Annotated in this window: 54 protein-coding genes and 1 pseudogene (2 of these 55 only partly in view); 32 read left to right on the top strand and 23 right to left on the bottom strand. The window is 64.5% G+C overall.

Annotated elements, in window-relative coordinates; all coding sequences use genetic code 11:
- From ACTDXD_RS08845 to ACTDXD_RS08830, 4 genes are all read right to left on the bottom strand, one after another.
- Positions 1–849: the 5' portion of a hydantoinase B/oxoprolinase family protein gene (locus ACTDXD_RS08845; protein WP_440126684.1), read on the bottom strand. The gene continues 906 nt to the left of window position 1, outside the view; only the first 849 of its 1755 coding nucleotides appear in the window; its start codon is at positions 847–849; its stop codon lies beyond the left edge, outside the window.
- 23 nt (positions 850–872) lie between these two features.
- A complete protein-coding gene (locus tag ACTDXD_RS08840) occupies positions 873–2957 on the bottom strand; it encodes a hydantoinase/oxoprolinase family protein (protein WP_440126683.1) in 2085 nt (694 codons plus the stop codon).
- Between the two features lie 250 nt (positions 2958–3207).
- Positions 3208–3975 carry an IclR family transcriptional regulator gene (locus ACTDXD_RS08835; protein WP_440126682.1) on the bottom strand — a complete coding sequence of 256 codons (768 nt, stop codon included), beginning with the start codon at positions 3973–3975 and terminating at the stop codon, positions 3208–3210.
- A 295-nt stretch (positions 3976–4270) separates the two neighbouring features.
- Entirely contained in the window at positions 4271–4537 is a 267-nt protein-coding gene (locus ACTDXD_RS08830) for a hypothetical protein (protein WP_054810832.1), read from the bottom strand.
- Between the two features lie 255 nt (positions 4538–4792).
- Here ACTDXD_RS08830 and ACTDXD_RS08825 point away from each other — a divergent pair, with 255 nt between their 5' ends.
- The 4 genes from ACTDXD_RS08825 to ACTDXD_RS08810 all read left to right on the top strand — a co-directional run bounded on the left by ACTDXD_RS08825 (position 4793) and on the right by ACTDXD_RS08810 (position 8505).
- Entirely contained in the window at positions 4793–5014 is a 222-nt protein-coding gene (locus ACTDXD_RS08825) for a hypothetical protein (protein ID WP_440126681.1), read from the top strand.
- 521 nt (positions 5015–5535) lie between these two features.
- The gene (locus tag ACTDXD_RS08820; protein WP_440126680.1) at positions 5536–6696 is read left to right on the top strand and encodes a tyrosine-type recombinase/integrase; all 1161 of its coding nucleotides are present in this window, start codon (positions 5536–5538) and stop codon (positions 6694–6696) included.
- Positions 6693–7046, top strand: a complete 354-nt coding sequence (locus ACTDXD_RS08815; protein WP_440126679.1) for a helix-turn-helix domain-containing protein — start codon at positions 6693–6695, stop codon at positions 7044–7046. Before ACTDXD_RS08820 ends, ACTDXD_RS08815 begins: the two co-directional genes overlap by 4 nt.
- Before the next feature lie 160 nt (positions 7047–7206).
- On the top strand, positions 7207–8505 hold the full coding sequence (locus ACTDXD_RS08810; RefSeq protein WP_440126678.1) for a Fis family transcriptional regulator: 1299 nt from the start codon (positions 7207–7209) through the stop codon (positions 8503–8505).
- Between the two features lie 487 nt (positions 8506–8992).
- On the opposite strand, the gene ACTDXD_RS08805 is transcribed toward ACTDXD_RS08810, so the two are convergent.
- Positions 8993–9688: an IclR family transcriptional regulator domain-containing protein gene (locus tag ACTDXD_RS08805; protein WP_054806698.1), complete on the bottom strand. Its 696-nt coding sequence runs from the start codon at positions 9686–9688 to the stop codon at positions 8993–8995.
- 119 nt (positions 9689–9807) lie between these two features.
- Here ACTDXD_RS08805 and ACTDXD_RS08800 point away from each other — a divergent pair, with 119 nt between their 5' ends.
- From ACTDXD_RS08800 to ACTDXD_RS08790, 3 genes are all read left to right on the top strand, one after another.
- Entirely contained in the window at positions 9808–10623 is an 816-nt protein-coding gene (locus tag ACTDXD_RS08800) for an SDR family NAD(P)-dependent oxidoreductase (RefSeq protein WP_440126677.1), read from the top strand.
- Between the two features lie 22 nt (positions 10624–10645).
- Positions 10646–11563 carry an NAD-dependent epimerase/dehydratase family protein gene (locus ACTDXD_RS08795; protein WP_054806699.1) on the top strand — a complete coding sequence of 306 codons (918 nt, stop codon included), beginning with the start codon at positions 10646–10648 and terminating at the stop codon, positions 11561–11563.
- A gap of 74 nt (positions 11564–11637) precedes the next feature.
- Positions 11638–12786, top strand: a complete 1149-nt coding sequence (locus ACTDXD_RS08790; RefSeq protein ID WP_440126676.1) for a steroid 3-ketoacyl-CoA thiolase — start codon at positions 11638–11640, stop codon at positions 12784–12786.
- Between the two features lie 14 nt (positions 12787–12800).
- On the opposite strand, the gene ACTDXD_RS08785 is transcribed toward ACTDXD_RS08790, so the two are convergent.
- Positions 12801–13421 (bottom strand): TetR/AcrR family transcriptional regulator, encoded by a 621-nt coding sequence (locus tag ACTDXD_RS08785; RefSeq protein WP_440126675.1) that lies wholly within the window; start codon positions 13419–13421, stop codon positions 12801–12803.
- 293 nt (positions 13422–13714) lie between these two features.
- Between ACTDXD_RS08785 and ACTDXD_RS08780 the strand changes: the two genes are divergently transcribed.
- The 12 genes from ACTDXD_RS08780 (at position 13715) to ACTDXD_RS08725 (ending at position 28354) form a co-directional block, all read left to right on the top strand.
- Positions 13715–14932, top strand: coding sequence for a DegT/DnrJ/EryC1/StrS family aminotransferase (locus ACTDXD_RS08780; RefSeq protein WP_440126674.1), 1218 nt, complete (start codon positions 13715–13717; stop codon positions 14930–14932).
- A 179-nt stretch (positions 14933–15111) separates the two neighbouring features.
- Positions 15112–16347, top strand: a complete 1236-nt coding sequence (locus ACTDXD_RS08775) for an amidohydrolase family protein (protein ID WP_054806701.1) — start codon at positions 15112–15114, stop codon at positions 16345–16347.
- Positions 16344–17210 (top strand): amidohydrolase family protein, encoded by an 867-nt coding sequence (locus tag ACTDXD_RS08770; RefSeq protein ID WP_440126673.1) that lies wholly within the window; start codon positions 16344–16346, stop codon positions 17208–17210. The genes ACTDXD_RS08775 and ACTDXD_RS08770 overlap by 4 nt, the downstream gene beginning before the upstream one ends.
- Positions 17211–17216: 6 nt before the next feature.
- Positions 17217–19418: an acyl-CoA dehydrogenase gene (locus tag ACTDXD_RS08765; RefSeq protein WP_440126672.1), complete on the top strand. Its 2202-nt coding sequence runs from the start codon at positions 17217–17219 to the stop codon at positions 19416–19418.
- Entirely contained in the window at positions 19415–20299 is an 885-nt protein-coding gene (locus ACTDXD_RS08760) for an SDR family NAD(P)-dependent oxidoreductase (protein WP_440126671.1), read from the top strand. The genes ACTDXD_RS08765 and ACTDXD_RS08760 overlap by 4 nt, the downstream gene beginning before the upstream one ends.
- A gap of 20 nt (positions 20300–20319) precedes the next feature.
- On the top strand, positions 20320–20913 hold the full coding sequence (locus ACTDXD_RS08755) for a TetR family transcriptional regulator (protein WP_440127591.1): 594 nt from the start codon (positions 20320–20322) through the stop codon (positions 20911–20913).
- 184 nt (positions 20914–21097) lie between these two features.
- On the top strand, positions 21098–22768 hold the full coding sequence (locus ACTDXD_RS08750) for a class I adenylate-forming enzyme family protein (protein ID WP_440126670.1): 1671 nt from the start codon (positions 21098–21100) through the stop codon (positions 22766–22768).
- 305 nt (positions 22769–23073) lie between these two features.
- On the top strand, positions 23074–24648 hold the full coding sequence (locus ACTDXD_RS08745; protein WP_440126669.1) for an ABC transporter substrate-binding protein: 1575 nt from the start codon (positions 23074–23076) through the stop codon (positions 24646–24648).
- A gap of 35 nt (positions 24649–24683) precedes the next feature.
- Positions 24684–25625, top strand: a complete 942-nt coding sequence (locus tag ACTDXD_RS08740; RefSeq protein WP_440126668.1) for an ABC transporter permease — start codon at positions 24684–24686, stop codon at positions 25623–25625.
- The gene (locus tag ACTDXD_RS08735; RefSeq protein ID WP_440126667.1) at positions 25622–26509 is read left to right on the top strand and encodes an ABC transporter permease; all 888 of its coding nucleotides are present in this window, start codon (positions 25622–25624) and stop codon (positions 26507–26509) included. Before ACTDXD_RS08740 ends, ACTDXD_RS08735 begins: the two co-directional genes overlap by 4 nt.
- Entirely contained in the window at positions 26496–27551 is a 1056-nt protein-coding gene (locus ACTDXD_RS08730; RefSeq protein ID WP_440126666.1) for an ABC transporter ATP-binding protein, read from the top strand. Before ACTDXD_RS08735 ends, ACTDXD_RS08730 begins: the two co-directional genes overlap by 14 nt.
- Positions 27548–28354: an ATP-binding cassette domain-containing protein gene (locus tag ACTDXD_RS08725; RefSeq protein ID WP_440126665.1), complete on the top strand. Its 807-nt coding sequence runs from the start codon at positions 27548–27550 to the stop codon at positions 28352–28354. Before ACTDXD_RS08730 ends, ACTDXD_RS08725 begins: the two co-directional genes overlap by 4 nt.
- A gap of 20 nt (positions 28355–28374) precedes the next feature.
- Here ACTDXD_RS08725 and ACTDXD_RS08720 read toward each other — a convergent pair whose 3' ends face one another.
- Together ACTDXD_RS08720 and ACTDXD_RS08715 are read right to left on the bottom strand one after the other, a co-directional pair.
- Positions 28375–29211 carry an IclR family transcriptional regulator gene (locus tag ACTDXD_RS08720; protein ID WP_440126664.1) on the bottom strand — a complete coding sequence of 279 codons (837 nt, stop codon included), beginning with the start codon at positions 29209–29211 and terminating at the stop codon, positions 28375–28377.
- Positions 29212–29258: 47 nt separating this feature from the next.
- Positions 29259–29870 carry a TetR/AcrR family transcriptional regulator gene (locus tag ACTDXD_RS08715; RefSeq protein WP_440126663.1) on the bottom strand — a complete coding sequence of 204 codons (612 nt, stop codon included), beginning with the start codon at positions 29868–29870 and terminating at the stop codon, positions 29259–29261.
- 105 nt (positions 29871–29975) lie between these two features.
- Here ACTDXD_RS08715 and ACTDXD_RS08710 point away from each other — a divergent pair, with 105 nt between their 5' ends.
- The 3 genes from ACTDXD_RS08710 (at position 29976) to ACTDXD_RS08700 (ending at position 32538) form a co-directional block, all read left to right on the top strand.
- Complete coding sequence (locus ACTDXD_RS08710; RefSeq protein ID WP_440126662.1) at positions 29976–30791, top strand: TauD/TfdA dioxygenase family protein; 816 nt, start codon at positions 29976–29978, stop codon at positions 30789–30791.
- A 57-nt stretch (positions 30792–30848) separates the two neighbouring features.
- Positions 30849–31448, top strand: a complete 600-nt coding sequence (locus ACTDXD_RS08705; RefSeq protein ID WP_440126661.1) for a carboxymuconolactone decarboxylase family protein — start codon at positions 30849–30851, stop codon at positions 31446–31448.
- Positions 31449–31632: 184 nt separating this feature from the next.
- Positions 31633–32538 (top strand): formylglycine-generating enzyme family protein, encoded by a 906-nt coding sequence (locus ACTDXD_RS08700; protein WP_440127590.1) that lies wholly within the window; start codon positions 31633–31635, stop codon positions 32536–32538.
- A 67-nt stretch (positions 32539–32605) separates the two neighbouring features.
- Here ACTDXD_RS08700 and ACTDXD_RS08695 read toward each other — a convergent pair.
- A pseudogene (locus ACTDXD_RS08695) lies at positions 32606–32761 on the bottom strand (TauD/TfdA dioxygenase family protein); the annotation flags it as partial.
- Here ACTDXD_RS08695 and ACTDXD_RS08690 point away from each other — a divergent pair.
- Positions 32758–33738 (top strand): hypothetical protein, encoded by a 981-nt coding sequence (locus ACTDXD_RS08690; RefSeq protein ID WP_440126660.1) that lies wholly within the window; start codon positions 32758–32760, stop codon positions 33736–33738. The pseudogene ACTDXD_RS08695 and the gene ACTDXD_RS08690 sit on opposite strands and share 4 nt — an antisense overlap.
- Positions 33739–33776: 38 nt before the next feature.
- On the opposite strand, the gene ACTDXD_RS08685 is transcribed toward ACTDXD_RS08690, so the two are convergent.
- Positions 33777–34424, bottom strand: coding sequence for a response regulator (locus ACTDXD_RS08685; protein WP_054809829.1), 648 nt, complete (start codon positions 34422–34424; stop codon positions 33777–33779).
- Positions 34406–35635: a sensor histidine kinase gene (locus tag ACTDXD_RS08680; RefSeq protein WP_440126659.1), complete on the bottom strand. Its 1230-nt coding sequence runs from the start codon at positions 35633–35635 to the stop codon at positions 34406–34408. The genes ACTDXD_RS08685 and ACTDXD_RS08680 overlap by 19 nt, the downstream gene beginning before the upstream one ends.
- A 112-nt stretch (positions 35636–35747) precedes the next feature.
- On the opposite strand from ACTDXD_RS08680, the gene ACTDXD_RS08675 reads away from it, so the two are divergent.
- The 3 genes from ACTDXD_RS08675 to ACTDXD_RS08665 all read left to right on the top strand — a co-directional run bounded on the left by ACTDXD_RS08675 (position 35748) and on the right by ACTDXD_RS08665 (position 39520).
- The gene (locus tag ACTDXD_RS08675) at positions 35748–36500 is read left to right on the top strand and encodes an ABC transporter ATP-binding protein (protein WP_440126658.1); all 753 of its coding nucleotides are present in this window, start codon (positions 35748–35750) and stop codon (positions 36498–36500) included.
- Positions 36500–38926, top strand: coding sequence for an ABC transporter permease (locus ACTDXD_RS08670; protein ID WP_440126657.1), 2427 nt, complete (start codon positions 36500–36502; stop codon positions 38924–38926). The genes ACTDXD_RS08675 and ACTDXD_RS08670 overlap by 1 nt, the downstream gene beginning before the upstream one ends.
- A gap of 105 nt (positions 38927–39031) precedes the next feature.
- Positions 39032–39520 (top strand): hypothetical protein, encoded by a 489-nt coding sequence (locus tag ACTDXD_RS08665; protein WP_440126656.1) that lies wholly within the window; start codon positions 39032–39034, stop codon positions 39518–39520.
- A gap of 48 nt (positions 39521–39568) precedes the next feature.
- Here ACTDXD_RS08665 and ACTDXD_RS08660 read toward each other — a convergent pair whose 3' ends face one another.
- The 5 genes from ACTDXD_RS08660 to ACTDXD_RS08640 form a co-directional block, all read right to left on the bottom strand.
- Complete coding sequence (locus ACTDXD_RS08660) at positions 39569–40609, bottom strand: FUSC family protein (protein ID WP_440126655.1); 1041 nt, start codon at positions 40607–40609, stop codon at positions 39569–39571.
- Between the two features lie 94 nt (positions 40610–40703).
- Positions 40704–41318 (bottom strand): NAD(P)H-dependent oxidoreductase, encoded by a 615-nt coding sequence (locus ACTDXD_RS08655; protein ID WP_054804957.1) that lies wholly within the window; start codon positions 41316–41318, stop codon positions 40704–40706.
- 62 nt (positions 41319–41380) lie between these two features.
- Positions 41381–43138, bottom strand: a complete 1758-nt coding sequence (locus tag ACTDXD_RS08650) for an ABC transporter ATP-binding protein (protein WP_440126654.1) — start codon at positions 43136–43138, stop codon at positions 41381–41383.
- Positions 43135–45711, bottom strand: a complete 2577-nt coding sequence (locus ACTDXD_RS08645; protein WP_440126653.1) for an ABC transporter ATP-binding protein/permease — start codon at positions 45709–45711, stop codon at positions 43135–43137. The genes ACTDXD_RS08650 and ACTDXD_RS08645 overlap by 4 nt, the downstream gene beginning before the upstream one ends.
- Positions 45711–46376 carry a TetR/AcrR family transcriptional regulator gene (locus tag ACTDXD_RS08640; protein WP_440126652.1) on the bottom strand — a complete coding sequence of 222 codons (666 nt, stop codon included), beginning with the start codon at positions 46374–46376 and terminating at the stop codon, positions 45711–45713. Before ACTDXD_RS08640 ends, ACTDXD_RS08645 begins: the two co-directional genes overlap by 1 nt.
- A 349-nt stretch (positions 46377–46725) precedes the next feature.
- Between ACTDXD_RS08640 and ACTDXD_RS08635 the strand changes: the two genes are divergently transcribed.
- Positions 46726–47055 (top strand): hypothetical protein, encoded by a 330-nt coding sequence (locus tag ACTDXD_RS08635; protein ID WP_440126651.1) that lies wholly within the window; start codon positions 46726–46728, stop codon positions 47053–47055.
- A gap of 28 nt (positions 47056–47083) precedes the next feature.
- On the opposite strand, the gene ACTDXD_RS08630 is transcribed toward ACTDXD_RS08635, so the two are convergent.
- From ACTDXD_RS08630 to ACTDXD_RS08615, 4 genes are all read right to left on the bottom strand, one after another.
- A complete protein-coding gene (locus ACTDXD_RS08630; RefSeq protein ID WP_440126650.1) occupies positions 47084–47920 on the bottom strand; it encodes a lysostaphin resistance A-like protein in 837 nt (278 codons plus the stop codon).
- Positions 47921–48436: 516 nt separating this feature from the next.
- Entirely contained in the window at positions 48437–48913 is a 477-nt protein-coding gene (locus ACTDXD_RS08625; protein ID WP_054809989.1) for a helix-turn-helix domain-containing protein, read from the bottom strand.
- Between the two features lie 97 nt (positions 48914–49010).
- Entirely contained in the window at positions 49011–49271 is a 261-nt protein-coding gene (locus ACTDXD_RS08620) for a hypothetical protein (RefSeq protein ID WP_440126649.1), read from the bottom strand.
- Between the two features lie 230 nt (positions 49272–49501).
- The gene (locus tag ACTDXD_RS08615) at positions 49502–49945 is read right to left on the bottom strand and encodes a GNAT family N-acetyltransferase (protein WP_440126648.1); all 444 of its coding nucleotides are present in this window, start codon (positions 49943–49945) and stop codon (positions 49502–49504) included.
- Between the two features lie 342 nt (positions 49946–50287).
- Between ACTDXD_RS08615 and ACTDXD_RS08610 the strand changes: the two genes are divergently transcribed.
- Entirely contained in the window at positions 50288–51544 is a 1257-nt protein-coding gene (locus ACTDXD_RS08610; protein ID WP_440126647.1) for a vWA domain-containing protein, read from the top strand.
- On the opposite strand, the gene ACTDXD_RS08605 is transcribed toward ACTDXD_RS08610, so the two are convergent.
- Positions 51475–52683, bottom strand: coding sequence for an ABC transporter permease (locus ACTDXD_RS08605; protein ID WP_440126646.1), 1209 nt, complete (start codon positions 52681–52683; stop codon positions 51475–51477). The genes ACTDXD_RS08610 and ACTDXD_RS08605 overlap by 70 nt on opposite strands.
- Before the next feature lie 90 nt (positions 52684–52773).
- Here ACTDXD_RS08605 and ACTDXD_RS08600 point away from each other — a divergent pair, with 90 nt between their 5' ends.
- Entirely contained in the window at positions 52774–53388 is a 615-nt protein-coding gene (locus ACTDXD_RS08600) for a TetR/AcrR family transcriptional regulator (protein ID WP_440126645.1), read from the top strand.
- Positions 53389–53394: 6 nt separating this feature from the next.
- On the opposite strand, the gene ACTDXD_RS08595 is transcribed toward ACTDXD_RS08600, so the two are convergent.
- Complete coding sequence (locus ACTDXD_RS08595) at positions 53395–53883, bottom strand: mycothiol transferase (RefSeq protein ID WP_054804950.1); 489 nt, start codon at positions 53881–53883, stop codon at positions 53395–53397.
- Entirely contained in the window at positions 53880–54497 is a 618-nt protein-coding gene (locus ACTDXD_RS08590) for a class I SAM-dependent methyltransferase (protein WP_440126644.1), read from the bottom strand. The genes ACTDXD_RS08595 and ACTDXD_RS08590 overlap by 4 nt, the downstream gene beginning before the upstream one ends.
- Before the next feature lie 87 nt (positions 54498–54584).
- Between ACTDXD_RS08590 and ACTDXD_RS08585 the strand changes: the two genes are divergently transcribed.
- The 3 genes from ACTDXD_RS08585 to ACTDXD_RS08575 form a co-directional block, all read left to right on the top strand.
- On the top strand, positions 54585–55148 hold the full coding sequence (locus tag ACTDXD_RS08585; RefSeq protein WP_054804952.1) for a helix-turn-helix domain-containing protein: 564 nt from the start codon (positions 54585–54587) through the stop codon (positions 55146–55148).
- Positions 55149–55996: 848 nt separating this feature from the next.
- The gene (locus ACTDXD_RS08580; protein WP_440126643.1) at positions 55997–56593 is read left to right on the top strand and encodes a hypothetical protein; all 597 of its coding nucleotides are present in this window, start codon (positions 55997–55999) and stop codon (positions 56591–56593) included.
- A 4-nt stretch (positions 56594–56597) separates the two neighbouring features.
- On the top strand, positions 56598–56636 hold the 5' end (the start) of the coding sequence (locus tag ACTDXD_RS08575; protein ID WP_440126642.1) for an RES family NAD+ phosphorylase. The gene runs 612 nt beyond the window's last position; only the first 39 of its 651 coding nucleotides appear in the window; the start codon lies at positions 56598–56600; its stop codon lies beyond the right edge, outside the window.

Raw genomic sequence — 56636 nt, 5'->3', positions numbered from 1 at the left:
TCCTTGGGCCTGCGGGTCGCTGGCGCTGAAATCGAAAGTGAGCTCCTCGCCGTGAACCTTGATGGTCAAGGCAATCCGGTAGGGCCGGCTCCTGTCGATACCGTCGTTGTCCACCAGGCTCTCTGCGCTGTACTCCCCATCGGGGATCTGGGCGATCTGCGCGCGGACCTGACGGGCGCTGGCTCGCATCAGCTCATCGGTGGCGTCACTGAGCGTCGCAGCCCCATACTTGTCCAGGAGCGCGTGCAGCCGCCGTTCACCGATGGCAGTGGCACCGATCTGACAGTTCAGGACGCTCTCCACGAGCGAGCGCATACGCACGTTGGTAAGAATGAGTTCCCAGGCGTCTTTGCGGAGCGTGCCCCGGTCGATGATGCGGACCGGCGGAATGCGGATCCCCTCGTCCAGGACGTCCCGGGCTGCGGGATTGAAACCGACTACGCCTCCGCCACCCACATCGGCGTTGTGTCCCTTGGTCATTGCCCAGAACACCAGCTCGCCGTCCCAGAAGATCGGCCGCGTGATGGTGATGTCGGGAAGATGGGAGCCGCCGTTGAACGGATCGTTGTGGATGAAGACGTCACCGTCGTGCACATCGTCGCCGAAGAAATCCACGATGGCGCGCTGCGCGTAAGGTGTGGCCCCGCCGATGACGGGAATGTAGTGGGTCTGTGCCAGCAGCCGACAGTCCGCGCTGAAGATCGAGGTGGCGAAGTCCCGCGCTTCCACGAAGATCGGTGAGCGCGACGTGCGCAACATGGTCTGGCCGATCTCACGGGTGATGCCGTCGAGAGCGTTGCCGATCACCGCGACGAGGATGGGATCGGAGGTGGTTCGTGTCTGTGTCATCTGGAGTGTTCCTTTCAGTCCGGTCAGTTGGCCGGTTCGATGACGTACGTTCCCTGGGCATCAACCGTCAGCCCGTAGCCCTCGATGAGGACGACGGTGGTCGTGGGCTGCTCGATGATGGCGGGCCCGGCGATGCGGTTGTCCCGGTGCAGGAGAAGACCGTCGTAGACGTCCACCTGGATCCGTGAGCCCGAGAAGATCGCGTCGCGGGTGCCCTTGAGTGCGGCGGACGGGTCCTGGCCGGCGGAGGGGTCTTCGGCGAGGGACGGTTTGGTGGTGCGACCGAGGGCGGTGAGGCGCACATTGATCAGCTCCGTGCTCTCCCCGGGCATCGAGTAGCCGTTGAGGCTCTCGTGCTTGTCTTCGAAGTCGGCCAGGAGCTGCTTGAGCGCCGCGGGTGTGAGATCGCCGTCGAACTCCAGGGGGACCTCGATCTCGTCGAACTGTCCCACATAGCGGATGTCGGCGGTGAAGATCAGCTCGATGGCGTCCGGGGCGACGTTTTCCGACCGCAGCGTGGTGATGGCTTCGTCCCGCATCTCCCGATACACCTGGCTGACCCGGCGCAGATCCAGCGCATCGGTGTCCGAGACGAAGGTGCGTGCGTACAGGTGCTTGAGGTCGGTCAGCAGAGTGCCGACGGCGCAGAACACGGAAGACTCGCGGGGCACGATGATGCGGCTGATGCCCAGCTCCTGGGCGATCGGCACGGCATGGATCGGCCCGGCGCCGCCGGCCACGACCAAGGTGAATTCGCGGGGGTCGAAACCGCGCTTGACGGACACCGCGTTGACGGCCTCGGCCATGGTGGCGTTAACCACGCGGTAGATGCCTTCGACAGCTTCGGGGACGGACAGACCCAGCGGTCTGGCGACCTTCTCCTCGACGGCCTTGCGGGAGGCTTCGACGTCCAGGGTGAAGGCGCCGTCTCCGAACAGGTCCGGGTTCAGGTAGCCCATGAGCAGGTCGGCGTCGGTGGTGGTGGGGTTTTCTCCGCCGCGGCCGTAGCACGCCGGGCCGGGGGTGGCGGTGGCGCTCTGCGGGCCGACGCGCAGGATGCCGCCGGAGTCCACCCACACCAGAGAGCCGCCGCCGGCACCGACGGTGTGGATATCCAGCATCGGCAGGGCTACGCGATATCCGCCGATTTCGCTGTCGCTGGTGAGCAAGGGCTCACCGCCACGGACCAGGGCCACGTCGAAGCTGGTACCACCCATGTCCACGGTGATCACGTCCTGCGAGCCGTGCCGGCGTGCGTACTGCAGGGCGGCTTCCGGTGCGGCCGCCGGGCCGGACATCAAGGCGTTGACGGCCATCTCGCTGGCGATCTCGGGCGACATCACACCGCCGTTGGACTGGACGATGAGCAGGGTACCGCCGAAACCGCGGTCGGCGAGCTGCCGCTTGATGTTGGCCAGATAGTTCTGCAGCTTGGGGCCCACGAAGGCATTGAGCACCGTGGTGCTGTGGCGCTCGTAGGCGCGAATCTGCGGCAGCACCTCATGGGACATCGTGACGAAGACACCCGGGAGTTCTTCACGCAGGATTTCTGCGGTGCGCTGTTCGTGGGAAGGATCCAGAAAGGACCACAGATAGGAGATCGCCACGGCCTCGACGTCCTGCTCCCGGAACAGCTGTGCCGCCGCTCTGACATCGTCCTCATGCAGTTCCATGAGCTCGTTGCCCGACACGTCGATACGTTCGCGCACGGTGGCCACGAGGTTCCTGGGCACCAGCGGAACAGGTGGTGCGTACTTGGAGTCGTTCTGACGGTCCCGGATGCCGCGCCGCATGTTCAACAGATCTCGGAATCCGCGCGTGGTGACGAAACCGGTCTTCGCACCCTGCCGGGTCAGCACGGCGTTGGTCGCAATCGTCGTGCCGTGCACAATCGTGGAGACCCCGCCGAGAAATTCCTCGAGCGATTCACCGACGGCGTCCGCGGCCTTGGTCAGCCCGTTCAGCAGGCCCTCGGACGGGTCGTGCGGTGTGGTGGGCGACTTGTAGATGCGTCCCTCACCGTCCCCTTCCACCACGAAGAGATCGGTGAACGTCCCTCCGATATCGATTCCGACCCGGCGACCGGTTGTAGTGCGTGCATTCATCATCGAGACATCTCCGTGCAGTGATTCAGGGGTGGATTCAGGCAAGGACGCACACCATGGGGCGCGACGAAGCGCAGTGAACTACGGGAAAACAGTCGAACCGAAGCTGAACCCTCGGTTAGAAGTGGCTTTCCATGTCCGAAAAGTAACCCGCCTCACAGCAGGTCCGCAATGCTCCTGTTCGCCTGAGCCGAACACGGCCGTGCGGCGGTGTCGACAGGGGCAACTACCACGCCGGGGGGCAGATCGGGCCCTACGGCAATCGACCGTCGCCCGGAGACGGAGCCTTCGGGTGGGACAGTCGCTGTGCCGCGTCGACAATCGCCTGGGCGTAGATCTCGACGTGGGTGGGCAGCAGGTATTCGAGGAAGCTCATGCTCAAGGCCCAGGTCACGTCGCCGTCCTCATTACTGATCGGGGCGGCGACCGAGCACATACCCTCGACGGTCTCCTCGACCTCGAGGGCGTAACCACGCTCCCGAACCGTGGCCAGTTCCGTCTCCAGTACCGCCCAGGATCCGATGGACCGCTCCGTCAGACGCGTCAGTCCGGCGCCGGCATACACGTTCTGCACGTCGCCGGGACGAAGGTGGGCCAACAGCACCTTGCCGGCCGCGGTGCAGTGTGCCGCGAGCCGCTCGCCCACCCGGGTCAGGTTGACCTGCACGCCGGTGCGGGGTGAGATCTTCTCCAGATAGACCACCTCGCTGCAATAGCGCGAGGCCAGTTGAACGGTCTCGGCGTATTTCTCGACCAGTCGGCTCATCTCCACCCGTGCCGGGCCGGAGATCTCCGATGTCATGCGCGCCCGGAGCCCCAACTGGAAGGCCCGCCACCCCAGCCGGTAACGGCCCCGCGCCGTGCGGCGGAGCAGGCCCAGGCCGGTCATGGCCTGCATGTACTCCCAGGTCGTTGTCTTCGGTAGGTTCAGTTCGCGGCATACGTCACTGACCGTCCACTCGGGGACGTCGGATGAGAAGAGGTCCAGGACCCGCACGGCCCGTTCGAGGCCGTCGATCACGATGCAGCCTTCACGAGCATGCGGTACAGGGTACGCGAGCGTGCATGGGAGCCGATCAGCGAGCATCCATGCTGAGGAAGTGCATGATCCAGATGCCGACACACCCCAGATCGACACGGAGGCAATCACGAGCCAGCGCATCTTGCCGGGTGAGTACTTCCGAGTCTGCCGGGCACGGAACAACCCGAGTGTTCGTCCTCGCTGATCTTGGGCCAGCAGACCGCCTCCGATGTAGGTTCCCGCCTAAAAGTTCGACTTTTCGTGGTCTGTCCTGGGGGTTTGTGGTCGGTTCTCATCAACTGTTCGGCGTCTCCTTCTCACGGTTCGTTCGACTTCTTCTCGGCGTGTGCTGGTTGGCGGGCCTGAGGATCTGTGCGGCCAGTTCGACGGTGTCGGGGTAGAACGCTGCGTGGGTGAAGCTGTCGTGATCGGTTTGGATGCCGAGATAGTGGTTGCGGGTCTGTAGCCGGAGCAGCCGGTATCTCCGGTGGTGAGGAATGGCGGTCGTCGAGGCCGGCCAGGGCGGGATGGCTTTGACCGCGGTCGCGTAGGCGAGTGTCACTTGCTGGGGTGTGTGGTGGCGCAGTAGCTGGTTGGTGCGGCGTTGGGCTGTGATGATCTCGGGGGAGGCGGACAGATCGAGCTGGGGGCTGTCGGCGTCGCCGATCCAGATCCCGTGGCGTGTGCAGACATTGTGGTGTATCGGCAGGGGGACGGGGACAGGTCCGCGGATGCCGCGGCGGATGGTGCATCGTCGGCAGGCGGTGGTGGCCCGGAGCGGGCCTTGAATGTCGGTGTCGCCGAAGGGAGGCAGTGCGTGGGCGAGGTCGGCGGGAGGTTTGCCGGTGAGGTGCGCGAGCGCGAGCAGCGCCGCGTCGGTTGCGGGGACGAGCAGGTGATGGCGGGCGCGGTCGCCGTCGCTGCTGGTCTTCCTCGAGAACTACGGGGAAAGGACGGCGAGAATGGCCCAGATCAAACAAGAGCGGACAATGAGCCTGATCATGAATTCGCGTCTTCTGTAACTCGTGACTATTTGTGATGGATAAGTGTGATTATCCATCAAATATGTTGCAGTGGATTATAATTCGATCTCACCCAAATGTGAGACGGATTCGGCTCGACCTGTTGCTGAGTGTGTGGCCGCGCGTGGCACGGCGACGATGTCGGGCGGTGTGCGTACGCTGCGCATGGTTGCAGGGGCGCCGGGGTCGCGGGTCCGCGCATGCGGCCGAAAGGCGTCGGCCAGGCGCGGCGGGAGCCCACGGGCGGGGATACCCAGCACCGGCGTCGGACGGTGTCGGGGACGACTCGGGCACAGGGTCGCGGGCGGTGCGGGTGGCGCGATGATGCATCCGAGGCACGACCACAGGCCGTTGGTTGACGTAATATTCGTTATCGGCAATAAACCAGGACGAGTTCAAACAGATGCAACTACTCATCCCACCATGCCATGACAACCGTTCCTGCAAGTGATGACGGGGTTCCGCTGAGGCGTGCTTGACGTGTCGGGATGGCGGCCGGGTGGTTGGTGTGCAGGTCCGAGGCCGTTTCTCTCATTTGATGAGAGATTCTCGCGTAGGGTCCCAGGGTGTGGACGTGGTCCCGGGGAGAATTCCCGCCTTCTTGAGTGATCAGACCGTCGGCTTGCTGCGCGCCGAGGATCGTGCCTTCGAGGCGATGCTGGACGGCTGGCGAGCGCAACAGCTGGCCCGCGGGTTGACAGTGGCGCACATCGAGGCGTCATGTCGGCTGGTCGGGCGTTTCCAGCAGCATACGAACGAATATCCCTGGACGTGGTCCCCCCACCACTTCGACGAGTTCATGGCCGACCGGCGCAGTGGACAACGTCGACTGGCGCTGTCGACATTGCGGTCGAACGCCGGGTCGATCCGGACGTTCTGTTGCTATGTGACCGAACCTCGATACGGATGGATACCGTTCTGCGAGAAGGTATTCGGTCAGATTCCGGCGCAGGTTGTCTTCGAATGGAATGCGCCCCGTCACGCGACCGACGACGCGGTCACACCCGGCCGTCGCAGCCTCACCCGAACGGAGCTGCAGCGGTTTTTCGATGTGGTGGACGACTTCGTCGACGATGAGTTCGCCAAGCGATCGAAACGGTGGCTGCCAGCACTGCGGGACTCGATTGCGTTCAAGGTGGCCTACGCCTACGGGCTCCGACGACGTGAGTTGGCGATGCTCGAGTACGTCGATTTCGGTCCCAACCCGCATGTAGCGCACTACCGCAGGTTCGGCGCCGTGCAGGTGCGGTGGGCCAAGGGTACGAGTGGTTCCGGCCCGCGTCGGCGCACCGTGCTGACGGTGCCCGAGTTCGAGTGGGTGGTGCCGTTGCTCGAATTCTGGTTGTCGCCGCAGGGCCGGGAGCGGTTCCCCACCGCGGATCGCTCCAGGCTGCTGTGGCCGTCCGAACGCGCCGACGGGTCGGGGGTGCGCAACTTCGATCGGGCGTTCCGCCACGCCCGCGACCGTGCCGGCCTGCCCGGCGAGCTCACCTTGCACGCGCTGCGCCATTCCTACGTCACGCATCTGATCGAGGCCGGCTATGACCCGTTGTTCGTCCAGCAGCAGGTCGGCCACGGGTATTCGTCGACCACCGCGCTGTATACCTCGGTGTCCACGGACTTCAAGCAGAAGACCGTGCAGCGGATTATCGCCACTCGACTCCGTGGCATCGGAACAGAGGATGGGACCGGCTCATGAGTGAGCAGCGCCGAATCGGCTACAGGTGGAATCTGCGTCAGCTCATGGCCCAACGCAATTTGTGGAAGACCACCGAGCTGATCCCCCTGCTCAAATCGCGGGGTATCAACCTATCCAACGCACAGGTTCACCGGTTGGTGACCGCGACCCCGGAACGGATCCCGGCCCGCACCTTCGCCGCCTTGTGCGACATTCTCGACTGCACACCGAACGATCTGTTCGAACCGTTCGTCGAAATGCGGGCCGCGAAGACCGCCGACGCACCCCGGAGGCCCGAAAACTTCGGTGTCACAACGGAGCCGCGGATCGCCCGGCGCATCCGCGTGATCGCCCCGGACGACGATAGTTAGACCACGCAAACCCAGCGACCCCGACGCGTGGCCGATCCCGTGCACCCGGTGTCGCGGGCATTACCCGATCGCCGCGAACTGGCCCGACGGCCCGATCTGCAACTACTGCTACCAGCAGGCCAAACGCACCCGCGGCACCTGCGGCTGCGGCCACACCGGGGTGCTCCCCGGGGTTCTCGACGGCCATCCGGTGTGTCGCCGGTGCTCCGGGATCGCTCTGAACCTCGATTGCCGGGTTTGTGGCGTCGAGGACGAACTCTACCGCGGCGGCCGCTGCCAACGCTGCGAACTCGCCAGCCTGGTCGATGACCTGCTCACCGACCCGCAATCCGGAACGATCGTCGCGGAGCTGGCACCGGTCGCAGTGGCGTTGAAGGCCATGGCGCGACCCAACAGTGGGATCACCTGGATCCGGCAACGCCACGTCACCGCGTTCCTCGAGGGTCTGTCGACCGCACCGACGATCACCCACGGCAGCCTCGATGCGCTGCCTGCCTCACGCACACGTGACTACGTTCGGGCACTGCTCGTCGAGTACGGTGTCCTGCCCCCGCGTGACGAGATCCGGATCCGATACCGACAGTGGACGACCGAAGCTCTCAACCGCGTCCACCAGCCGGCGATGCGCGAGATCATCGACCGTTATGTCCGGTGGCATGTGCTGCGCCGCATGAACCAGAGCGAGACGGTCTCACACGGTGCCTTCTTGCGCAGTAAGCAGACCGTGACCGTCGCGATCGACTTCGTCAACTGGCTCAGTAACGAAGGCCTCGGACTTGGCGACCTGCGGCAAGGCCATCTCGATCACTGGATCGCTACCGGCTCCACGACCCGGCTGATCGTCGACCGTTTTCTCGGTTGGGCCATCGCGAGCCGACTGGCCACACCGGAGTTGACCGTGCCCAAGCATCGCCGCGGCACCAGCCGACGTCTCAGCGCCGCCGAACAGGATCATGCACTACAGGTGGCGGTCCACACCGACGAACTGTCGTCCCGCGATCGTGCTCTGGCCATCCTGGTCCTCGTCTTCGCCCAACAGATCGAGAACATCGTCCAGCTCCGCTGGGACGATGTCACCATCACCGACGAGCAGGTCACCATTCGACTCGCCGACCTCGAGATTGCGTTGCCCACACCGCTCGACCAACCGTGGCGTGATCTCACCGTCAATCCCGGTCACGACCAGACGGCCGCACATCCCCACAGCAACTGGGTATTTCGCGGTTACACTCCCGGTCGGCACCTCGATTCCGCGACTGCACGAGACCGACTCAGAAGAACCTTCAGTGCGCGTGCTGCCCGGCTCGGTACCCTCGAGCAACTCAGCAGACTCGCACCCGTGGCGATCATCGCCGAGACCCTGGGCTATCACCCGGCCACGATCGAACGGCACGCTGCTGCCTCGTCGGCCGGCTACGCCGAATACATCGCAGCTATCGACGATGCACAATCGACCTGACCATCGGTTCGCCCTGACACCCGTCCGAACCACCGCGGATCAGGAGCAGATCTCAACGGCAACTCGTCTCACTGCAATACGTCTCGTTGCCAGTATATGAAATCGTCATAATATATTGCGCTCCAATATATTACGGAGAATTCGTACCGTTCCATTAGACGGCTCGAGCATTGCCGCAGAAGCCGGAGTGTCGGCCGGTGCACGGTCCGAAGCCCACGACGACGCCGGAATGGACGTTCACCCCGCTCGGCCGAGTGCACCGGAGTAGATCGACGCGTGGCGTGGGCCGAGTGCGGGCCGCACCACGCAGCACCGTTTGCGTGGTGCCGGAGTGGTCATTACGTGACGAATTGGAGGAGCGCTGGCGCTCGTGCACAACCCACACGAGGATTCGCGAAGGTTTTTCCTGGATGATCTATATTATTTCGCAAGCAGGGATCGAGGGTCAGTCTCCTCTATTGAGATTCACTTCAGTGCCAATTGCCTTCTAGAATTTCGAGATCAAATTCTGGTGTGGGTAGATCCTCCGCCAGGTCTCCGCGGCCGCGGTCTGCGCGGACGACATCATTCGTTTGTCTCGTACCCGGTCCGCCGGACCGAACACCGATAGAGCTGCGGCCTCGGTGCCGCCGATCTTTCCGATAGGCACGGCGACGCAGCTGAAGCCCTTCACACAGCGTTCCGGGTCGTAAGCCAGACGAAGCTCACGCACTCTCGTGAGTTCGGGGCAGTCCACATCGGTGGGATCGCCGAGAGCCAGCAATGCCTTGCCGATCGTCGACGAAGTTACGGGGAGCCGGTCGCCGACACGAGACCGCACCAGCGGAGCCGACTCGCCACCGACTTTTTCGAGATAGACGGCCTCGGATCCGTCCCGCACTGCGAGGTGGACGACGCATCCGGTGAGCTGATGAAGCCGACGCAGGCTGGGAAGCGCCGCACGGCGCAGGGCATTCTGCTGCGCAGCCGCAGCGCCCAGCTCGATCATCCGCATACCCAGCTGGTAGTCCATGCCCTCGCGATACACCCAACGGAGCGCAACGAGCTGTTCGAGTGCACGGTGCACCGACGTGCGCGGGAGCCCGGTGGCGGCGACGATCTGCGACAGATTCAGGCGGTCTGCGCCCTCGAACACGTCGAGGATCACCGCTGCGCGCTGCAGTGTTCCGGTCGGCCCCTCCATCCGGCTCTCCTTTCTCGTCCCCGGACATGGGTAACACACCGTGCCGCGCGGAAGCCGGTATTTCCGCCTACCGGAATCGGTGCTGTTACTCCGGGCGTCCGGTGCTGTGTACTCCGTCCATGCCGAATCCCTCATGTATGACTCCGGGCGCGATGCTGGCAGGTCGTCGCGCCGTGGTGACGGGCGGCGCCGCAGGTATCGGCGCTGCGATCGCGAGGTCGTTCGCCGCCCATGGCGCTGACGTACTCGTCGCGGATATCGAGCCGATCGACGGACTCGACTTCGACCCCGCGGCGGGCGGGTCGATCAACGCCGTCGAATGGGATGTGCGTGAGGGATCGTGTCCGCCCGAACTCGTCGAACACCGGCCGGACGTGCTGGTCAACAACGTCGGCCACTATTTGCAGCCGCCTCATGCCTTCGCCACCAACTCGCCGGCGCTCTGGGACGAGCTGCACAACATCAACTTCGCGCACATCCTGCGCCTGACGCACGCATTGCTGCCGGGAATGACCGAACGTGGCCACGGGTCGATCATCAACCTGACCACCGTCGAAGCCCACCGGGCGATTCCAGGCCACACCGTGTACTCCGCCTACAACGCTGCGCTCACGCAATTCACCCGCTCGCTGTCGGCCGAGGTCGGCCCAGCCGGCATCCGGGTCAACGCCATCGCCCCGGACCTCATCGAGTCGGTGCAGGTTCCCTACGCGACGCTCGTGCCCGAGGAGGACCTGCCGCTGTGGCCGAACTGGTCGCCGCTCGGCGGTCCCGGGCAGCCCGAGGACGTCGCGGGTGTCGCGCTGTTCCTCGCCTCCGACCTGTCCCGGTTCGTTACCGGAGGCACCATCCACGTCGACGGCGGCACGCATTCGTCCGGCGGGTGGGTGCCACGCAACTCCGGCGGCTGGACCAACCGTCCCCGCAATCCCTGATCCACGATCCGAAAGAGACATCATGAAAATTCTGGTTATCGGCGGCACCGGCATGATCGGCGCGCACGCCGCACTCGAACTGCGCGAACACGGCGACGACGTCACGGTCGCGGGACGCGGGCCCCTTCCCGACGACTCGCTCGTCGCCGATTTTCCGCTGCTGACCGGTGACTACACGGTGCCGACCTTCACCCGCGAGCAATTGTCCGGTTTCGAAGCCATCGTCTTCGCTGCCGGCCAGGACCCGCGACACAAGCCACGCGAGGACGACGACGAGCTGAAATTCTGGGAGACCACACAAAGTGTGGGTGTGCCACGTTTCGCCCAACTAGCGAAGGACGCGGGCGTCGGGCGGTTCGTGCAGGTCGGAAGTTACTATCACCAGGTGCGTCCGGATATCGCCGAGACCAACCTGTATGTCGCGGCACGCAAGGCCGCCGACGAGGGCGCCCGTGCGCTCGCCGGCGAGTCGTTCAACGTCTGCACGCTCAATCCGCCGTCGATCCTCGGTGTCGTGCCCGGTGCCTCCACCCGCCGCTACCGGAAGATGGTCTCGTGGGCCGCAGGCAACGAGCCGCAGATCCCCGATTTCGCTCCCCCCGGCGGCACCAACTACCTGTCGGCCCGCTCGCTTGCACAGGCAATCCGCGGCGCCGTGCATCACGGTGAGTCCGGGAAGGCGTACCTGATCGGCGACGAGAACCTCACCTACCAGAGCTTCTTCCAGATGATGGTCGACGCCGCAGGTGGCAATCGTGAGGTCGCGGTGAAAGACGAGTCGCACCCGCTGCTGTCGGATGCTGCGATCGTCCAGGGACGCGGCAACACCCTGTCGTACGAGCCGGATGTGGACGAGACGGCGCTGCTCGGCTACGACCGCAACGATTGCCGCCGCGCGGTCGAAGAGATGGTTGCTGCGGTCGTCGCTGCCACCCAGTGAGACCGGAGCAGTAAGAGCGCAGCTTCCGCGATACCAAGAGAGCATTCGGACCGCGTACTGCGAGGAGAACTGCAATGGGTAACCCGGTGATCGTCGATGCGGCGAGGTCTCCTATCGGCCGACGCGGTGGGGCATTGTCCGGGCTGCACGCCGCCGAGCTGCTGGGCGCCGTCCAGAAAGGTCTGCTCGAGCGACTGAGTCTCGATCCGGCCCTCATCGAGCAGGTGATCGGCGGATGCGTCACGCAGGCCGGCGAACAGGCGTCGAACGTCAGTCGCAACGCATGGCTGCACGCCGGTTTGCCCGAGCGGACCGGTGTGACCACCATCGACGCGCAATGCGGCTCCGGTCAGCAGTCGGTGCACCTCATTGCCGCCCAGATCGCCGCGGGTGTGATCGACACGGGGATGGCCTGCGGTGTCGAGGCGATGTCGCGAGTACCGTTGCTGTCCAACATCGCCGGTGACTTCGGTAGCCCGAAGCCCCCGGGCTGGACCGTGGACATCCCCGCTCAGTTCGACGGGGCCGATCGCATTGCGCGGCGTCGCGGGTTCTCGCGTGGCGATCTCGACGCGTTCGGGCTCCGGTCACAGGAGCGTGCGGCCGCCGCGTGGGCCGATCGTCGCTTCGACGGTGCGATCGTGCCGGTGAAGGCGCCCGACGCCGATGGTGAGGCACCGGTCGTGGTGTCGCGTGACGGTGGTCTGCGCGACACCTCGCTCGATGCCCTGGCGGGACTGAAGCCGGTGCTCGAGGGAGGTCTGCATACGGCGGGCACTTCCTCCCAGATCTCCGACGGTGCAGCTGCGCTCGTGGTCATGGACCAGACACGGGCCGAGGAACTCGGTCTGCGTCCGCGGGCGCGGATCGTCGCGCAGTGCCTCATCGGCGCAGAGACGCATTATCTGCTCGACGGCCCGGTGCAGGCTACCGAGTATCTGCTCGAACGGACCGGGATGTCGATCGGCGACATCGACCTGTTCGAGGTGAACGAAGCGTTTGCGGCGGTGCCGATGTCGATGGCCCGCGTGCACGGCGTCGACGAGGACCGTCTGAACGTCAACGGCGGCGCCATCGCGCTCGGCCACCCCGTGGGAGCGTCCGGTGTCCGTTTGATCGGGGCAGTGATCGATGAACTCGAACGTCGCGATGCGGAACGCGCCCTCGTCGCGGTCTGCGCCGGCGGAGCGATGGCAACGGGGGCGATCGTCGAACGGATGTGAGTGCCGGGGCGGGCTCAGCGCTCGGCGTCCGCCCCCATTCCGTCGAGGAAGACGGAGATACAGTCTTCCGCGAGTTCGTCGAGAGAGTAACCGTCGTCGGGTTTGTGCCAGTACACGGTGAACCACACGGAATCTCGGAGGAACCGGTGGAACACCCTGGTAGGAATGTCCTTTCGGAGGACGCCCGCGTCCTTGCCCGCCTCGATGGCGTCGAGCCATACCGCCTGGATCGACTGTGCGAGGCGTCGTGCTTCGACGAAATCTTCTAGGCGCCGCAGATTCTCGAACTCTGCCTGGTACACCTTCGTCGCGTCGCCGCGGGTTGCTGCAGTGGCGAGCGAGACGTCGACAATCGCCTTCAGCCGGGCTCGGGGGTCGAGGTTCTCGGCCCCCGCAGCCCGGTAATCGTCGAGTAGGTCTGTCAGATATCCCGTCACGAGTTCGGTGACGATAGCGCCCTTGGACCGGAAATAGTGGTAGAGCGCGCCTGCGTTCAGGCCGACGGCGTCGCCGATCTCCCGCATCGACGTGCCGGCGATGCCGCGTGCGGCGAAGGCCGTCGCGGCGGCATCGAGTATCTCCGATCGCCGGTCCGGTGGGCCGGATCCGTCTGACTTTCGGGTGGCCACGCTCATTCGAGAAAATGTATCGGGACTTCCCGTATTCCGCAAACAGGGCGGCTGCGCCGACGGTGGGTTCTTTCTGTTCAGCAGATTTCGCCGGGGGCCAACGCCTTCCGTGATCCTCCGCGTACTTGACGGCAGCGTTCGGCAATTCTATATTCGGGATTGAATGATCGTTCAAACGATGTTCATCGCCGACGACGGCTGCGGCCGGACCGCATTCGCTACGACTCCCTACTGCTTCGCTTCCTGAAGTGGTGATCCGCGGCGTCGGCACCTTCGACGAATTCCGATGAGGAGATCCCATGACCAGGGTTGTCTACGCACGCAGTGTTCACGACGAGCGCGAGATCGAGGCCTGCCTCGAGGTTCTGCGCGGGGGACCGTTCGCGTTGAAGATCGGCAAGAACGTCGCCGAGATGGAACGCCGGGTGGCCGATCTCTACGGCAAGAAGCTCGGCCTCATGTGCAATTCCGGCTCGTCGGCGCTGTATCTGGCGCTCGAGTTGCTGGATCTGCCCAAGGGCGCCGAGGTCATCACCTCGCCGCTGACCTTCTCCACCGACGTCGCGCCGATCGTTCGGGGTGGCTGGATCCCGGTCTTCGTGGATGTCGAGCCCGACACCTACAACGTCGACGCTGCCAAGATCGAGGAGATGATCACCGACCGGACCGGGGCGATTCTCGTTCCGAATCTCGCTGGTAATGCGCCGGATTGGGATGCCATCCGCGAGATCGCCGACAAGCACGGGCTGAAGGTCATCGAGGACTCGTGCGACTGCATCGGCACCACCTTGCGCGGCACAAAGACCGGATCGCGCTCGGACATCACCGTCACCAGTTTCGCGATGTCGCACATCATCACCTGTGCCGGGAACGGGGGTATGGTCTGCCTCGACGACGAGAAGCTTCGCGACAAAGGGTTGATGCTGCGCCGTTGGGGGCGGCGCTCGGAACCGCACCTGTTCGGTTCCGAGCCCGGCGGGCGGGTGTTCCGCGAGGATCTCGACGGTGTCTCCTACGACAACGACTTCATCTTCGACGTCCTGCCGTGGAACTTCGAGCCCTCCGAGCTGGGTTCGGCCTTCGGTCTGGTCCAGCTGAGCAAGTTGGAGGAGAACTACCGGCGTCGCCACGAGATCTTCGATGCCTTCACTGCCGCGTTCGGAGCCTACCCGGACCTGTTCCGCCTGCCCAAGCAGCTCGAAGGCTTCCACACGGCGTGGCTGTGCTACCCGGTGACCGTCTGTGAGGATGCCGGGTTCGAACGTTCCGATCTGCAGGAGTTCCTCGAAGGCGCAGGTATCGACACCCGCACCGTGTGGAGCGGCAACGTCACTCGCCATCCGATGATGAGCAACGTCGAATACCGGGTTCCGGATGCCGGTCTGCCGTTCGCCGACGAGGTCTTCGCCCGGGGTATGTCGCTGGGGATGAGTCACGGTACGACCGCGGAGGAGCTCGACCACACCGTCGCGACCATCCACGCGTTCGCTTCGAAGTACACCCGGGCCGGCGCCTGATCTTGTCGGCAGTGCAGCTCCCGAGCTTGGCGGGAGATAATGAAACCGGGTTGCATCACTCAGTGGGATTTCTGCTTGACCACAGGTGATAGGGCGCTAGTCTGGGATCAGAAATTTAGAACTGAGTTTCAGATATGCAGTGACCATGATTTCGCGTAGCCATCGGACAGGAGCATCTCGTGACGAACGAAGTCCCGTACACCCTCATCTCCGCCGACAGTCATGCCGGCGCCGATCACGCCACCTACCGCGACTACCTCGAGCCGAAGTGGCACGAGGAATTCGACGCGTGGCGCGGCAAGTACAAGAACCCCTACCGCGACCTCGTCGACGACGGACGGGACCGCAACTGGAACAACGAGCGGCGCATGCGCGAGACGCAGGGCGACGGCACGGTCGGTGAGGTGCTGTTCCCGAACACCGTGCCACCGTTCTTCCCGAGTGCGGCGGTGCTGGCCGGGCCACCTCGTGCGGACGACTTCGAGAAACGCCTGGCCGGAGTGCGCGCGCACAACCGGTGGCTCAAGGACTTCTGTGACGACGCACCGGCGCAGCGGGCAGGCGTCGGGCAGATCTTCCTCAACGACGTCGACGAGGCGATCGCGGATGTGAAGTGGATCAAAGAGAACGGGCTACGGGGAGGTGTTCTGCTGCCGAACCTGGCGCCGGACATCAAATGGGTCAAGCCGCTCTACGATCCCGAGTACGACCGGCTCTGGGAGATCTGTGAAGACCTCGGTGTGCCGGTCAACAGCCACGCAGGTACCGGCCTGCCCGACTACGGCCGGTACAAGACCTCGTCGCTGCTCTATATCAACGAGGTCGGCTTCTATTCGATGCGCCCTCTGGTGCAGATGATCCTCTCGGGTGTCTTCGAGCGCTTTCCCAGGCTCAAGTTCGCCGTGTCCGAGCAGGGCTGCTCGTGGGCGCCGGATCTGATGCGTCAGCTCGACACGGTGGACCTGCGCGTCAAGCGCACCGGCCGGATCGGTGAGCTGTTCTACAGCGAGGACGAGCAACTGCCGTTGCGTCCGAGCGAGTACTTCCGCCGCAATGTGTGGGTCGGTGCGACAATGCCGTCCGCGCAGGACATCGCGGTGCGCGAGACTCTCGGCGAAGGAAAGTTCATGTGGGGCAGCGACTATCCGCACAACGAGGGAACCTACCCGTTTACGCGCGAGTGCATTCGTCAGGTCATGCACGACGTGGACGAGTCCGAGCTGCGGAAGCTGTTCGCCGCCAACGCCGCCGAACTGTACGACTTCGATCTCGATGCGCTTGCACCGCTCGCGGCCGAGTACGGGCCGACACCCTCCGAGATCGCGCAGCCTCTGACCGAGCTTCCCGAGAATCCCAACGACGTACTGATGCGCGATTCCTTCGCTGAGCAACTCGAAGCGGAGCTGAGCGCATGACCGCCTACGCAGGAATTCCGATCATCGACACACACATCGGTTTTCGTGAATCCGGATACGACGAGTACGCCTTCATCACGAAGCAGACGAAGGACAGCCAGAGCCGTGACGAGTTCACGATGCCCGCGCAATACATGTTCAAGGATGTTCCGAGCGACCTGGCGACCGACGATCCGGTGTCGGTGACACTGCGGGAAATGGACAAGCACGGCATCGAGATCGGAATGGTCAGCGTTGCCAAAGAGGCAGGGCGTCAAGCAGTCCGGATGTTTCCGGACCGGTTCGTCGCGCAAGGCTCTGCCGTCGACCCCAACGACATCATGGGCACCCTGGAGCGGATGACGCGCGAACGCGAGGAATTCGATATCCGGTCGGTGAGTTCCTTCGCGGCAGGCACCTTCCCGCAGGTGGCGCTCAACGCACCGCAGATGTATCCGATCTATGCCAAATGTGTCGAACTGGGTATCCCGATCTTCGCGTGTGCAGGAATCGCGGGTCCTCGGCTGAAATCCGCGGTGCAGCATGTCGAACTCATCGACGACGTGATGTTCGACTTCCCGGATCTCGTGTTCGTCACCCGGCACGGCTGTGAGCCGTGGGAAGATCTGGCGGTCAAGCTGATGCTCAAGTGGCCCAACCTGTACTATTCGACATCGGCCTTCGCTCCCAAGCACTATCCGAAGGCGATCGTCGACTATGCGAACACCCGGGGCGCCGACAAGATCATCTACGCCGGGTACTTTCCGGCGGGTCTGAGCCTGGACCGCATCTTCGACGACATGCCGAACGTTCCGTTCAACGACGACGTGTGGCCGAAGTTTCTGCATGACAATGCCCGCAAGGTGCTCGGATTGAAAGGTTGACCGGAGATGCCGATCGGAATCGGACCGGATCACGACGCACTGGCCGACTCGCTCGCTCGGTTCGCTGCACGGCACACGCCTGTCGCACGTACCCGCGACCAGTTCGACCGGATCGCTCGTGGCGACACCCCTGACTTCTGGGAACAGCTGGTGCAGATGGGTATTCCCTCCCTGCATCTCGCAGAGGAGCACGGTGGTGCCGACGCCGGACTGCTCGAGCTCGCGGTGGCGCTCGAACAGTCCGGATACGGACTGATCCCGGGACCGCTGCTGCCCACGGTCAGTGCAAGCGCTGTGATCTCGTCCCACGGCACCGATGCGGCGCGCACGACGCTGCTGCCGCGATTCGCATCCGGTACGACGGGTGCGCTGGGGCTCGCACCGGGCACTGTCACCCTCGACGGAGACGGCGACGAGGTGATCGCCTCAGGCACCACAGTGCCTGTGCTCGGTGCGCTCGGTGCGGAGATCCTCGTCCTGGCGGGTCGGTGCCGGGAGGAGGCGGTCTGGTTCGTCGTGTCGGCAACGGATGCGGGTGTCGAGCGGCTCGGGGAGGAGGGTGTCGACCTGACCCGTGACGTTGGCCGGGTGCGGTTGTCCGAGACACGAATTCCCGCGCAGAACATTCTCGGGGCCAGGGCCGACGAGATCGCCGCTCTCAATGCGGTCCTGCAGTGTGCCGAGGCGGTGGGTGTCGCGCGATGGGCGCAGGAGACGAGCCTTGCATACGCCAAGATCCGGGAGCAGTTCGGCCGTCCGATCGGATCGTTCCAGGCGATCAAGCACAAATGCGCCCAACTGTTCATCCGCGTCGAGGTGATGACGAATTCGGCGTGGGATGCGGCGGTGGCCGCGGACGGCGACGACCGGCAGCAGATCGCACTCACCGCTGCGCGTACCGCGACGGTGGTACGACGCGAGGCCGTCGACGTGGTACTCGAGGCACTCACCCTCCTCGGCGGTATCGGCAACACCTGGGAACACGACATCCACCTGTACTGGCGCCGCGTCGTCAGCCTGCTCGCACTCGGCGGATCACAGGACGAATGGGCCCGCCGGGCGGGCGAGCTGGCGATGACCACCGAACGCGAGTCCTCCCTCGTCACCGAGGACCGCCCGGACTTTCGAGCCGGGGTGGCAGCCACGATCGACGAGGCCGCAGGTCTCGACGCCGAGAAGGCGCGGGTGTTGCTCGCCGACCGCGGTCTCGTATCGCCGCACTACCCCGCCCCGTACGGGCTGGGCGCAGACACAGCCGGCCAGTTGATCATCGCGGAAGAGTTCGAGCGTGCCGGTCTGACACAGCCCAGCACGGTCATCGGTGAATGGGCGCTGCCCTCGATCCTGCAGTACGGGACCGAGGAGCAGTGCGAGCGCCTGATCGTCCCGACGTTGCGCGGCGAGATCATCTGGTGTCAATTGTTCTCCGAACCCGGAGCGGGCTCGGATCTGGCCTCGCTGACCACGTTCGCGACCAAGGTGGACGGTGGCTGGCGACTCGACGGCCGTAAGGTCTGGAATTCGAAGGCACGCGAGGCCCACTGGGGAATCTGCCTGGCACGCACCGATCGCGCTGCACCCAAGCACCGCGGCATCAGCTATTTCCTCGTCGACATGTCGACGCCCGGAGTCGAAGTACGTCCGCTGCGGGAAGCCAACGGCGACGAGATGTTCAACGAAGTCACCCTCGACGGAGTGTTCGTGTCCGACGCCGATCTCGTCGGTGCACCCGGCGAGGGATGGAAGGTGGCGCGGACGACGCTTGCAAACGAGCGGGTGTCGATGGGTCGCACGCCGGTCGTGGGACGCGATCGATTCGATCCCATCGAGGTGGTTCGCACACTCGACCCCGAGATCCGGCAGGATGCGACCCCAGCGCTCGGCCGGCTCACCTCCACGACCGGAGCGCTCGACGCGCTCGCGCACCGCAGTGTGCTGGGGCGCCTGTCCGGACGAGATCCGGGTGTCGAAGCGAGCGTGCTCAAAGCTGCTTCGGCGCAGCACATCACGGATGTCGCGGCACAAGTGCTCGAATGGTTCGGGCCGGAGGCTGCCGTCGGTAGCCTCGGAACGGATGTCAGCGGGGGAGGCCGTGCGGCCAAGGCGTACCTGTCGACGCCGTCGTTGCTGATCGGCGGGGGCACCCTGGAGATCCAGCTCAACGTGATTTCCGAGCAGATTCTGGGGCTGCCCCGAGAACCACGATGAGCACACGGATTCTCGGCGGCCGGACCGCGATCGTCACCGGATCGAGCGAGGGGCTCGGGCGTGCCGAGGCCCTCGCGCTCTCCGCCGCGGGCGCCGATCTGGTGATCAACGCGCGGAGCGCGCGGATCGACGATGTCGCGGCCGAGATCCGCGATGCGGGTGGACGCGTGGTGACGTACGTCGGTGATATCGGCGAACAGGCCACCGCAGACCGGCTCGTCGCACTTGCGGTGGCCGAGTTCGGCGGACTCGACATTCTCGTGAACAACGCCGGAATCATCCGGGACCGCATGGTGTTCAACATGTCTGCGGAAGAATGGGACGATGTCGTCCGCGTAAATCTGCGCGGCACGTTTCTCACCACCCGCGCCGCGACCCACCATTGGCGGCGTCGTGCCGAGGAGACCGGGAATCCGGTATATGCCCGAATCGTGAACACGTCATCGGAGGCATACGCGACGGGCCCGCCCGGCGCAGCGAACTATGCGGCGTCGAAGGCGGGGGTCGTCGCGCTCACGATGTCGACGGCGCGAGGCTGCGGACGGTTCGGTGTGCGCGTCAACGCACTGTGCCCCCGTGCCCGGACCGCGATGACCGACGGCGTGTTCGACCCCGAGCCGCTGTCCGGAGACGACCCACTGTCGGTCGAACATGTGACCCCGCTTGTCGTCTACCTCGCATCACCTGCGGCCGAGCAGATCACCGGGCAGGTCCTGGTGGTGTACGGCGACCGGATCGATGTGATGTCGGCCCCCACGGTGCAGACCCACCTGACGTCGGCGTCGCGGTGGGAGCAGGAGGAACTGCACGAGGTTCTAGGCGGCCATCTTGCTCCGTCCTCGGCGGTGCAGGGCGACGAGGCAACTAGAATGCCGTCGTGACCGACTCCTTGGCCGTGCCGATGAGCCCCGACGACATGACCGACGGGCAGCGTCGGCGTCGGCGTCAGCTGACCACCGCGGTGATCGAGATGCTCGCCGAGACCGGTCCGGACGGCATCCAGATGCGTGAGGTCTCGGAGCGTTCCGGGGTGGCGATGGGCACTCTGTACCGATATTTCCCGGCCAAGCAACACCTCCTCGCTGCCGCGATGGTCGCCTGGAACGATATCCTCGCCGACCGGCTCGCGGAGGAACGCGAGTCGAGGGGGAGCCGAGCCCACGGCTCCGTCCTCGACCGCGTGATCGACCTCTACACACGGCAGATGAAGGCATTTCAGCGAGGTCCCCACTTCGCGCGACTCGAGGTCGAGCTGCAGACCTCCGGCGATCCCTATGTCCGGGACACGCTCGACGAGCGTTCTGCTGCCAACCGCACAGCCTTGTTCGAGCTGATGGACGGTGTTCCCGCCGAACGTGCTCGGCTCGCCTCGCTTGCGATCGGCAGCACGATGCTCAACTCATTGATCTTGTGGACCACCGGAAGAATCGCGTTTCCGGAGGCATTGCGAAACGTCCAGGATGTGACGCGGCTGGTGCTTGCGGAGTACGCGTGAGGCGATGAGCGTCCCTTCAGGGCATCGACCCCGCGCCGGGTGCCGATCAGTGAGACTTGCGACACAAAGGCCCTCTTCTCTCGGTATCAAGGAGACGTTGCGGACATCGACGGTGTCCGCACAATCCTCAGATGCTCGGCTGTGCCTGGCCGGATCCAGTGCTCCGCCAGGGAAGGAGTAGTGGATGCCCGATCTTCATGGTGTGTCCGACGTGCGCGCGGACGCCATCGCGCGACTGACGGCGCGGGACACGCCCTTCGAGATCGTCGACGAGCAGGTCCGTGGAATCACGATGCCGGTGCTCCGCAACAGGCACCGGTCGCTGAACGCGCTGCTCGCGGAGTCCGCGCGCTACGGCGATGCCGAATACCTGGTCTGCGGCGACCTCAGGTTGACCTTCACCGAACATCTGGCGCGTGTCGCGTCGCTCGCATACGAGTTGCGGACGCGATACGGCGTGGAACAGGGCGACCGGGTGGCGATTCTCTCCGCCAACAATGCCGAATGGATCATGTCCTTCTGGGCTGCGACGGCGCTCGGCGCAATCACGGTGGGAATGAACTCGCTGTGGTCCGCCCGGGAGATCCGATACGGCATGGAACTGGCCGCTCCGAAGGTGGTCATTGCCGACCGCCGGAGACGGGACTTGCTGGGTTCCGTCGATGCTGCAGTGCTCTCGATCGAAGACGACGTGCCGGTAATGGGGTCTGCCCACCCCGGTGCGGATCTACCCGAGGTGCAGATCGACGAGGACGATCCCGCGGTCATCCTGTTCACCAGCGGAACCACGGGCCGCGCCAAGGGTGCCACTCACTCGCACCGGAACATGGTTGCGGCCGTCGACTTCCATCGATTCAACGATGCGCTTGCGGCCGAACTCGGCCAGGCGCCGAATGCGCGCCGGTTCCTGCTCGCTACACCGCTGTTCCACATTGCGGCACTGCATAATCTGGCGGTACCGCGCCTTGCGTTCGGTGACACCGCGGTGATCAGCACCGGCCGATTCGATATCGAGTGTGTGTTGCGGCTGATCGAGCGGGAACGTCTCACCAACTGGGGCGCGGTACCGACGATGTTGACCCGGCTGCTCGAGCACGGCGATCTCTCCCGTTACGATCTGTCGTCGCTGCGCGCTGTCTCGATCAGCTCCGCACCGTCCTCGGAAGCGTTCAGAGGGCGGCTGCGGGAAATCCTTCCGGCGGCGGAACGGTCGCTCGGTACCAGTTATGGACTGACCGAATCCTCCTCTGCCGCAACGCTGGCGACGGTGGCCGATCTTGCCGGGCGTCCCGATACCGTCGGACGGCCGGTGCTCACGACTCGTGTCGAGATCCGGGACGAGGCCGGAGATCCGGTCGAGGACGGCGTCGAGGGCGAAATCTACTTGCGTGGCCCACTGATCATGCTCGGCTACTGGAACAATCCGGAGGCGACGGCCGCAGCTATCGACGAGTCCGGTTGGATGCGCACCGGCGACCTCGGCACGATGGAGGATGGATACCTCCGAATCAGCAGTCGGCGTTCGGATCTGATTCTCCGCGGCGGCGAGAACGTCTATCCGGCAGAGGTCGAGGCGGTTCTCGGGGAGCACCCGGCGGTGCGTGAGTGCATTGTTCTCGGAGTCGATCACGACGAGTACGGCGAGGAGGTCTGCGCGGTGGTCGTCGTGTCTCCGGGTGAGGGATTGACGGAATCGGAAGTCTCCGGCTTCGTTGCCGAACGTATCGCTCGCTACAAGGTGCCGACGCGGTGGATCTTCCGGACCGAGGACTTGCCGCGCAATGCGACGGGCAAGGTCAAGCAGGTCGATGTCCGGGCAGAGTTGCCGCGTTGGACGGTCATCGAAAGCAACTGAAAATACACAGTATTGGCGGATGCGCAGGCCTGGTCTGCGTGTCCGCTCAGTGCTGCCCGCCGGGCCGATGCCTGCGCTCGTGGGATGCGGCCGGGCGCCGACACGACGGCGGTGTGATCTCTTGCCAAGCAAGTGATCGGTGTTACAGTCATCACAGCGAACGGGTTCGCTGGATGGTCTGTGCTGCTTGGGTTTCGACTCCGAGGATTCCGCTCGTCGGTCGAGTGACTCGCCCTCCCCGCTCCTTCCGTGCAGAGAGTTCCTGTGCTCGATCACTGGTTCGCGGGTATCTGAGAGGACACAATATGAGGAACAACTGGGTTCGTAAGTCACGCTTGATGGCTGTCTCTGCCGTGGGCTCCCTGGCGCTGGTGGCGTGTGGCGGCGGGGGTGTGTCCTCGACGACGGCCGGCGGGCCCACGGGTGAGCTCGACAGCGCTGCCGTCCTGCGTGTCACCGCAAGTGCACCTACACGCAATCTCGACCCGTATCTGCAGACCAGCTACGGCGGATGGGGTTACATCACACCGGTGTTCGACCGTTTGACGGTGGTCGACGGTGACGGCGCACTTAAGCCCGCGCTTGCGGAATCCTGGGAATTCGCACCGGACGGCACCTATCTCGAACTGAGGCTGCGCAAGGACGTCACCTTCCACGACGGCACACCCTTCGATGCCGCTGCAGTGGCTGCGAACATCGATCGCGGAAAGACCATGGAAGGCAGTACAGTCACCGCTGCTCTGAGTGATATCACGGGCGTCGAAGCAGTGGATGACCACACGGTTCGTCTGATGCTCGTGCCGGGGACCGGGGTGGAACTGCCGGGTGTGTTCACCACGAACGTGGGAATGATGGTCAGCCCGAGGGCGATCGAATCCGGAGCGGACCTACGCAACGATCCCGGCACGAGCGGCTCGGGCGCATTCCTCGTCCGCGAGTACATTCCGGAAGAGTCGCTGTCGCTGACCCGCGCGGAGGGGACGAACTGGGATCCCGAGGCGGGCAAGGTCCAGGCGATCGAATACGAGGCGATCTCGGACGCGAGCACCCGAATGAACGGCATCAAGACGGGCGCAACGGACTTGACGTGGGTCAGCTCCGCCAACGAGGTGGTCGAAGCTCAGGGACTGGGACAGTCCGGAGCGTTCGACGTCGACGAAGTTCGGTTCCGGAATGTTCTCGGGCTGTACATGCGTGCGCAGGGCGATCTCGCGAAACCCGAGGTTCGTCAGGCGGTGGCAACAGCGATCGATCCGGAAGCGATCAACGCCCTGTTCTCGGGTACGTGCACACCGAGCCGTCAGTTGTATCCGGCCGGAAGCTGGTCCGTGGACGAGTCGTACGTATACCCGTACACCTACGACGTGGACAAGGCCAGGTCCCTCGTGGAATCGGCTGGCGGTGCCCAGATCACACTGACATTCGCCGCGGGCACCAACACCGAGAAATCTGCGAATGTCCTCCAGTCTGCTCTCACCGACGCGGGGATCACTGCCGAACTCGATCCGGTCCCGAACGTGCAGAACGAGCCGCGATACATCGCGGGCGACTTCCAGTCGATGGTCGCGAACAGCTTCAGCCCCAAGGTCGATCCCGCGGAGACGGTCAACACCTTCGTCACAGGACCGTACGACTTGTCGAACGGCAACGCGGAGATCGAGGATCTCGCCACCAAGGCAGCAGATCCTGCGCTTTCCGAGGAGGAACGAGCAGCGCTGTACCAGCAGATCTGGGACCTGACCTTGCAAGAAGCGATGTTCGTGCCGATCTGCAACCAGACCAACGCCTCGGTATCCAACGGCAAGGTCACCGGCCTCGACGACATGCCGTGGGTGGATCTCGGCATCTTCGATGTGCGTCACGTCGGAATGACCGGATAGCCGGCCCGGGCAACGACATACGGGAAGGTTGGACGATGCTGTTGTACGCTGGGCGACGATTGCTGGCGGCGATTCCGCTGCTGCTGATCGTGCCGTTGCTGATATTTCTGTTGATCGACCTGGCGCCGGGGGATCCCGCGGTGATCCTCGCGGGCGAGGACCCGAGCCCGGAACGGCTCGAAGAGCTGCGGGCCACGCTGAATCTGGACCAGAACGTGTTCGTCCGATATCTGGACTGGGTCTGGGGAGTGCTCCAGGGCGACCTCGGAACCTCGCTCCTGTCCGATCAGGCGGTAGGCGATCTCCTGCTGCGGCGCATGGCGACGACGCTGTCGCTGGTGGCGTTCGCGATGGTCCTTGCGGTGGTGATCGGTGTCGTACTCGGAGTGGTGGCGTCGCTGCGTCCCGGTGGGCTTCTCGATCGGGGGATCAACGTCGTGGCGTCCGTCGCGATCGCGATTCCCGCATTCTGGTTCGGGCTCGTCCTGGTCTCGGTGTTCGCGGTGTCGAATCAGATCTTCCCTGCCTTCGGGTACGTGCCGCTCTCGGAGGGTGTCGTGCCGTGGTTCCAGCACCTCGTGCTGCCGGGCGTGGCGTTGGCCCTGCTGCCCGCGGCCGAGGTGACGGTGCAGTTGCGGTCGGCCCTCGGGCAGGTGATGAACAGCGATTACATCCTCAATGCCAAAGCGCGTGGGCTCGGGTCTGCAAGTGTCGTCCTGAAACATGGACTGAAGAACGCATGTATCCCGGTCGTTACGGTGCTGGGCTTCCGTGTCGCGGAGGTGCTCGGTGGTGCGGTGACGATCGAGATCATCTACAGCATGCCGGGCATGGGAAGCCTGGCGGTCAACAGCGTGCAGAACCACGACGTTCCTGTGTTGCTCGGATTCGTCCTGTTCACCACCTGCGTGGTCGTTGTCGTCAATCTGCTCGTCGACGTCTCGTACGGCTATTTCAACCCGAAGGTGCGCGCATGACATCGACACTGTCCGACACGGTGAACGTCGAGAACGCTGCCGGAATCGGCAGTCGTGTCACCGGATTCCTGCGACGGCGCCCGGGGACCGCGATCGCCGGTGCATTCGTGCTGCTGTTGATCGTGATGGCAGTCTTCGCTCCGATGATCGCGCCGTACGACCCGTACGCACAGGAGGTGGTCGACCGCCTGCAGCCGCCGTCGTCGGCGCACTGGCTGGGCACCGACGACTACGGGCGGGACGTGCTCAGCCGGCTGATCTACGGAGCCCGTATCTCGTTGCAGGCGTCGGTGCAGGCCGTCGCTCTCGCACTTGTACTCGGCCTGCCGCTGGGTGTGATCGCCGGTTACCGTGGCAGCTGGGTGAATTCCGTGCTCACCCGCATCATGGATGCGTTGATGAGTGCTCCGTCGCTCGTTCTGGCGATCACCATCGTCGCTGTCCTCGGCACGGGAATCACCAACGCCATGCTGGCGGTGGGCCTGGTGATGGCGCCACGGTTCTTCCGGGTGGCCAGGGCAACGACGATGGACGTGCGCGGCGACACCTATATCGAGGCATCGATTGCGTTGGGATGCAGTACCTTCCGTGTCATCGGACGGCACATCCTTCCCAACGTGATGCCCCCTGTCGTGCTGGTGATCTCCGTGTCGCTCGGGACCGCGGTGGCAGCCGAGGCCAGCTTGAGCTTCCTGGGGCTCGGCGCAGCGCCTCCCGCCGCGAGCTGGGGGGCGATGCTCAGCACCGCTGCATCGAACATGCAGCTGGCTCCCCATCTGGTGTGGCCGCCCGGGGTGATGATCTTTCTGACCGTGCTGGCGTTCACCTACCTCGGTGACGGTGTTCGCCGGGCGCTGACGAGGAGTCGTAATGGCAGCAACTGACACTCTCACCCGACTCGAGAAGGTGCCACCGGGACGCGACTCGCCCCTGCTTCGAGTACGCGACCTGACGGTCCAGTTCCGCGCGGGTCGCAAGGAGTGGGTGACAGCCGTGCAGGACGTGTCGTTCGAGGTGGCGGCCGGGGAATCGGTTGCCCTTGTCGGCGAGTCCGGTTCCGGAAAAACCGTCTCGTCGCTCGCTGTGATGGGTCTGACGGGGGACACCGGAGGCAGGGTCTCGCACGGCAGCGTCGAATTCGACGGGCGCGATCTGGTGGCGGGCACGCCGGCGCAGTGGCGGGCACTGCGCGGGACAGGGATGGGCATGATCTTCCAGCAGCCCATCCGCAGTCTCAATCCCGCGTATACCGTCGGCGATCAGATCGCCGAATCAGTCCGTAAGCACCTCGGTCTCGACCGCAAGGCTGCGATGGCACGCGCAGTGGAAATGCTCGAGCTGGTGCAGATTCCACGTGCAGCCGAGCGAGTGCGCGAGTATCCGCACGCATTCAGTGGCGGCATGTGCCAGCGGGTGATGATCGCGATGGTCATGGCCTGCAACCCGCGCCTGCTCATCGCGGACGAGCCGACCACCGCGTTGGACGTGACCGTGCAGAAGACGATCCTGCAGTTGCTGCGGGATCTGCAGGAGCAGACCGGGGTTGCGCTGTTGTTCGTCACCCACGATCTGGGCGTCGTGGCCGAACTGTGTGAGCGCGTCGTGGTCATGTATGCGGGGGAGGTGATCGAGGACGGCACGGTCGACGATGTGTTCTCGGTCCCGCAGCACCCGTACACGTCGGGCCTGTTGTCGTCGATCCCGCGTCCCGGGATGAGCTCCGACCGGAGGCTAGCCGCGATCCCGGGGCGCATCCCCGCGGCGGGGGAATGGCCTTCCGGTTGCCACTTCCACAATCGCTGTCCCCATGCCCGGACGGGACTTTGTGACAACACCCATCCGGTGCTGGTTGAGACCACGTCCGGTCGTTCCGCTCGTTGTCTGCGCGTGACGGATCTGGAATTGCAAGGAGTGACGGGGGCATGAGCCTGCTCGAAGTAACCAACCTGACCAAGTCGTTCCCGACCGGACGCAACCTGCTGGGGCGCCGCACCGGATGGACGCATGCCGTGCGCGATGTGTCGTTCACTCTCGACGCGGGCGAGTGCCTTGCTGTCGTCGGTGAATCCGGCGCGGGTAAATCCACTGTGGGACGCATGGTGCTCCGCTTGATAGAGCCGGACTCGGGCACTGTCCTGTTCGATGGTGAAGACGTGCTGGCGGCGAAACCTGCACGGCTACGCGAGATGCGGCGCAGTATGCAGATGATCTTCCAGGATCCGCACAGTTCACTCGATCCGCGGATGACAGTACTCGACGCGGTCGTCGAGCCGCTGATCGTGCATACCGACATGGACCGGGCGGCCCGCGGGCGTCGTGCCGAGGAACTGCTCGACAAGGTCGGTATCGGGTCGCGCTATCTGGGCCGCTATCCGGCAGAACTGTCGGGTGGCCAGCTCCAGCGGGTCGCGATTGCGCGTGCGTTGACTCTCGAGCCGGACATGATCGTATGTGACGAGCCGGTCGCCGCTCTCGACGTGTCGGTACGCGCCCAAGTTCTCAATCTGCTCCGCGATCTGCAGGAAGAACTCGGCCTCGCCTATCTGTTCGTGTGCCACGATCTTGCCCTCATCGAGGTCATTGCAGATCGTGTGCTGGTGATGAAATCGGGCACCGTAGTCGAATCGGGTGCCGTCGATCAGATCTACAAGTCGCCCCGCGAGGAGTACACGCGGGAGCTGCTCGACGCGATTCCGGTGCCCGTCCCGAGGGCCGCGCGACAACCATGAGTTTCTATGTCGCGGAGTTCCTACGGTGCGGCGCGTACCTCCGCGCGAGGTGATCGCGCGGAGGTCTTCGGCTGCCGACGGTTCTCCCCCTGGTGGTGGAGCGCTCGCGAGATACGTCGAGTCGCGGACCAGACCAGTGGTGCGATGTTCGACAGCTCTACCGTGCCGACGCAGGAGACCGAGATTGCAGCTTCGATACCGTTGGGGCCGGTGATCGGCGCCGCAACAGAGCTGATGGCCATATGGCATGCGCGACGGGGAATGACGTCGAGCCCGTGGCGCTGACGGATCCGGTTCAGCCTGTGGTGCAGGGCGTCCAGGTCGGAGCGGGAATGTACGCGGGGCCCTGCCGTCAGCAGTGCGTCGACCTGTTCGGGTTCGAGTCCGGCAAGGAGTACCCGACCGCTGATCGTGCTCTCGGCGGGTAGGTAGGTGGCGACCTGGGAGGGGATGGCTGCGCTCGCGGCACCGCCGATCCGGTCGAGGAAGTATGTGGAGGCGCCCTCGAGGACTGTGAGGTGAACGACTCCGCGGGTGCTCGCGTGCAGGTCGTTCAGTATTCCCGATGCGGCTCCGCGTAGCCGCGAGTGGTCTTTGGTCCGGTTCATCGTGAACATTCGCGGACCCAGCCGGTAGCCGCGGGAGTGGTGCTCGATCCACCCCTGTTCGATGAGCTGGGCAAGGAGCCGGAAGACGGTGGAACGCGGTAGACCCGTGATATCGGTGATCTCTTCGAGGTACATCCGATCGGGGCCGGAGGCGATTGCGTCGAGAATCAGGGTGAACCGTTCCACGACGCCTGGGCGCTGGGCCGGTGCTTTCGGTGCCGAACTCGATTCGCTTCGCATCAATGTCATTGAACGACCTCCTGTGCGGCACTATACCAAGCAATTGCTTGGTAGTTCTACCGGGAATGCGGCTCGTTCCGCGCATGCGGGTTCGGCGCCAAACCGTTCAGAAGTGAATCGACCACATCGATGATCAGTTCGTCGTCCAGTGGGTCGAGCGTCTTGTTGTTGCTCATGACGTAGATCCCCTGCAGGGTCGCGAAGAAAACGGTGCCGATGGTCCGAGCCTCTCCTGCGAGTTCGCCTTTGGACAGGCCGATGTCTACGAGGGCTGCTACCGGAGCGAAGCTCGCAGCGCGGGCGTGCCTCAATTCGGAAGTGACGTCTCCCTGCCGGTAGCGCGACATGAGCTCCACCAGTGCGGGGTTGTCGGTCGAGAACCGGACGAAGGTTACTGCCACGTCGTGCAGGGTGGCCACGAAGCTGCGGCCCTCGATCGTGGCCGCAGCGTCCAAGGTATTACCCAGCCGGCGGAACCCCTCGATGGCGAGAGCTTCCAGAAGTGCGGCTTTATCGGCGAAATGGCGACTCGGTGCGCTGTGGCTGACCCCGACCGCGCGGGCGAGTTCGCGCAAGGACAGTCCGGATTCCCCGGATGCCTGCAGTAGTTCTTCGGCTTTCGTCAGGAGTGCGGCGCGAAGATCTCCGTGATGGTAGCCCTTGGTCATGTGGGGGAACTCTAGCAAACGCCGCCGCAATGTAGTCATTGACAACATTGCGGCGCGCATCTAAGGTTCCGATGGACGAAGAAGGGTGCGTTCATGATCACAAACATGATCTCTCCATCCATCGGTGTTGAGATTCAAGGGATCTCGGAGTCCGGATTCACGGATCCGGATATCGCGTCGACCACCTCGGAACTACTGGCCCGCCACGGCGTCGTCGTTTTTCCTCGGGCGCATGTTTCCGATGCAGACCTGGTTGCCTTCAGCCGAATGCTCGGAGATGTGGTGGTAGCGAAGATGGGCGGGCTTCCGGGCTTTCCGGAAATCTCGCCGGTCACCCTGGATCCCAGCAGAAGCGAGCTGGCGCGGGTGCGCCGCAGCACCGTGTTCTGGCACGTCGACGGTGTTACCGACGACATCCCGCAGAAGGCCACGCTGCTGACTGCGCGCGCAGTCTCCGAAGGTGAGGGCGATACCGAATTCGCGAATACCTACGCGGCCTACGATGCCCTGCCACAGTCACGGAAGGCCGAACTGGCCCAGTACCGAGTGGTTCACAGTATGGCGGCCGCACAATCACTGACGCACCCCGAAGCCACTCGGAAGCAGAAGGATGCGTGGAATCAACTTCCCGCACGAGAACACCCGCTGGTCTGGAAGCACAGGGACGGCCGCCACTCGCTACTGATCGGAGCGACCGCCGGGCAGGTTGTCGGGATGACTCCCGAGGAGGGACGCGCGCTGCTGGACGACGTGCTGGACTGGGCGACGCAACCGCAGTTCGTGCTCCGTCATCGCTGGCAGGTCGGCGACCTCGTAATGTGGGACAACACAGGGCTTCTTCACCGGGCATTGCCGTACGAGCCCACATCACCTCGCCTGATGCATCGCACCACGCTGGTGGGTGAGGAAGCGGTCGCATAGCCGCATTGCTTCCGGGTTTGCAGAATCATGGATGGACGAACAGAAGGACGAAGCGACATGGCACGAATCGAACCACTGGCTCTGCGCGAGTTCCCCAAGGAGATGCGTGGGGCGCTCGCTGCGATGACCCCACCGAACCCCCGGCATCCGCAGCCGTCGACGGAGGGGCGCCCCAAAGCGCTCAACACATTGGGCACGTTCGCGCACCACCCGGAACTGGCAAAGGCGTACTTCACTCTCAACGGGCACCTCCTGATGGCGACCACCCTGTCGGAGCGTCAGCGCGAACTGCTCATTCTGCGAGTATCGGTGGTGCGCGACTCGGGATACGAATGGATTCAGCATGTCTTCATGGCGAGGGATGCCGGTCTCTCCGACGAGGAGATCAGCCGGGTCACGTTCGGCCCGACGGCACCGCTCTGGGACGAACTCGATGGTGCGATGCTGAAATCCGTCGATGAACTGGTCGTGGACGGCGAGATCAGCACATCTACGTGGAAGGTGCTGGCTGCGCACCTCGACGTTCAGCAGATTCTCGACCTGATTTTCACTGTGGGTAGCTACGACATGCTCGCGCGCATGTTCAGGTCATTCCAGCTCGAGATCGACGACGACATCAAGGATCTGGTCGCGAAGCGTGCCGCCGAAGCGCAGTAGAGGTGGCCGATCCAGCCAGTACGACCGGGGAGACTTCGTCGAGAACCGGTTCGGTGTGCAGCGCGCGGGGCATGAGGCCACCGGGAGCAAATCTGCTGTCATCCATTCTGTTTCCTGAAGAACGAGTCATGCGAGAATGGTCTGCATGAACACGGTGTCTCGAGCACGGACCGCACCCAAGAACATGGCATGGATCCCCGGCGGCACATTCTGGATGGGCTCGGACGAGTTCTATCCGGAGGAACGCCCGGCCCACCAGGTATCTGTGGACGGATTCTTCATGGACGAACATCACGTCACCGTCGCAGAGTTTCGACGCTTCGTGAAAGACACCGGGTACGTCACCACAGCGGAACTGCAGCCCCGCGCAGAGGATTATCCCGATGCTGATCCTGCTCTGCTGGTCCCGGGTTCACTCGTCTTCGTTTCGCCCCCCGGCCCGGTGCCGCTCGACGACTTCCGCAGATGGTGGTCGTGGATGCCGGGCGCCAACTGGCGCATGCCGGAAGGGCTGGGAAGCAGCATTGCCGGACGCGAACGTCACCCTGTGGTGCACGTGTCGTATTTCGACGCACTGTCCTTCGCCGAGTGGGCGGGCAAAGAGCTTCCGACCGAGGCGGAGTGGGAGTTCGCGGCACGCGGAGGTCTCGACCGGGCGCGCTTCGTGTGGGGTGACGAGTTCGCTCCGCGCGGACGATTTCGAGCCAACACCTGGCAGGGTGAGTTTCCATGGGAGAACACCGCCGACGACGGATTCGTCGGCACCTCGCCTGTGGGGTCGTACGGACCCAATGGATATGGTCTGGTCGACATGGCAGGCAACGCGTGGCAGTGGACCACCGACCTCTTCACCACGCAGCATGGAGCAGATGGTCGCGAGACCTCTCCTGCTCATGCGTGCTGCATTCCAGCGAACCCGCGTTCGAGCGTCGGCGAGGGTGAGGAAGACTATCCGAGCCGTGTGATCAAGGGGGGTTCACACCTGTGCGCTCCGAACTACTGCCTGCGATATCGCCCGGCTGCACGACAAGCAGAAACCGTCGAAACATCAACGTGTCACATAGGTTTCCGCTGTATCGTCCGGCCATGATGACGAGCGGCAGGTGGGACGCACCGAAGGCGTGTGCCACCTGACACAGTCCTCTCCTTCGCGGTGGTCAGTGCGGAACGTCGCCGATGATCGCGACCCGCTCCATGACGCGGCGATGGGGGAAGTAGTCGCTCGTCGCGTAGTGCTGTGTTGCCCGATTATCCCAGAATGCAATCGAATTGGGTTCCCAGTGAAAGCGGCATTGGAAGTCCGGTACTCTTGCCCGCACCGCACACCGTCGACGGTGTCGCTCAGATGCCCATGGAAGGTATCGCACTGAACTACACGTTCGACGAGGCCGACGCCGACGAACGGCACAGCACCCAGTACTTCGAGATCTTCGGTAACCGGGGCATCTATCACGAAGGATGGACGGCGGTGACGGCGCACCGACCACCCTGGCTCATGGCGACGGCCGGTGCGGAACTACCGACTCTCGACGAAGACCGTTGGGAAGTGTACGACACTCGAACCGATTGGTCGCAGGCGCGTGACCTCGCGGCAGAGCACCCGGACGTTCTGGACCGGTTGAAACAACTCTTCCTCGTCGAGGCCGCGAAGTATCAGGTGCTCCCGCTCGACGATCGCACCGTGGGCAGGCACACCCAGGAATCGCGACCGCCGCACCCGTTCGAGGGTCGTTCGAGCATCACTCTCTACCCGCACATGCAGGGTCTGGTCGAGAAGGCGGCACCGTCGTTCTTCAACCGGTCGTTCATGCTCACTGCGCGTATCGACACCGACGGCGCGTCGTCCGAAGGGATGCTCGTGGGGATCGGTGGCAGGTTCGGGGGCTTCGCGCTGTACGTCCTCGATTCGAAACCCGTTTTCTGCTACAACTTCTGCGACCGTGAGCGCACCTTCGTGCGTGCACCGGACTCGCTGCCTCGAGGGGAGAGCGTGGTGTCGCTTCATTTCGACTACGACGGGGGCGGCATCGGCAAGGGCGGCACAGTCACCCTGTGTATCGACGACGTGGCCGTCGCGAACGGACGCGTCGAGAGCACTGCGCGTGCGATCTTCTCGATGAACGAACAACTCGACATCGGCGTAGACAGGGGCAGCCCGGTCGCCGAGGAAATCGCCCGGCGCGGCAGATTCGCCTTCACCGGCACGCTCCGCGACGTGAGAATCGATCTGGCGCGCGGTGGAGGCGTTCCCGCCGCGGAACGTCGGAAGGTGGAGTTGGCGACACACTGACACGGAAGCGCCTGCGAGTACGTCGAGTACGTCCCTCGTCAACGCTGTAGGTACTTCAGCACCGCCAGCACGCGCCGATGGCCGTCCATCTCCGGTGGTAGATCGAGCTTGATGAGAATCGACCGCACGTGCTTCGCTACCGCCGCGTCGGTGACCACCAGTTTCGCGGCGATCGTCGCGTTCGAATCGCCCTCGGCCATCAGAGCGAGAACTTCCAGCTCTCGGCTGCTCAACCGCGACAGGGGACTTCGGTTCGTGGCAAGCAAAGTGCGAACCACCTCAGGGTCCACCACGGTACCGCCCGCCGCGACACGTTCGACGTCGGACACGAACTGTTCGACCTCCCCGACACGATCCTTGAGGAGGTAACCGACGCCCCCTGCGTCGAAATCGATGAGTTCGGCAGCGTACGTGGGTTGAATGTACTGGCTGAGAACGAGGACCGGGAGAGCGGGCACTGTGCGGCGCAAGGCGATTGCCGCCACGAGGCCCTCGTCGGTGTGTGTCGGCGGCATCCTGACGTCAGTGATCGCGATGTCCGGGCGGAACGACACGACGGCGTCGCGGAGGGAATCGGCGTCGGTCACAGCAGCGACGACGTCGTGCCCGAACCGGGCCAGGATCCCCACCACGCCCTCCCGGACGAGGAGGGAATCCTCGGCGAACACTATGCGAAGTGCCGGCATGGGATCTCCATTCGTAGTCGGGTTCCGCCGCCTGCGGGGCTGTCCAGCATCATCGTGCCGCCGAGTACAGCGAGGCGGTGGCCGAGCCCGGCGAGCCCGGTTCCCTGCGCTGGATCGGCACCACCGGAACCGTCGTCGGTGACGTCGAGGAACAGTGTCGACTCTGCCAACCGGCCAGACACACTGACCCGCGACGCTCCGGCGTGACGTGCGACGTTTGCGAGTGCCTCACATACCGCGAAATAAGCGGTGGACTCGACGTCTGCGGGCATCCGTCGGATGGGGAGTTGCACGTCCACGGGGATCGGAGAGCGTGCCGCCACATCGTCGACCGCGGCCGCTAGACCGCGCTCCGCCAGAACCTGCGGGTGGATGCCGCGGATCAGGTCGCGTAGATCCTGCAACGCCAGCTTCGCCTGTTGCTGGGCGTCACCCACCTGCTCGGCCGCCGCGGAACCTGCGGGCACATCGAGTTTTGCCATGCCGAGCGACATCGACAGCGCGATGAGCCGTTGCTGTGCACCGTCGTGCAGATCACGTTCGATGCGTCGGCGTTCTGCGTCGAATGCTGCAGCGAGAGCACTGCGCGAGAGTGTTACTTCGTTGAGCATGCGGTCGAGTTCGGCGTCGCGGGGAGAGAGAACAGCGCGGGCGATCTCGGCGCGTCCGGCCGCCCATGCCGCGATGATGTAGGTCGCGACCGGGAGGAACGCGACCGACGCGAGCACGAAGATGATCCGATAGTGCGTGGGTACACCGGGTTCCGTCAACGACACCTCCACGCCGAAGAACACCGTTCCGAGGCACAGGACGAGGACCAGCGCGTCGATCCAGCACAGGATCGACGCATTGACCACCGCGTAGCCCAATTCCCGCCACGTGACGCGCTCCCGCAGTCGAGTTCGGAGCCACACACGCCATCCACGTTCGGCGACGCGACTGTGCGGGTCGAAGGTCGGTTCCTCGTCCACCAAGCGGAGCCGCGCCCGTTCCCACCGTGCAATGGGAATGCCCATGAGCAGGCATGCGGCGAGCAGTACGAGACCGACGATGTAGATCGACAGCAGGGCCGCGATCGCGACTACGGCAGCCGTCAGGGCACCCAGCGCGGCCCCCGTCGCGAGGTATGCGATGGCACGCCACGGCCACCACGACAACAGGAACCGTATCGGTGACCGGGTCACCGCGACGCGTAGCGTAGAAGACTCCACGTCCACGCACGTTATCGCGTCCGGCGGGGCGCCACAGTAGTGCTGGCGCTACTCGTAACAGTCGTCTCTGCGCGACCGACACGGTCCTCGATATCGGGTTGGGTCGAATGCCATGACGACAACTATTCAGGCTACCGAGCGCGGAGATGTCACGTTATGCGGAGTCTCGAGGGGGTATCGCCTCGGCGACAGCGTGGTGACCGCGCTCGACGATGTCTCGGTCGCGTTCGCGCCGGGTACCTTCACCGCGATCATGGGACCTTCCGGATCCGGTAAGTCCACACTGATGCACTGTGCTGCGGGGCTCGACCGCCCGGATGCCGGCGCGGTCCGGATCGGCGACACCGACGTGACGCAGCTCGGAGAGAAAGCACTGACACAGTTCCGGCGTCGGCACATCGGGTTCGTGTTCCAGGCGTTCAACCTCGTCCCGTCCCTCACGGCCGCGCAGAATGTGGCGTTGCCGTTGCGGTTGGATGGTGAGCGCCCGGGCAAGGCCGAAGTGGCGTCGGCGCTCGCCCTCGTCGGCCTCGGTGACCGGGCGGCACATCTGCCTTCGGAGTTGTCGGGCGGACAACAGCAGCGTGTCGCGATTGCGCGGGCGCTGATCTCACGACCGTCGGTCCTATTCGCCGACGAGCCCACCGGCGCGCTCGACATCACCTCGTCACGCACTGTGCTGCAGCAGCTTCGACGACTGGTCGACCAGCATCGTCAGACAGTGGTGACGGTGACGCACGACCCGGTGGTCGCTGCCGCGGCCGACCGGGTGCTGTTCCTTGCAGACGGCAAGATCGTGGACGAGTTCGGGTCGAGATCGACTGCGCAGCGCATTGCAGCCCGCATGACCGAATGGGAGGCGTGATGTTTTCGCTTGCAGTGACTTCCGCGCGACACCAGTGGCGGAATCTTGTGGGCAGTGCGGTGGCGCTGGCGTGCGGCATCGGTCTGCTTTCGGCGACTCTGCTCGTCATTGCGTCTGCGCAACCCCGTCCACCGTCGCAGTACTTCGATGCGGACCTCATCGTCACCACCGAAGTCCTCGGCGAGACCTACAACAGCACCCCGGTCCGCCGCCCGCTGGACGAGGGGCACGAACGCGGCCTCGTCGCGCAGCTGGCAAGCGTTGCCGGTGTCGCCCTCGTCGTACCGGATCTCGTCTTCCCCGCCCAACTTGCCGACGGCGACCGGATACTGACTCCGACAGAACGTGATGATCCACTCGGACACAATATTTCGGCGTCGATCCTGGGGACAGCCCGGGTGATCTCCGGCGAGCTTCCCGTTGGGCCCGATGAGGTCGTCGCACCGGAGGCGAGTGGATTGAGCCCCGGCGACGCGACCACGTTGGTGACACCGGCCGGACGTACGAACGTCACCGTCTCGGGTGTCGCGGACGGGAGGTCGGTGTACGTCGACGACGACACAGCACGATCGCTGTCCGGTGGCGCCACCACGGTGGGCGTAGTTCTCGACGAGGAGGCCGACATCGGTTCGGTACGCGCCGTGTTCGAGGGGATCGCGGGAGCCGGATCGGTACTCACGGGAGACGACCTTGCGCACATCGAGACCTCGGCCGATCGCGGGGCGCGAAACATCGGGTCGCAGTTGCTCGGTGCGATGGGCGTACTCGCCGCGATGATCACGGTGTTCATCGTCGGCACCACGTTCGCTTTCGCTGTGACACAGCGACGTCAGGAACTGGGGTTGCTTCGGGCCGTCGGTGCGACACCCGGCCAGGTCCGCGGCATGCTGCTGGCCGAGGCCGGCGCAGTCGGCCTCGTATCGAGCATTGCGGGCTCGGTGCTGGGTTGCACCGTGGCGCCCCTGCTCGGAGGGTGGATGCGCGACGCCGGGATGCTGCCTGCCGGATGGGAATTGTCGATCACGCCGGTCCCCATAGCGGCCGCGGTCATCGCCGGTGTCGGCGTTGCCATCACGGGAGTATGGTTTGCCTCCCGGCGGGCTGCGCGGGTGCGGCCGATGGAGTCGCTGCGGGTGTCCGAGGTGGAACGGTCGCCCATGACGCGATCGCGTGGGATCGCCGGTGTGTGCGCCGTGGTCGGGGCGTTCGCCTTCGCCGCGGCGAGCGGGCTGAGCACTGGCGGATCGAGTGCGATGTACGCCGTCACCGCGGTCATGTCTGCGATCGTCGGGGTCACAGCGCTCGGCCCCGTCTACTTGCCGAAACTGATGCAAATCTTGGTCCGAGGCTCGGGCCCGACAGCGGAACTCATCCGGGCCGAATCCGCGCACGGCGTGCGCCGGGTGTCGTCCGTGCTCTCGCCCGTCCTCGTGCTGGTGGGGTTCGCCGTCATGCTCACCGGGATGATCGACACGATGGACACCGCGTTCGGCGACAATGCCTCCGCTGCAGTCCCCACCGATCTCGTCGTGTCTCCACCCGAGGGTGCGCCCACTCTGCCGCCCGATGTCGTCGAGACAGTTCACTCGTATGGATCCGGCACCGTGATCGCGCCGGTCGCGACCAGCGTTGTCTTCGGTGACCGCGTTGTCGATGTCTGGGGAATCGACTCGGCCGGGATGAGCGCGCTCGACCTGGAAGTGGAAGGCGGCTCGGCAGATCTGAAAGCGGGCAGCATCGTGCTGGACCGGGACGCAGCCGGCCGAGTGGGCGCACACATCGGTGCGACCGTCGAGACGGTCTTCCCGGACGGCCGGAACATCCCGCTCGAGGTGGCCGGCATTGTCACCGGCGCACCGGCATTCGCATTCGTAGACCGGGGCACTGCTCTCGATCACGACCGGACAGCTATGACTCCCGTGCTCTATGCGGACGGGATCGAACAGGCTGCATTGGCGGATACCCTGGCCGGAACGGGTGCGCAGGTCGAGACCCCGTCACAGTACGAGAGTGCGGGCAACGCGGAGGACGAGCGTCTTCTGCGCCTGTTCGAACTTGCGCTCGTCGGTTTGTCACTCACATTCGCGGCGCTCGCGGTGGCCAACACGATGGCGATGGCCACCACCAACCGTCGCGCGGCCTTCGGCTTGTTGCAGCGGATCGGCGCGACGCGCAGGCAGATTCTCGGCGTCGTCGCAGCGGAGTCGGCGGTGGTCGCGCTGATCGGTGTGGTGCTCGGTGTGGTTCTGGCATGGCCTGCTCTGGCGGGTGTTGCAGCCGGCTTGGCCGCCGACCTCGGGCAGCCGGTGTCGCTGCAGATGCGCTGGAGCGCGGTGGTGGCCGTGAGTGTCGTGTCGCTCGTCATCGTGTTGGTCTCGGCAATCGTTCCTGCGGCCCGAGTGATGCGACCGCTTTCTTCGGAGTAGATCGACCGATTGGGATCTGAACCCGCGGTCGGCCGATCGAGCGGCAATTCGAGTTTCGGGACCGTCCTCGCGGGTAGCCCATCGGAGATGCCTGAGGAGGTAGCGATGAGTACGAACGATTGGGTATTGCTGATCATCATCGTATTGGTGGTGCTGCTGTTGCTCGTCGGACTCGTGTGGGCGCTGAGGCGTCGCGCTGAAGTGAAGCGCAGAGAGGAAGCGGCGCACATCCGCGACCGAGTGACAGAGAAGCAGCCGGTTGTCGAACAACGCGCAGTGGTGGCGGAGCAGACCGATGCCGAAGCGCGGCGGGCTGCGGCGGACGCGGACGCCAAGGCAGCCGAAGCGGCACGACTGCGCAACCGCGCGGACAACCAGCGCGCTGCAGCCGATCGGTCCCGCGAGGAACTCGACGCGGATGTGGCGCGGGCGAACAAGCTCGATCCGTCGTCCGGTGGAGAGCACCGGGTGGACGGAGACCAGCGCGTGAGCGGGGACCATCACGTCGGTGGGGACCATCGCGTGGGCGGGGACTCTCGCCACGGGTATACGGGCCGTGAGACCGGGGAGAACGACCTGCCGCCTCGCGTGTGAGGGGGGCGCTACACCGTAGAGGGACGACGGCACGCGGGCTCATCGCGACTATCGCGTGGGCTCGCGGCCGTGTCCCTCGAGGGTGTCGAGTGCGGCGAGCGCAGTCCTCAGACCCTCCGCAGCCATGGCGATCACCGACCACGCATCGGATACGGGATGTTCGTCTCGGATCCCCTCCTTGAACGAACCGAGAAGTGAACGTGCGTCAGGCAGCGCCGTATTCACGACCTTCAGGTAGGGGTCGCGGTGATGTGCGGGATCCCAGGTGAGTTCGTCGAACGCGGTGGCAAATGTATCGAGTAGTGCCGCGGCGTCCTGACGCAACCGTTCGGAAACGGGAGCGGCGCTCGAATCTTCGGGATCGATGAGTGCTTCGACTGCAACCTCCGCCATCGACACGTGCAGCAACGACTGGTCGAGAATGGTTGCTATCGGCTGGTACACGCGTGAGCCACCGACCTTGGCCCAGCCGGCGTTCCGCATGTTGCCGCGTAAGCTTTCCCTGCCCTCACGCAGCGCGGCGCGGGCCCCTGTCGACTTGTAGAGACTCCACAGCTGTTGCTGTTTCCGGTCTCGGTCCTGACCGTCCCCGTCGCCTTCCCGAAGTTCATGTGCAAGATCGGCGAGCAGGACCGAAAGCTCATGAGCGCGGAACAGGATGAGATCGCGCGCGGTGGAAAGTCGATCGGGAGGCAACACGAGAGCGTTGACCACAACACCGATGAGCACGCCTATGGTGACATCGAGAATGCGATGAAGCACCAAGGCGGCGTTCGTAGCCGTGCCGTACAGCAATACCAGCAATGCGGTGATCGCGACCCACATGCCGTCCGGCGCCAGCAAACGGCTGCGGCCGAGCACGGTGCCGACTGCGACCGCCCCAGCCAGTGCCGCGAGTTCCGGCAGCGTGCTTGCTGCCAGCGCGGCCACGAGCACTCCGAGTATCACGACCGCGATCTGGCGCACTGCGGCGGTGACCGAACTGCGCACCGTGGTGCCGATGATGAACAGGGCGGCATAGGGTGCGAGAAAGGCTTCGGGGCTATGCAGCACACGGTCGGCCAGCACCCATGCGATCAGCACTGCCACAGTGCATTTGAAGGCCGATACCGTAGCGGGGTGCCGAAGGATTGTGCGTAGTCGAGATGAGAGGTGTCGCAACGTACTTCCCGGTGGTGCTCTGTCATCCCTCCGCAGCAGGGTACTGCTGCTCTCGCAGGGTCCGGGCCAAGTGCGCGGCATTGCGGGCTGCGGTTGCGTTGGTGGATGCGACGGCTTCGGGAACGCTGTCGAGATCGTTGTAGTCGCCGGGTGTCATTGCCTCGCCGTTCCAGTAGGTGCAGCCCTGGGCGGGAATGGTGTAGCCGCAGTCGTTGAGCGCCTGGAACAGCGAAGCGACGATCGCGTGGGCCCCGTCTTCGTTGCCGACCACCGCTGCGATCGCTACTTTGCCGAACAAGATCGGACGTCCGCTGTCGTCGGTTTCGGACAGTTCTGCGTCGAGACGCTCGAGGGCGCGTTTGGCGACGCTGGACATCTGGCCCAGCCAGGTGGGGGTCGAGATCAACAGGATGTCGGCGTCCAAGATCTGCTGACGAATGCGAGGCCACTGGTCCCCGTCGCCCATGTCTGCCTCGACCCCGGGTCGAATATCGAAGTCGACGAGCCGTATCTTGTCGCCGGTCACGTCGTGGGCGCGCAGTTCCTCGAGGACCTGATCTGCGATCAGATCACTGCTCGACGGTGCAGGTGAGGGCTTGAGTGAACAGGTCAGTGCGAGTGCGGTCAGTGATGTCATGTGGGATCGGGTACCCGCCGTCGGTGCTTCCACACATGCCGGTGCTTCCGGGCGGGAGACGATCAGGGAGCCACACCGGCACCATCCGACACGCTCTCCAATCGCCAGCCCGATGCGACGTCGCGCTGACGCCAGAATTCGGCGAATCGACCACCCGCAGCGAGTAGGTCGTCCACAGTGCCGTCCTCCACGACCTTGCCCCGTTCGAGGAACACGACGCGGTCGGCGGTGCGGATGCTGGCCAGTCGGTGCGCGACGATCACGCGGGTCCGTGGTGTGGGGTCGGCAGTGAGGGCCTGGACCACTGCTGTTTCATTTTCTGTGTCCAGTGCGCTGGTGGCCTCGTCGACGAGGAGCAACGGCGCCGGTTTGAGTAGCGCGCGCGCAATGGACACCCGTTGCTTCTCACCACCCGACAGAGCGCTGCCACCCTCGCCCACACGGGTGTCCCACCCGTCCGGGACACGAGCTATCACTTCATCGACCTGCGCGAGCGACGCGGCCGCGGCGAGTGCCGTGTCGTCGGCGTTCGGGTCGCCGGCACGGATGTTCTCGCGGATCGTGCCGTCGAACAGGTAGGGATGCTGGAAGACGACGGCCGCCAGTGCGCTACGTGAGATCGGGTCGAGAGCATCGGATTCTATGCCGTCGACGAGGATCCGTCCGGTGCGCGGAGTGAGGAGACCTGCGAGGAGCGAGAGGATGGTGCTCTTGCCCGAACCCGACGGCCCCACGATGGCAGTGGTGGTACCGGGTTCGAACATGAGATCCACACCGTCGAGTGCCGGGGCGCCGTCTCCGTACCAGAAGCGGATGTCCTGCAGTTCGATACGGGGAGCTCTTCCGGTGATGGTGCAGGTGCCGTCGTCACTGTCGACCGGTGCCTCGAGGACGGCACGGATGCGCCGCAGCGTGGTCAGTGACGACTCCACTCCTCCGGTGAGGTCGCTCAGCGTAGTGAACGGATCGAGATACCGGACGATGACAACGATCAACGCGATCGCCTCGGGCACACCGAGGTCGCCGCGCACGGTCAGCACGGTTGCGGCACCGGCCAGGATCACCAATGCCAGCTGGGTGGCCAAGCCGAAGATGAGCTGCCCCGGGACCTGCATGAGCAATAGACGCAGGGTCGCGGGATGCTGACGTTCCAAGGCCTCGCCCACATGACTGCGGTGGGGCTCGGTGCGTCGTGCTGCGCGCAGAGCGGGCTGGGTGCGGGCGAATTCGACGATTCGTTCGGTGAGAGCCGCATTGGCGTCGGCGGCGGCATGGTCGGCGTTGCGCCCGAGTCGTCCCGACAACAGGAACGCTCCGAGCAGAATGGGCACACCGGCGAGCGCGGCGACTCCGAGGACCCAGCTGATCGGCAGCAATGCGATCGCGATGGCGAGCGGCAGCAGGATTGCGCTCAGGATCGGTGTCACCAGATACACGATGAGACCGACGAGATCCGGTCCGGTGGCCGCGATGGCTTGACGGTTGATGGAGGTGTTCTCACCTGTGAACCATGTCAACCGGATTCGTGCGGTGCGCTCGGCAACTTCGTTCTGGGCGTGGTCGAGCAACCCGAAGCCGATGTCGAAGCCGAGCCGGGAGGCGGCCGTGTCGACGATCCATCCGGTGACGGTGACGGCGGCCAGTGCGCCCATCCAGGGCCATGCATCGGACGGGGTGGAGCCGAACAGGGCACCGACGAGTGGCACGAGCAGGACGACACCGACGGCGCGGAGGACGACGCTGACGACGGTCAGGCTTTGGTGGAGGACGACGGTGCGGCGGCTGCCCGGTGGCAGCAGAGCGAGCAGGGTGCGGATCATCGGGCCGGCTCCTGGTCTGCGTAGGCGAGTTCGTTCGATGTGTGGGAACCCGCGTCCCACATCTTCCGGTAGCGGCCGTCTGCGGCGAGCAATTCGCTGTGGGTGCCTGTTTCGGCGATGCGGCCGTGATCGAGGACGACGATGCGGTCGACATCGACGAGGGTGTGCAGGCGGTGTGCGATGACCAGGACGGTGCGGCCCGTGGTGAGCCTGCTCAGTGCCTGCTGGACGAAATATTCCGATTCGGGGTCGGCGAAGGCCGTTGCTTCGTCGAGGACGAGTATCGGAGTGTCGGCGAGGATGGCACGGGCAATCGTGATGCGTTGTCGTTCACCGCCGGACAGTTGTGGATCGGCGTCGAGCACGGTGTCGTAGCCGTCGGGCAGCTGGAGGATCCGATCGTGGATGTACGCGGACCGTGCAGCCGATTCGATCTGTTCGTCGGTGGCGTCGGGAACGGCGAGCGCGATGTTGTCTCGCACCGTTCCCTGCACGAGTTGTGTGTCCTGGAAGACGAATCCGACCTGTTCGTAGAGGGCGTCGGCATCGAACTCGCGGATGTCGCGGCCGAAGATGCGGATGGTGCCGTCGTCGATGTCGTGGAACCGGGCGAGCAGTGCCGCCATCGTGGATTTCCCGGAACCCGAATGCCCGACGAGCGCGGTGATTGTTCCGGTGCTCAGGGTGAGGGAGACGTCGTCGATCACGGGGACACCGGGCCGGTAGGAGAAGCAGACGCGGTCGAACTCGACGGAGCTTGCGTGACGGGGTGGCGCGGAGTCGCTTTCACGGGTGTCGAGTTCGGGCTCGTCGAGGACGACACCGATACGACGGGCAGCGAGCATGCCGCCGCGCAGGCCACCGAGACCGTACCCGAGGCCGAGAAGGCGAGCTCCGAACGTGGTCCCCAGGAACAGGAACGGCAGCAGAGCTGTGGGCTGCATGCTTCCGGACGTGATCAGAGCGGTCCCGGTGACAGTGATGAGAAGCAGGAAAGTGGCGGGTCTCGTCGCGAGATCGATGAGCGACTTCTTGTTGCTGAAGGGGCGTTGCCAACCGTCGAGGAACTCGATGTATTCACGTAGTCGTGCGCGGAACGTGGATGCCGCTGCTCCGCCGAACACACGGATCACCGGTTGTCCTTCGAGATAGGCACCCGCTTCGGAGCTCATCCGGTCGGCCCAGCGCATCGCCTGCGCCGTCTTGTTTCCGGACTGGACCACCATGATCACCGTCGTCACGACGTAGACGAGGATCGGCACGAACATCAGAAGTGCCAGACGCCAGTCCACGGTGAACAGGTAGATCAGTACAGCAACGGGCGCCACCACCGCGGCGACGGCATCGGTGACAGCATGTGTCACCAAATAGTGCAGCGACAACGTGTCATCCTGCACGACGCGTTTCACCTGCCCGGAGTCACGGTCGTCGAACCAGCCGAGGGGAAGCTTCGCCAGTTTGCTCAGAAGCTGTGTCCGCAGACCACGTTCGAATTGTGCATCGACGGTGTGCAGCCAGAAGGACAGCGCGGCGGCGAGCAGCGTGCCCGCACCCATCAGTCCGATCGCCCAGATGCCGATCGTCCACAGCTGTGATTCCGGTGCTCCGTCGAGCATGCGACGAGCAAGCTCGGTGAGCAGTACGAACGGGGCGAGCTGGATCAGGGTGATCAAGGCCTGCAGGGCGCCTGCAGCGACGAATGTATTGCGCAGCGTGCCGATCAGCTTGCCCCCGGACTCCGCTTGCCACGAGCCGCGACTGCTCTGGGTGGGCTGCGGTGCCGGTGGTGCCTCTTCGATCGTGGGTTCCGGCTCGGCGGTGTCGTTCGAGCGGTACGTGCCCATGGCGCGACCGTGGAACCAGTAGGCCTGTGCGTACACCTCGGATTTGGGGAATCCGAAATCGTCGCGCAACCGGGTTCGCAGGTGCTTGAGGGCCTTGGATTCGGTACCGGCCCATGCTTTCCAATCGGACCAGTCGCGATCCTCGATCGCCGCGGCCAGCGAGGTGGGGCCGAGCCGCGGGACCCAGTGCGTGTTCATCAGCGGATGATCGGACATGGGGATGAGGAGGTCGGCGTCGTCGTGCTGTTCGAGATACACCTCGACGGCGACATCGCGGGGGAGAACGTCGATGATGCTGTTGATTGCGGGAATCGAGGCGGAGTCGCCGATCAACAGGTAGCCGGCGGGCAGTTCGTCGGGCACGGTGAACTGCTTGGAACCGAACGACGTGATGCTGATGGTGCTGCCGGGTTCTGCATGTTTCGCCCACACCGATGCCGGCCCAGCCGGTTCGTGCAGCACGAAATCGACCGCGAAGGTGCCTTCCTCCGTGTCTGCCTCGGAGAACGTGTATCCCCGTTGATGTTCCGTGTCGGGGTCGTCGGGGTCGGGGACCCAGAACCGTAGATATGCGGTCGGTCCCGGATCGGCGTCGTCGAACAGTGTTGTGGATGAGAACCGCACACGCAGGAAGTGCGGTGCGAGTTGCTCGGTACCGGTGACGACCGCGTCGTGGACGCGGGCACCGAATCCGCGCATCACCGCGCCCTGGAACCCCCGTTTGGCCATCAGATCCCCATTCCGGTGGCCGCCAGATCGGCGACCACCTGCTCCAACGGCCGACCTGGAGGTGTGACCGCGACAAGGCCTCGAATTATTGCTGTGAGAACAAGTTTCACGTACTCGTCGTGTGTGAACGTCGGTAGCTCGCGGTGGGTTGTGCCCAGTTCCGCGTCGGTAGCCAACTGGTTCGTGACATTGCGGCGTTGGTCCTCGAGCCCCTCTGCTCTTTCCTGCTGGTTTTCGTCTGCCACCGCGTAATTGATCGTGTTGCCCGCGACCGCACTGGACAGGATGATGGCGAGGTCGGGTGTGTATCCGCGCCTCGCCAGGGCGGCCACCTCGTGCACCATCAGGCGACGGCCGGCTTCACCGCGCGGGAAGAGTGTCTGCATGTAGGTGCCGAGCCCGGGGTTGGCCAGAACGAACGCCCTGAGTTGTAGCCCGAACGACAGTAGGTGTTGTGTGGCGTCGTGAGCCGGGTCGTCGTGCAGGACGAGGTCATCCAGCAGGCTTTCTCCCACCGCCCGCTCTAGCCCCCAGCGTCCGTCGACGTGCCGGTAGAGGGCGGTGGTGGACACGTCGAGTTCGGCGGCGACCGCGCTCAGGCTCAGGTGGCGCATGCCCAGTTCGCGACCGACGCGGACGATGTCGTCGATGTCGATCTTGCGCACGCGTCTGCCCGGCTCGGACACTTGTTCATCGCCCCGTTCCCTTAAGTTGCACCCCATAACTTAGGGGAGTCTAAGCTCATCTGCCGGTGTGTGACAAGGGCTCGGAAATGGGAAAGGTGCCACCGCGAGGGTCGCGGCTACCCGGACGTCGGTCGTTCCACGGAGCGAGAGAGCTGACCGTCCAGTACCCGGGCCGGATCGGCAGCGCAGCGAAGCCCGAGGTTCACAGCAGACTCCGAGCGTGAGCGAAGGGTCCTCGGAGCCTGCACAACAACCATGGAGTCGAACGGGAAGCAGCCACTATCGCGGCGCTTTCCTCCATCGGTTGTGTTGTGGAACAGGAGATGACATGCGTTCGAAGATCGTCGGCGGGCTCGTCGGTGTTGCGGTGATATCGGCAGCGGTGTGGGGAGGTGGAGTGGCCTCGGCGACGACCGCGCCGAACGTGGTGGGAATGAGCGAGGCAGATGCGAACGCTGCATTGGATGCTGCGGGCGCGCCGCATTCGATCATCAGCAGAGCAGGCAGTTCTTCGCGGGATTCGTGCACGGTCGTCGAGCAGCGTGACCTGGGCTACCACACCGAGGCCGCGGGAGAGTGGAACAGCAGCACCCACACTCGCTACAGCAGCGATACCGAGGTGTGGGACGGAATCGGCGTCGTCCTGCTCTGCAACTGACGGCGCGCGTCAGACAGCCCGCGTCCAATCACCGGGCGAGTGTAGCGGTGACAGCATTTCGGTCGGCACGCCCACGCCGCGGCACAATATGGCCGCGGCGCCGCGCCAGCCACAGGAACGCGAGCGTCACCACCACACAGAACACGACGGAATAGAGACTTCCTTCCGGGCCGAAACTACCGCCGGTGACCAGCGTGGAACCCGAGGTCGAAGTCTGCAACAGCCCGAATGTGGCGCCGTTCCCCGAAACCTCGCTGCTGAAAATGCCTGCCGCGGCGAAGTTCCAGCCGAAGTGCAGCCCGATCGGCAGCCACAGACTGCGGGTCGCGATATATGCGGCCGTGAGCATGCCACCGGCCTCGATCGCGACCGCGAGGCCACCCCACACGGTGGCGTGCTCGTTGAACAGGTGCACCATCCCGAACAGGAGGCCGGTCGAGACCATCGCGATCCACGTACCCACACGTTCCTCCGCTATCCGGAACAGGACGCCGCGGAAGAGCAACTCTTCGGTGACGGCAGCTGCGGCCATGAAACCGATCATCCCCAACGCCCCCGTCACCGAGCCCCAGCCCTCGACGTCGTAGCTTCCGAGGAAAGCGAGATTCACAATCACCAAGGCGAAAAGCGCGATACCGATGAGTGTCCCCCACCCCATGGCCTGCCAGGCTCCGCGTCGAGCCAGTTCGGTGGTGGGTCGGTGCTCGGTGCGTCGCACCACCCAGCGGTATACCCACAGGGCGGATGCTGCCGCACACACGCCGACGATCAGTGTGAGCCAAGGATTCCCGTCCACAGCAAAGAGAAGCTGACTGCCGATGAACGACACCGCCGCGACGGCCAGGAGCTGTGGGACGAATCTCATGAAGATCCCTTCTTCGGCGCCGCGGGCCCCGAGCGCCGCGATCGATTCGAACCTACGGATCCAGTGCCTCGAAATCGTCACCCCACAGTACTAACCTGCGCGTAGCTCTCGCGGGGGGGGCAACGTCACTCCAGAAGGTGACGGACACAGTTCCCGCTGACCGGACCCGACGTGACCAGAATCCGGCTTACGAGTCGCTCGAAATCCTTTTGAGAGTGCAGTTTTCGACGGATTTGGTGCAGAATCACGTCAAGAACTGCGCAGTCGATCGGCGGAGGTCGGGGTTCGTCGGTCGCGATGGCCAGGCAGATCATTCCCATGACGGGGCAATCCAGCGTGCCGCTGTCCGTGCGTCGTCGATGTCCTCGAACGTTGGTGGGCACCGCAGGTGGTGGTAGTGGAACTCGACCATGATGTCGTCAGTCCACAGAACCTCGAACATTGTTTCGCCAGAACGTAAATAGAGCAGTGAAAGCCGGTTGCGGAGAGTCCGTGAGTCGAGCGTAACCGTCGCGCTCAGTCGTTGATGCCGAGTTCGTCTTCGAGGGCGCGTAAGCGTTCGAATGCCTGGCTCTGTTCGGTTTGCTTGGCGTCTTTGTAGGCGAGAACGTCCCTGCTGAGTAGGCGAGTGTGCGACCCGCGCATATGTGCGGGTAGCGCTCCATCCCGCACAAGTTTCATCAATGTGGGCCGGGATATGCCCAGCATCTTCGCCGCGGTGGTCGTGGTGACTTCGGTGGGAAGGCTCCCGACGGTGACGGTGCCCCCGCGGCTGACGATGTCGAGTACCTGACCGAGTAGTCCGGTCAGTTCAGGGGGAAGCGGAAGGGATTCGTTGTCCGACGTGGCGAGCGTGATCATGTAGCTGTGGGCATCGTTCGACGTAGTGCGAGCGGCATGGACCTGCTCGTTGAACGCGCGAGCCTGCTCGATCTCGTCCGCACTCAGGGATAGGACGGTTCTGTCGTCGCGAGCGATGTGCTCAGTGCTCATGGACCCGACCTCCTTGCGTCATGGCGTCGATCCGATGCCCATCACCGTAGCTACTTTCACTTATAAGTGCAACAAGGGTTCTCTTGCTGAGTGGAGATCAGAGGTTCGCCGGTCGCTTCAAGATGGATGACGACGTCAGGCACAGCACTGCAGACGAGAGCAACAGTAGCCACAACCCCCACCCGATCTGGACACCGATTGTTTCTCCGAAGAACTCGCTGGTGATAGACGAGACCTCGAACAGGTCGTAGATCGCGATGACCAGGCAGATCACTCCCATGACAGGGGTAACCCAGCGCACCGCTGCCCGTGCATCGGTTTCCCGCGAGAACCGTACGAACAGTGACGCTGTGGCCACCGCGCCAAGGATCAGGGTGATGATGCCGACTGATGTCCGGCGAACTCCGCGTGCGTGATGCAGAGAAAGTAGTCGAGAACGCGCTGTAGCAATGTACCCGAGGAAAGTGTGGGTTTGAGCTCGGATACCGTCGGGCTCAAATCCACACTTTTGGACCGGGTTGGGCCTACCCAGCGGTGCGCAACTTGGTGGTTTCGACCGCGTATATCGCAGTCGAAACCATCAAATCATTAGTAGCGGCCGCCGCTCGTCCGCCGCATAGGAAGATGATCGATCCCAGCCTCGATGTAGTTCGTCCCCGTGCGCGTGAATCCGAACCGCCCATACCAATTTTCAAGATACGCCTGTGCTGAGATCTCGACGTCGGTGGAGGTCGCGGACAAAGCGGCCTCGATGAGAGCGCCCGCGAGTCCACGACCACGAGCCGAGCGTGATGTGGCAACTCGGCCGATGTGGGCGGTGTCTCCCTCGGTGATCAGACGAAGCGTGGCCACCACCGAATCGTCCTCTTCGATCCAGTACAACTCGGTGAACGGCTCGAGATCGACGCCGTCCAGTTCGGGTTCGTCGACGATGCGTTGTTCGTGGACGAAGACCTCGGTACGCAGCATCAGGATCTTGTACAACGTGACAGGGGAGATGGCCGCGAGTGGTGCGTGCTGGGTCGCTGGCATGAGCCGATCGTACTGTTCTTCCGTGGTGTGCCATGGAAGGTTGGGGCGGGAGCAAAACCAGATGGAAAGCCTTGGAGTCCCCTCAAGAAACGCAACTACTTGCAGCCATACCGTACTTTCTCTGGCACAAACGTAACTACGCGCAGCGATACCGTACTTTGCGGCTATGGATGCCACGGGCAGCCGCTGACTTGAATGAATCCTGTTTGAGTGTGCAGTTATTGACGTGATTTGGTACTGAATCCGTCGATAACTGCACACTCGATGAGGAACATGGCCGAACGCCCGCGCTACGGTCCACCCTAACTGTCTTTCCGGCAGAGCTCGAGGTATGAATCAGTCATGGCTGAGTTGGCGCGCGGACAGAACACCACCATCGGCACCGGAGCCGTGACGGCATCGGTGACGGGAGCGAAGCAGGGGACCGTCGACTTGATGGTCTTCCAGCTCGGGACCGACGGCAAAGTCCGCAGCGACACCGACTTCGTGTTCTTCAACCAACCCGCATCGCCCGAAGGTGCCGTCCGGTTGGTCGCCGCCGACCGCGTCGCCATCGACCTCACCGCCATCCCGCCCGCGGTCGAACGGCTCTCGATCGCAGTCGCACTCGACGACAGCGTCTCCGGCAGCCTCGCATCCGTGCCCGGACTCGGAGTCGACGTAGCTCATCCCACTGGCGCCGCGACCGCGAAAGCACTCGATCTGACCAGCGAACGCGCAGCCGTGCTCCTCGAGGTCTACCGGCGCAACGGCGAGTGGAAGATCCGCAATGTCTCCGCCGGCTGGGACTCCGGCCTGTCCGGTCTCGTCACCGAGCACGGTGTGCAGGTCGACGACGCGCCTCCCGCGCCCGCACCGGCCCAGGACGGCGTGCGTACAGTCGCGGGTGAGGAGAAACTGTCGCTCGAGAAGCGTCAGAAGCTCGACCTGCGCAAACGCGAGGTCGCCAAGGTGCTTCTCGACAAGGGAACGCCCGGGGTGCGGGCACGCGTCGTGCTCGTCATCGACAAGACCGGCAGCATGCACCGCCAGTATTCGAAGAAGCGCATCCACGAAGTCGTCGAACGCATGGTGCCGATCGCCGTGCAGGTCGACGACGACGGAAAGCTCGAGCCCTACCTGTACGCGGTGTCGTTCGTGCGGCTTCCCGACATCGCCGTCCACGAAGTCGAGGAGTGGTCGTCGACGTATCTGCACCTCAGCGGTGTGCACGGCGGTATCGATTACAAGCCGATCGGTGGGGTCAACGACGAACTGCCGATCATGGGCGAGATCATTTCCTCACTCACACCGGGCGCGACGATGCCCACCCTGGTGTTGTTCTTCACCGACGGCGGTTTCAATCAGAAGAAGCAGATCAGCGCGCTGATGAAAGAAGCGGCCGTGCTGCCGGCATTCTGGCAGTTCGTCGGGCTCGGTAAGGCCAACTACGGGGTCCTCGAACGCCTCGACACCATGGAGGGTCGCGTCGTCGACAATGCCGGATTCTTCAGCGTCGACGACATCGGAAAGATCAGCGATGCAGAGCTCTACCGTCGTTTGCTGAGCGAATTTCCGGACTGGTTGCGTGCGGCTCGAGCGGCGGGCATCGTTCGGTAGTGCGCGTGGCACCCGGGAGGGCTCGGACAGCCGACAGGCACGAGTTCCGGAGCGTCGAGCGGGTCGGGGGTGTGCCGTTCGCGCACAACCGCAATCGCGGTGAGCAGCACACCGACTGCGGTCCACCCCGCCAGTACAGCCCATGAGAAGGCAGTGCTCGCGTCGGGGAAGTACGAGAGTTCTTTCAGTAGTGTCGCGCTCGCGCCCGGTGGGAACCACTGGCCGATCGCGCCCCAGGGTGAGAGCAGGAATTCGACCGGCATGGTGGCAGCCGAAATAGGGTTGGCGACGAGCATCATCAGCACCGCGCCGATCCCGATGCCGGGAGGACCGATCAGGCTGCGAAGTCCGACGATGGGTGCCGTGATCGCCACGAGCGCGAATCCGATTGCGGCGGCGTTCGTCCAGTAACTGCCCTGCAACGCCCCGAACATGCCCTGCAGGATGGCGCCGAGCAGCAGTCCGCCGACCACCCCGTACGTCACGAGCGCGCCGATGCGGTGTGATGCGCGAGCGACCCCGAACGAGATGAGGACGGCACCGGCCATGCCGCCCAGGACGAGCGGGAACGCGGCGACACTCAGCTTTGCTCCGCGCGCATCCGAATCGGAGAACGGTACGACGTCGGTCACCGGAACTTCGGCCTGCGGGATCGTGAAGGAGGTCGGCGCGTTCGCTGCGGCTGGTTCGGCGAGACGCTGCGCGATCGCGGCTTCCGTCGCCGACCGTAGCTGCGCGTCGATCTGCTGCTGAATTCCGGTCGCCATGCCCTGAAGCATTTGCGCGACTTGAGCATTCGCCGCGGTCGCAACGAGGACCTCGGGCATGTCGGTGGGGTTGTCGCCGAGGACGATCGCGCCGTAGATCTCGCGTCGCTCGACCGCCGCAACTGCTGCGTCGCGGGTGTCCTCCTCGATGAGGAGCAGTGCGTCGCCGGACTGAGCTTCGAGCATCCCGGTGGTCTGTGCGACCGATGCGTCGGGGCCGACGATTCCGACGGGTAGATCGCGCGGTTCGGAGGTGACGGCCGGCCACGCGAATGCCAGCAGGACGACGCCGACGATGACGGCTGCGCCCGCCGCGAGGGCGATGGCACGTGCAATCGGTGGCGTGCCTGTCGCCGGTGGGGTAGCGCTCATGATGCTCCTATCAAAACGAATATTCGTTCTTTATAGTGAGGTCGGTTAGAGTGGCTTGTCAACAATGGCGCTGTGAACAGGAGAAATGTCGTGCCGAGGGTGAGTGAGGCGCATCGTGTCGCGCGGCGGGCAGAGATCATCGACGCGGCCCTACGGTGTTTCACCCGTGCGGGCTACCAGCGCACATCGATGGCCGACATCATCGCTGAATCCGGGCTGTCGGCCGGTGCCATCTACGGCTACTTCAGCGGAAAACAACAGTTGCTCGTCGCGGTCGCCGACCACGTCCTCAGCGATCGGCACACTGCACTGGCCACCGGCGGCGCGTTTGCGGAGGCGAAGAGCCCGGGGGATGTCGCTGCGGGCATCATGAGGACTCTCGCCGAAGATCTGCACACCCTCGCGGGCGACAATTACGGACGGGCGATCCTGCAGGTGTGGGCCGAAGCCACCATCGACCCCGAGATCCGCGAACTCGCCCAGTCTGTCATCGGCCGGCTACTCGGGGCGGTCACCGGCGCACTCGTGGAATGCGCCGAAGCCGACCCTGGCGTGCTTCCCGCCGGAGCTGCCGACCTTCACACCTGGGCGGCCGGATACGCGCCGGTGGTGCTCGGCGTGGTCCAAGGCTTCATCGTGCAGCAGTCTCTGCGCGACGACTTCGACGTCGACGCCTACATTGCAACCGCAGCCGAGATGCTGTGATCCACACTATCGGCCCGTGGTTCCGTCGATGAGTTCGCGGAGGATATCTACGTGTCCGGCGTGGCGACCGGTTTCTTCGATCATGTGCGCCAGCGCCCACCGGGCACTCGGCCCCGGGCGCTCACCGGCTCCGTGCGGAATCGGCGCGGCAAGGTCCGTACACCTGTCCAGCATCGCGTTGGACTGTTCGACGGCAGCGCGGTAGCGGGTAACGACGCTCTCGACGGTGTCTGTGGAATCGCAGCGGAATGTCTTCGGCCAATTGGTGGTTCGGCGGCCCAGGAAGATCGACTCCTCGACGTGAGCGAGGTGTTTCAGCAGGCCGAGCAGGCTGGTGCCCGACGGAACGCCCGCGGTGCGCACCTCGGGTTCGGGAGTGGTCTCGACCTTGGTTGCGATCGATGTGCGGAGGTAGTCCAGGAAGCCGCGCAGCACCTCGGCCTCGCTGCTGCCGGTCTTCGGTGGCGGGGCGTCGCGGCGTCGGTTCACGGTCATGCAGATCGTCCTAGGTCGGAGGCGCGGCGGATCATCAGGATGTGGTCGGTGACCTCGGCCTTGCGTCCGTCCGGCCCGGCCGCGATCCGTTGATCCGCCTCGGCGCGTACAAGCTCCCACTCCGGGGGATCCAGTGCGATCTCGCGATGGAGCTCTCGAGAACTCGGGAAGTGGGTGCTCGGGTCCTGGTTCCACGACCACGGCGCGATGGAGCCGTGATCCACGACCAGCAGATGACCGCCGGGCCGCAGTGCATGTGCTGCGGCCCGGAACACGGCCGCCCGATCCAAGTGGGAGGCGGCGTGCAGGTAATGGGCGTTCACCAGGTCGAACTCCCCGGACGGGACTCCCGCGTCGAGGTCCCACTGAGTCGCGACGAGCCGGTGCGTGAGGCGGGTCTTCTGGGCGAGTGCTGTCAGCTGTTCGACTGCGCGCTGCGAGATGTCGAGGGCGGTGACGTTCCAGTCGTGCTCAGCGAGCCAGAGTGCGTCGCCGCCGTTGCCGCAGCCGAGCTCCAGTGCGTCGCCGGGGGTGAGGTGGGAGGTCATCTCGACGAGGCGCGCGTTCGGCGCAACCCGATAGGGTTCGGAGGTGGTCTTGGAAGCTCTGGTCATGCGATCCACGCTCGCACCCTGCATTGCATCGAGCCAGGGTCCTTGCAGGATTGCAAAATGAGAGCTCGGTAGGGTCGAGGAGGCGCGATGGATGACGAGGTGCTCCGCGCGGTCGGTCCACGGCTTCGAGGGTTCCGGCAATCGCTCGGGCTGAGCCTCGACGAGCTGTCCGCACGTAGCGGGATTACGGCCAGCACGATCTCCCGACTCGAGCGGGGCCTGGTACGTCCGAGTTTGGAGCAGCTGCTTCCGCTTGCCCGGGTTTACGGACTCCCACTGGACGAACTCGTCGCTGCCCCGCGCGTCGGTGATCCGAGAGTCCATCTGAAACCTGTGCGTAAGCACGGCCTGACGTTCATCCCGCTCGGCGTCCACGCTGGGGGCATACGGGGATTCAAGGTGATCTACCCGCCCAGCGCGGTGGCCCCGGCGAAGTACAACACCCATCCGGGTCGAGGGTGGTTCTACGTCCTCAGCGGCACGGTGACCTTGGCGTTGTCCGACGAGCGCACCACCCTCGGGGCGGGCGAGGCGGCAGAGTTCGCCACCACGACCCCGCACTGGATCGCCAACGCCCACAAGGACCGACCCGCCGAGATCATCGCTCTGTACAGCGTGCAGGGCGAACGTGTCCACGTCACCGATGTTTGAACACCACGACCGCAGGAAGCTGAGGTGCGATCTGTGTTGTGCTGGGCAACTCGAGAAGGACGCCCTGCGGGCGGCTGTGCCTGACCATGCGGAGACCCTGCGGGTCCCTGAGCTTGCCTTCGGCCCCTTCCCCAACGCTGCCCAGTCGCCATGTCCCGATAGACCATCTCGGCCAGCGCTTTTGGCCCCACGCCGGAGATGACGTGTGGCTTGCGCTGGACCCGGTCGTTCGTGTCGACCCTCACGATCGGGTGCTCCACCACCAGCTGTGGAGACGAAGAATACTGGTGCCCAGTCGGTTTCGAACCGTGGGAATGGCACCCCGGTTCGCAGCGTCGATGCGCTGACGTCGGACTGTGGGAGATGAGCGACGATGCCTGCCCGCTGTGCCGTGGTTACCGGAACGGCCCTTGTGCACGCCGGTGCAGGCGGCAAACACCTCGGGCCCCTCGACCGGCTGCCGGAGCAGGGTCGAGGGGCGAGAAGGTCAGGACGTCGATGAACCTGGAGGCCAGAAGAGGTGGCCGGCGCGTGAGAAGGCGCTCGCGGCTCGTCGCTGGTGCACGCCTCTGTAGGGCGTGTGGATAGAATCCACCGTACGGTGCATGGCAGCTCTCTTCTGTCGTGTACCCAGACCCCGGTTCGGTGTTGGCGCACCGGCCGGGGTCGACCTATTTTCAAGGTCAGTGGAGGGATAGTCCCACGTGCGGCGGATGCCGTCAACCGGGGCGGGAACGTTCGCACGCCTTCGGGGGTCTGCCCGCTACAGCCCTCAGGGGTGCTCAGATGTGCGACGGAAACGACGCACGCGTATGCTGTTGTTACTGTCGCATCAGGTGGAGGCCGGCATGAGCATCGACCACGATCTCGGCGCGGAACTGCGCGCCCTACCGGATGGCGCGTTCTTGGCTCTACTTGCTGACGAAGTCGGCCGCCGTGAGTCCATGAGCTCGGTACGAGACTCCCTGCTCTCGCTCGTCGCTTCCGGGCCCACTCTCAGCGCCTCGATCTCTTCGGCGGTGCCTGCGCACACAGTGGCGGAGGCGGTCGCACGGGCCCGGATCGAGACTTCCGCCCGGCAAGCAATCTTCGAACATCCACATCTCGAGGCGAGCGATATCGCCGACGTCCTGCAGTCCCGTGATAGTAACCGGCGCAGCCCGGCCAGCCGGTTACGCGAACGCGGCGACATCGTCGGATACGAGATCGGTGGGCGCTACCTCTACCCGAGTTTCCAGTTCGACGCCACCACTGCGAAGGTCAGACCGGTCGTCGCGGAAATCAACCAGTTGCTCGATGCGAAGCACGACCCATGGGGAGTGAGTTCGTGGTGGCTCAGTCCATCCGGGTGGCTCGCGGACGGAGAATCTCCGGCGGACCTCGCCGCAGCGGGCGGTCACGAAGATCATCTCCGCGCCATCGTCCATGATCTGTTGGAGGATTGAACCGGTGCCTGCGGCATCGCCGCCTCCAGATCTGACGGGCGCG

It is taken from the genome of Rhodococcus sp. SJ-3 (genome assembly GCF_051918125.1).
Lineage (GTDB): Bacteria > Actinomycetota > Actinomycetes > Mycobacteriales > Mycobacteriaceae > Rhodococcus.
Note: the sequence above shows the minus strand (reverse complement) of the source record. Positions and strands in the feature narration are given on the sequence as shown.

Coding starts and splice junctions, on each gene's coding strand:
- ACTDXD_RS08840 (WP_440126683.1), bottom strand. CDS start 2,957: ATGATGAATGCACGCACTACAACCGGTCGCCGGGTCGGAATCGATATC.
- ACTDXD_RS08820 (WP_440126680.1), top strand. CDS start 5,536: ATGAGAGATTCTCGCGTAGGGTCCCAGGGTGTGGACGTGGTCCCGGGG.
- ACTDXD_RS08815 (WP_440126679.1), top strand. CDS start 6,693: ATGAGTGAGCAGCGCCGAATCGGCTACAGGTGGAATCTGCGTCAGCTC.
- ACTDXD_RS08805 (WP_054806698.1), bottom strand. CDS start 9,688: ATGGAGGGGCCGACCGGAACACTGCAGCGCGCAGCGGTGATCCTCGAC.
- ACTDXD_RS08800 (WP_440126677.1), top strand. CDS start 9,808: ATGCCGAATCCCTCATGTATGACTCCGGGCGCGATGCTGGCAGGTCGT.
- ACTDXD_RS08795 (WP_054806699.1), top strand. CDS start 10,646: ATGAAAATTCTGGTTATCGGCGGCACCGGCATGATCGGCGCGCACGCC.
- ACTDXD_RS08790 (WP_440126676.1), top strand. CDS start 11,638: ATGGGTAACCCGGTGATCGTCGATGCGGCGAGGTCTCCTATCGGCCGA.
- ACTDXD_RS08785 (WP_440126675.1), bottom strand. CDS start 13,421: ATGAGCGTGGCCACCCGAAAGTCAGACGGATCCGGCCCACCGGACCGG.
- ACTDXD_RS08780 (WP_440126674.1), top strand. CDS start 13,715: ATGACCAGGGTTGTCTACGCACGCAGTGTTCACGACGAGCGCGAGATC.
- ACTDXD_RS08770 (WP_440126673.1), top strand. CDS start 16,344: ATGACCGCCTACGCAGGAATTCCGATCATCGACACACACATCGGTTTT.
- ACTDXD_RS08765 (WP_440126672.1), top strand. CDS start 17,217: ATGCCGATCGGAATCGGACCGGATCACGACGCACTGGCCGACTCGCTC.
- ACTDXD_RS08760 (WP_440126671.1), top strand. CDS start 19,415: ATGAGCACACGGATTCTCGGCGGCCGGACCGCGATCGTCACCGGATCG.
- ACTDXD_RS08755 (WP_440127591.1), top strand. CDS start 20,320: ATGAGCCCCGACGACATGACCGACGGGCAGCGTCGGCGTCGGCGTCAG.
- ACTDXD_RS08750 (WP_440126670.1), top strand. CDS start 21,098: ATGCCCGATCTTCATGGTGTGTCCGACGTGCGCGCGGACGCCATCGCG.
- ACTDXD_RS08745 (WP_440126669.1), top strand. CDS start 23,074: ATGAGGAACAACTGGGTTCGTAAGTCACGCTTGATGGCTGTCTCTGCC.
- ACTDXD_RS08740 (WP_440126668.1), top strand. CDS start 24,684: ATGCTGTTGTACGCTGGGCGACGATTGCTGGCGGCGATTCCGCTGCTG.
- ACTDXD_RS08735 (WP_440126667.1), top strand. CDS start 25,622: ATGACATCGACACTGTCCGACACGGTGAACGTCGAGAACGCTGCCGGA.
- ACTDXD_RS08730 (WP_440126666.1), top strand. CDS start 26,496: ATGGCAGCAACTGACACTCTCACCCGACTCGAGAAGGTGCCACCGGGA.
- ACTDXD_RS08725 (WP_440126665.1), top strand. CDS start 27,548: ATGAGCCTGCTCGAAGTAACCAACCTGACCAAGTCGTTCCCGACCGGA.
- ACTDXD_RS08720 (WP_440126664.1), bottom strand. CDS start 29,211: ATGACATTGATGCGAAGCGAATCGAGTTCGGCACCGAAAGCACCGGCC.
- ACTDXD_RS08715 (WP_440126663.1), bottom strand. CDS start 29,870: ATGACCAAGGGCTACCATCACGGAGATCTTCGCGCCGCACTCCTGACG.
- ACTDXD_RS08710 (WP_440126662.1), top strand. CDS start 29,976: ATGATCTCTCCATCCATCGGTGTTGAGATTCAAGGGATCTCGGAGTCC.
- ACTDXD_RS08705 (WP_440126661.1), top strand. CDS start 30,849: ATGGCACGAATCGAACCACTGGCTCTGCGCGAGTTCCCCAAGGAGATG.
- ACTDXD_RS08700 (WP_440127590.1), top strand. CDS start 31,633: ATGGCATGGATCCCCGGCGGCACATTCTGGATGGGCTCGGACGAGTTC.
- ACTDXD_RS08685 (WP_054809829.1), bottom strand. CDS start 34,424: ATGCCGGCACTTCGCATAGTGTTCGCCGAGGATTCCCTCCTCGTCCGG.
- ACTDXD_RS08675 (WP_440126658.1), top strand. CDS start 35,748: ATGACGACAACTATTCAGGCTACCGAGCGCGGAGATGTCACGTTATGC.
- ACTDXD_RS08670 (WP_440126657.1), top strand. CDS start 36,500: ATGTTTTCGCTTGCAGTGACTTCCGCGCGACACCAGTGGCGGAATCTT.
- ACTDXD_RS08665 (WP_440126656.1), top strand. CDS start 39,032: ATGAGTACGAACGATTGGGTATTGCTGATCATCATCGTATTGGTGGTG.
- ACTDXD_RS08655 (WP_054804957.1), bottom strand. CDS start 41,318: ATGACATCACTGACCGCACTCGCACTGACCTGTTCACTCAAGCCCTCA.
- ACTDXD_RS08650 (WP_440126654.1), bottom strand. CDS start 43,138: ATGATCCGCACCCTGCTCGCTCTGCTGCCACCGGGCAGCCGCCGCACC.
- ACTDXD_RS08645 (WP_440126653.1), bottom strand. CDS start 45,711: ATGGCCAAACGGGGGTTCCAGGGCGCGGTGATGCGCGGATTCGGTGCC.
- ACTDXD_RS08635 (WP_440126651.1), top strand. CDS start 46,726: ATGCGTTCGAAGATCGTCGGCGGGCTCGTCGGTGTTGCGGTGATATCG.
- ACTDXD_RS08630 (WP_440126650.1), bottom strand. CDS start 47,920: ATGAGATTCGTCCCACAGCTCCTGGCCGTCGCGGCGGTGTCGTTCATC.
- ACTDXD_RS08625 (WP_054809989.1), bottom strand. CDS start 48,913: ATGAGCACTGAGCACATCGCTCGCGACGACAGAACCGTCCTATCCCTG.
- ACTDXD_RS08615 (WP_440126648.1), bottom strand. CDS start 49,945: ATGCCAGCGACCCAGCACGCACCACTCGCGGCCATCTCCCCTGTCACG.
- ACTDXD_RS08610 (WP_440126647.1), top strand. CDS start 50,288: ATGGCTGAGTTGGCGCGCGGACAGAACACCACCATCGGCACCGGAGCC.
- ACTDXD_RS08605 (WP_440126646.1), bottom strand. CDS start 52,683: ATGAGCGCTACCCCACCGGCGACAGGCACGCCACCGATTGCACGTGCC.
- ACTDXD_RS08595 (WP_054804950.1), bottom strand. CDS start 53,883: ATGACCGTGAACCGACGCCGCGACGCCCCGCCACCGAAGACCGGCAGC.
- ACTDXD_RS08590 (WP_440126644.1), bottom strand. CDS start 54,497: ATGACCAGAGCTTCCAAGACCACCTCCGAACCCTATCGGGTTGCGCCG.
- ACTDXD_RS08585 (WP_054804952.1), top strand. CDS start 54,585: ATGGATGACGAGGTGCTCCGCGCGGTCGGTCCACGGCTTCGAGGGTTC.
- ACTDXD_RS08580 (WP_440126643.1), top strand. CDS start 55,997: ATGAGCATCGACCACGATCTCGGCGCGGAACTGCGCGCCCTACCGGAT.